Origin of the sequence: Sutcliffiella horikoshii (assembly GCF_008180725.1) — a bacterium.
Lineage (GTDB): Bacteria > Bacillota > Bacilli > Bacillales > Bacillaceae_I > Sutcliffiella_A > Sutcliffiella_A horikoshii_B.
In genome coordinates, this window is the sequence record NZ_VTEV01000006.1 from 1 (window position 1) to 57,671 (window position 57,671).

Below are 57,671 nucleotides of genomic sequence, written 5' to 3' on the forward strand. Positions count from 1 at the left end.
ATAAAGCAAAGATGACTCATAGTATGTCCCGAGTGGGACGATGTATTGATAATGGACCAATAGAGTCTTTTTGGGGGACATTGAAATGCGAGAAGTATTATTTAGAGAAATATGAAACGTTTGAGGACCTTAAAGAGGCGATTGATGAGTACATTCATTTTTATAATCATGACCGTTATCAAAAACGATTAAACGGCCTTAGCCCTTTAGAATACAGGGCTAAGACAGCTTAGTCTTGTTTTATTATTTCGAGTGTCTACTTGACGGGGGGCAGTTCATACCCTGTATGAAGACCTGCCTAGCCAAAATTTTGAGCCGAAGAAGTCTTCATAACCGTTATTAAGCCCTTACAACAGTGAGGTCTTCATCAATTATTCAATCACTAATTCAATCAAGATGTCCAACATAACTAGCACTTTGTCTCCAAGGATAAAGTGCCTTTTTTTACCCAAAATAGAGGAAGACACAACCCGAACCGTTAATACTTGACCAAAAAGCTTCATTTTGTTAGTATGTTACCATATTAGCGAACTAAAGGATTTCAGATTATTATAAAAGGTGGGTATCCACATGTCAAAACTATTCATGTTTGAAAAACCACTAGGAATGCGGGACACGCTTCCTTCCTTATATGAAGCAAAACAGAACGTTAAAAACACGATGACAGCAGAAATTAGTCAATGGGGCTATCAGTTTATGGAGACCCCGACACTTGAATACTACGAGACGGTGGGTGAAGCATCCGCTATCCTCGATCAGCAACTTTTCAAGTTACTAGATCAGCAAGGACATACGCTCGTGTTAAGACCAGACATGACGGCACCGATTGCTAGGGTCGCGGCTTCCAGACTGTTAAATGAAGGTTATCCGCAACGTCTTGCATACTCGGCCAATGTTTTCCGCGCTCAACAAAATGAAGCGGGGCGACCAGCTGAATTTGAGCAAATAGGTGTGGAGTGCATTGGTGACCGTTCTATGAGTGCCGATGCCGAGATGATTGCTTTGCTTGTAGCACTTCTCAAAAACACAGGGTTATCAACTTTTACTGTCGCGATTGGTCATATCGGATTTTTGCAGGAGATATTTCTCGATATTGTCGGAAATGAAGAGCGGGCGGCAACCTTAAGAAGATACTTATATGAAAAAAATTACGTAGGGTATCGCGAGCATGTGAAAAACTTGCCGCTATCCTCCATCGATAAAAAACGCCTTCTAAATCTATTAACGTTAAGAGGAGATTCGTCCAACATTGAGCTAGCAAAAGAAGTGCTGGATGGAGAGGCGGGTAAAAAAGCGATACAAGAGCTTGAGCAGCTTTGGACGATGTTAGAAGCTTATGGTGTCGCAGAGTTTGTGAAACTGGATCTAAACATTGTCAGTCATATGAGTTATTACACAGGGATTGTGTTTGAAGCGTATGCAGGAAACATAGGCTTTCCGATTGGAAATGGCGGAAGATATGATAAGCTGTTCCAAAAATTCAACCGCGAGAAATCGGCAACAGGGTTCGGAATCCATTTAGACCGCCTTTTAGAAGCAAAAGGTGTGAAAAAGGCGGAAGTGCAGATACACGGAGTATTGTTCAGTCAAGAAAGAAGAGAAGAGGCAATCGCATTTGCCACTTCCAAAAGAGAAGCAGGGGAAAAAGTAATCCTTCAAGACATTGCAGGTGTGGAAAATGTAGATGCATGCACGGCGTCCTTCAGCGATGTAACCTTTTTTCTTGGAAAAGCTAGAAAGGAGAGCGAAGCATGAGCGTATTAACGATTGCGATGCCAAAAGGGAGAATTTTTGAAGAAGCGGCTCAGTTGCTTGTTCAAGCGGGTTATAAAATCCCTCCCGATCTAGAGAATTCTAGAAAGCTAATCATTGAAGTACCCGATGAAAACATGCGCTTTATTTTAGCAAAGCCGATGGATGTGACCACATATGTGGAGCATGGAGTGGCAGATGTCGGAATTGCGGGCAAGGACGTGATGTTAGAAGAAGAGCGCGATGTATATGAAGTGCTCGATCTTAAAATCAGTGAGTGCTACTTGGCGGTGGCAGGGCTGCCTGGAACAGAAATGAAAGATGTAGCTCCTAAAATTGCAACGAAATATCCTGGAATTGCTTCAAGCTATTATCGTGAACAAGGGGAGCAAGTGGAGATTGTAAAGCTGAACGGTTCTATTGAATTGGCACCGTTGATTGGGTTATCCGACCGAATTGTGGATATCGTATCCACCGGACGAACGCTTAAAGAGAATGGATTAGTGGAATTTGAGCGAATTGTGGATATCACGTCGCGATTGATTGTGAACCCTGTGAGTTACCGGTTAAAAGACAAGCAGATAGATGAACTTGTGGATAGATTAGCAGAGGTAGTTGGAGAGGTGTAAAAATGATGAAGATAAAAAAGGTGAGCGAATCGGTTTCGTTGCGCCGTTCGATTGATCAGGGAACACGAGAACAACGTGATGCAGTCTTACAAATCCTACAAACAGTCAAAGAACAAAGGGATAAAGCTCTGTTTTCATACACGGAAAAATGGGATGGTGCAACACTATCCACATTAAAAGTCACAAAAGAAGAAATCCAAGCAGCTTATCAACAACTTTCTCCACAAGTTATCAACATTATCCACAATGCAGCTGATAATATCCGCGATTTTCATCAAAAACAGGTAAAACAGTCGTGGTTATCCACAAAACCAGATGGCACGATTCTGGGACAACAAGTAACGGCACTCGATGCGGTTGGTGTTTACGTACCCGGTGGTAAAGCGGCCTATCCTTCGTCCGTGTTGATGAATGTCATACCGGCACAAGCGGCAGGAGTAGAGCGGATTGCGATGGTGAGTCCTCCTTCTGCAGATGGCACATTGCCTGCAGGGGTGCTCGTGGCAGCGGATATTCTAGGTGTGGATGAAATCTATAAAGTGGGTGGAGCACAAGCGGTCGCCGCCCTTGCCTACGGAACGGAAACAATTCAGGCTGTGGATAAAATCGTTGGACCTGGTAACATCTTTGTGGCACTTGCGAAAAAAGAAGTATATGGACTTGTGGATATCGACAGTATTGCCGGACCTAGTGAAATTGTGGTGCTGGCGGATGAGACGGCACGAGCTAACGAGATTGCGGCGGACTTATTATCTCAGGCAGAGCATGATGAACGGGCATCAAGCGTACTAGTTACTACTTCTAGATCACTTGCTGAAGAGGTTGCCCAAGAAGTAGAACATCAAATATCCACACTTCCGCGTGAGGCAATAGCACGAGCTTCAATTGAAGCATACGGCACTATTTTTGTAACGGATACGATGAAAGAAGCTCTTCGTGTGGTCAATGAGCTGGCACCAGAGCATTTGGAAGTGATGACAGCTGAGGCAATGAATCTTTTACCGTATATCAAACATGCCGGAGCTATTTTCCTAGGAAGATACAGTTCAGAGCCTGTTGGGGATTATTTTGCCGGGCCGAATCATGTGTTACCTACTAACGGCACAGCCCGCTTTTCCAGTGGATTATCTGTGGATGAATTTGTGAAAAAATCCAGTGTGATTATGTATAGTGAACAGGCTTTAAAAGAGAATGTGGATAAGATTGCGGCTTTTGCGCGATTAGAGGGCTTAGAAGCGCATGCCCGTGCGGTGGAATCGCGATTTACTAACAAGGAAAAGTGAGGAGACATACTGATGACACGAACAGCTAGTTTGGAGAGAAATACGAAAGAAACGCAAATACAGCTTTCTTTTACAATAGATGGAGAAGGTGCGGCAAAGCTTGAAACGCCTGTTCCTTTTATGACTCATATGCTGGATCTTTTTACAAAGCATGGCCAGTTTAATCTGGACTTGCAAGCAAATGGGGATGTGGATATTGATGATCACCACACCACGGAGGATATCGGGATTTGTCTAGGTCAGGCGTTAAAAGACGCTCTTGGGGATAAAGTGGGGATAAAACGATACGGAAACGCGTTTGTGCCAATGGATGAGGCGCTTGCACAAGTTGTTGTAGATCTAAGCAACCGTCCTCATCTTGAAATGAGAGCGGAATTCCCAAGTCAGAAGGTCGGCACATTTGATACCGAACTTGTGCATGAATTTTTATGGAAGCTTGCTTTAGAGGCTCGCATGAACCTTCACGTGATTGTCCATTATGGTACGAACACACACCACATTATTGAGGCAATATTCAAAGCGCTTGGTCGTGCACTGGACGAAGCAACGACGATTGATCCGCGAGTTAAAGGGGTACCATCGACGAAGGGAATGTTATAGAAGATGATTGGCATCATTGATTACGGAATGGGGAATTTGTATAGCGTGAGCAAGGCTTTAGAGCGGATGGATGTCAAGTATGTCATTTCTAATGACCGGGATGTCTTGTTTGAAACGGAAGGCCTTATCCTGCCAGGTGTAGGCTCGTTCCGTGACGCCATGTCTATTTTACAAGAAACAGGTCTTGATTCTTTTATAAAAGAAGAAGTAGCACGGGGGAAAAAGTTGCTTGGGATCTGTCTTGGCATGCAGCTGTTGTTTGAGGAAAGTGAAGAGAATGGCGTAACAGAGGGATTGTCTCTTTTAAAAGGCAAGGTGGAACGCTTTCCTGGAGTTACAGCGGAAGGTGCATCATACAAGGTACCACATATGGGTTGGAATAAGCTTGAATTTCAACAGGCATCCCCACTTTTAGAGGGTGTGCCAGAGGACTACGTTTATTTTGTTCATTCCTACTATGTAAAAGATTTTGCTGAAGCGGAACTATTGGCAAGCAGTACCTATGATGTGCAGGTGCCAGCTGTGGTGGGACGCGGGAATGTGTTTGGGACACAGTTTCACCCGGAAAAAAGCAGCCGTGTTGGTTTGGCAATCTTGAAAAATTTTGTGAACCTTGTAAAGGAAGAGGAGCGATAATATGAGTTTTACCATTTATCCGGCTATTGATATGCGCGGTGGAAAATGCGTGCGTCTGCTGCAAGGAGATTATAGTAAGGAAACGGTCTATGGTGATTCCCCGTTTGATATGGCAAAAACGTTTGTGGAGCAGGGTGCAGAGTGGATTCATATGGTGGACCTTGACGGTGCGAAGGCTGGTTCACCAGTCAATGACCGTTTTGTGTTGCAGGTGGCAAACGAGCTGCCGGCGAAAGTGCAGATTGGCGGGGGGATTCGTACTGCTGAGGACGTGGAGCGCTATTTAGAAAACGGTGTAGACCGGGTTATTTTAGGAAGTGCAGCAATTAATGATCCCGATTTTGTGAAGGCGATGCTAGTCAAATATGGTGCTAAGATTGCGATCGGACTTGATGCAAAGGATGGGTATGTGGCAACAGAAGGTTGGGTGGAAACATCTACTGTGAAAGCAACCGTGCTTGGAAAAGAGCTGGCGGATGCCGGAGCGGAAACTTTTATTTTTACAGACATCGCAACAGATGGCATGCTATCGGGGCCAAATGTCGATGCGACGGTAGAGCTTGCGCGTGTGACAGGTGCATCTGTCATTGCTTCTGGTGGAGTGAGTTCAGTGGATGATTTAATTGCGTTGAGAAAATTTGCGGACGATGGCGTAACTGGTTCCATTGTTGGAAAAGCAATATACACAGAGAAAATCAATCTCGCCAGTGCATTGGAAGAGGTGAAGTAAATGCTGACGAAACGTATCATCCCTTGTCTGGATGTAAAAGAAGGACGGGTGGTAAAGGGGGTTCAGTTTGTCGAACTTCGAGATGCGGGAGACCCGGTGGAGCTTGCGGCTTTTTACGATGAAGAAGGTGCGGATGAACTGGTATTCCTTGATATTTCTGCCTCCCATGAAGGTCGTGAAACGATGGTGGATGTGGTCGAACAGGTGGCTGCGAAATTGGCGATTCCGTTCACTGTCGGCGGTGGCATCAACTCTATTGATGACATGAAGCGGCTGTTGCGTGCAGGTGCGGATAAGGTTTCATTAAATACGGCGGCTTTGCTTAATCCTTACTTGATCCAAGCCGGAGCAGATTACTTTGGCTCACAATGCATCGTTGTCGCAATTGACGCTAAGTATGACGAGAACCTCGGTTCCTGGAGAGTGTTTACACATGGCGGACGCAGGGAAACGGATTGGGAAGTGGTGAAATGGGCTCAGGAAGCGGTGAAGTTGGGAGCAGGGGAGATATTATTGACGAGCATGGACAGTGACGGGGAGAAAAAAGGCTTTAATTTAGCGTTGACAAAAGCGGTGAGCGAGGCTGTCTCGGTGCCGGTTATCGCTTCTGGTGGAGCGGGTGAAGCGTCTCACTTTTTGGATGCATTTGAAGAAGGAGCGGCAGATGCAGCATTGGCAGCTTCCATTTTCCACTACAAAGAAACGAGTGTAAAAGAAGTGAAGAGTTATCTAAAGGAGAAAGGGGTGCAGGTTCGATGATCAATCTAGAAGCAGTCAAGTTTGATGAAAAAGGGCTTGTCCCGGCTATTGTGCAAGATGCTTCTACTAAAGAGGTGTTGACTCTAGCATATATGAACGGTGAGTCATTGGTGAAAACAGTCGAGACTAGGGAGACTTGGTTTTGGAGCCGTTCACGCGGTGAACTTTGGCACAAAGGGGCAACTTCGGGTAACACGCAGCGTGTGGTAGAGATGCGCTACGATTGTGATCAGGATGCGGTGCTTGTGCTGGTGGAGCCAAATGGTCCCGCATGCCATAAGGGGGAGGAGACTTGTTTTCATGAGGTGGTGCTTGGAGCGGAATCTGGTGTGGCAGGTAAAATTAGTGCCTCGGGTTCAGGGACAACATCGATTTTATCACGCTTAGAGTCTGTCATTGCATCCCGTGCTGTGGATAAGCCAGAAGGCTCATATACTACTTATCTTTTTGAAGAAGGTGTGGATAAGATTCTGAAGAAGGTTGGCGAGGAAGCGGCAGAAGTAATCATCGCTGCGAAAAACCGTGACCGGGGTGAGCTTACTTGGGAGGTTGCCGACCTTTTTTTCCATGTGATGGTGTTGTTGCGTGAGCAGGACGTGAGCTTGGAGGAAGTATTGGCGGTGTTGGAGGAACGGCATGCGAAAAAGCAATAGAACCTTTAAGGTGCACTTTCTTGGTTGCTTTCGGGCAACTTTGAAGGTGTCTTTTTATTCGGATTAGGCTTTTTTCGCATGAAGAAAGCAGGTATTTCTAACGGTATGTCTAATAGAAGCGTTCTATAGGACCKAACATGGTGGGAAATYCAAYGAAATGTCTAATAGAAGCGTTCTATWSGACCAAACAKAGTGRGGAATCCAATGAAATGTCTAATAGAAGTGCTCTATAGGACCGAACATGGTGGGGAATCCAATGAAATGTCTAATAGAAGTGCACTATAGGACCGAACATGGTGGGAAATTCAATGAAATGTCTAATAGAAGCGTTCTATTCGACCAAACATAGTGRGGAATCCAAYGAAWTGTCTAATAGAAGTGCACACATCAAAATTTCCCACCTATTCTTTCCAACCCCTCTTATGTTATACTACGAACGGTAAGTAAGTATGTATGGAGGCTATAATGGGAAAAAATCCGAATGTGAAACAAGTTGCGAAGATCATCCCATTTGCGCAGAATGGCGATTATTTTTATCAAAAGGGAATCCGTGCTTATCGGAAGCGGGATTTATATAAGGCAAGAAAATGGCTCCAACGTGCGGAGGCGATGAAACCTAGTGATGCATCTATCATGTGTCAGCTGGCGATTGTGCTTACCGAGCTAGGAGACTATCAGCGTTCTAATGAACTTTTAGAAGATATTATTGAAGATTTGGCACCGGACATGCATGATTGTCATTATTTTTTGGCTAACAACTATGCTTACTTGGGGTTATTCCAAGAGGCAAGAAAGCATGCTGAGGAATATTTAACGATGGAGCCAGACGGGGAATTTGTCGAGGATACCGAGGATTTGATCGACCTTTTGGAAATTGAGGTGGATGAAGCGGAAGAATATGTGGATGGTCAGGACCACCTCATTGTCATGCAGGAAAATGCAAGAGGCTTGCTTGAAAAAGGGGAACTTGATGAAGCATTAGAGCTTCTCGAACAGATTATTCAAGAGTATCCACAATTCTGGTCGGCGTATAATAATCTGGCTTTAGCTTACTTCTACAAAGGGAATTTAGCAGAAGCTCGGGATGTCCTGGAGGAAGTGCTGGAAAAGAACCCAGGAAACTTGCATGCGCTTTGTAACTTGCTTGTCTTTTTCCATTACGAAAATAATGTGAAGGAAATGAACAAGCTAGCAAATCGACTTGAGAAAGTGACACCTATATTGGTGGAACACCGTTATAAGCTTGGAGCGACTTTTGGATTGATTGGTCGACACGAGTTGTCCTATAAGTGGTTGCGTTCTTTGCAGAAAAACGGTTTTCAAGGAGATGCGACGTTTTATTTCTGGCTTGCAAGTGCAGCATATCAAACGGAACGCTTTACAGTTGCGGAACAGGCGTGGTCAAAAGTGCTTGAAATGAATCCTGAAAAGGCCGGAACGGAGCCTTGGAATCAACTGGAGGATAAAACGGTTGAGGAAGAAGAAGCGGAACAGCTTTTTCATATTTTCCAATCGAGTACTTCTAGCAAGACTACAGTCAAAAATGTACTTGAACAATCCTTCGTCACGTCAACAGTCCGTGAATTTGCCATGTTTGCCTTATTGAAACGTAAAGATGTGCCGGTAAATGTCGTGAATGGGTATGAAATTGCATCACTATTAAATACAAAACAAGCTGATATGATTGTAAAAGAATGGTTTGATTTATATGCAAGAGCATTAAAACAAGCTGTTACTTTTACGAACGCACCAGCATGGGCAGCAGCATTCGCTTACGTCTGGAGCAAAGGAAACGGCTACGCTGTGACACAGAAAGAGTTAGTGGAAACATATGAGGTTTCCGCAAGCACGCTAAGAAAATATATTAAAAAGGTAGAAGATCTACTTTCTTAAAACCGGGCAGGGGTGGTGCTCGGTTTTTTTGTGTTGTTAGACCTCGATTTTGGAAAAAATGGTAAAATAGTGTTGGGGTGATAATGATGAGAAAATACATATTATTGGTGCTTTCATTGATTATGATTGCTCTTCCTTTATATGCAATACATCTTGAAAATAAACCTCGAGTGGGTCCGATTGGAAACGGTCCTGCTCCGACTCCTTGGTTTTTGGTAACTTCGATCGTCTTATGTGGTATCGCTTTTTTAGGGTTGAGCATAATCATGTTCATAAAGGGTAGTAAGGGGAAAAACGGAACGCAGTGAACCAGGGAGCGGGTAGAAATAGAAGGAACATTGTCCTCATAGGGTGTCAATGAAGCCCTGAGCTGCTGAAAGAGAGGGAACATAGTCCTCATAGGTTGCCAATGAAGCCTTGAGTCGCTGAAAAAGAGGGAACATTGTCCTCATAGGGTGTCAATGAAGCCCTGAGCAGGTGAAAAAGAGGAAACATTGTCTTCATAGGTTGCCAATGAAGCCCCTGAGCCGACTAAAAAGAGAAACATTGTCCTCATACAGTGTCAATGGATCCCAGACCCTACGAAATAGTGAATACATTGTCCTCATAGCTTTCGAAAAGTCAAAAAAACTACACCAAACTCCCCATGAGCAAAAAATTGGACGGACAACCACCCTGTTATATAGGATAGTAACTGGGAATACTTTTTAAGGTATTCTGTAATTATATATCAAAATCGATGAAAATAGGGTTATCATAAAATGCAGCAAATGAGTTAAAGGAGTGGGCAACATGACAGAAGAAAAAATTTATGATGTGATTATTATAGGAGCTGGACCTGCGGGAATGACATCTGCGGTTTATACATCACGTGCGAATTTAAGCACATTGATGATCGAGCGCGGAATGCCTGGCGGGCAGATGGCGAACACAGAGGAAGTAGAAAACTACCCTGGTTTCGATCATATCCTTGGACCTGAGCTATCAACCAAAATGTTTGAGCATGCGAAGAAATTCGGTGCTGAATATGCATATGGTGACGTAAAAGAAGTAATCGATGGAAAAGAATATAAAACTGTGAACGCTGGAAGCAAGTCTTACAAAGGCCGTACGGTCATTATTTCAAGTGGTGCGGAGTACAAAAAAATCGGTGCGCCTGGAGAGAAAGAGCTTGGCGGACGCGGGGTTTCCTACTGTGCAGTATGTGACGGAGCGTTTTTCAAAAATAAAGAATTAGTAGTAGTAGGTGGAGGAGACTCTGCTGTAGAAGAGGGTGTGTACCTCACTCGCTTTGCATCCAAAGTGACGATCGTTCACCGTCGTGATGAACTTCGTGCACAAAAAATCCTTCAGCAACGTGCTTTCGATAACGACAAAATTGACTTCATCTGGAGTCATACTATCAAAGAAATTAACGAAAAAGACGGCAAGGTTGGCAGTGTGACACTTGTCAGCACGAAAGATGGAGAAGAGCAAGAATTCCAAACAGACGGGGTATTCATCTATGTGGGTATGCTTCCTCTGACAAAACCGTTCTTGAATCTTGGGATCACAAATGACATGGGTTACATTGAAACAAATGAGCGCATGGAAACGAAAATCCCTGGTATTTTCGCAGCAGGAGATATCCGTGAGAAAACTTTACGCCAAATTGTTACGGCAACAGGTGACGGAAGCATCGCGGCTCAAAGTGCACAACATTATGTAGAAGAGCTAGTGGAAGAACTTAAGGCAAACGCAGCGAAATAATGGGCTAAAGGTTTGGAGTGCTAGGTATGTCGAACTATAAAAAAGCATGTCGAAATCTTCCTTTAACCAAAACGTAATTGCGCCTTAACGCATCTGTAACAGCTTTGAAACAATAATCGGTTATTATATAAATAGTAATTGACCCCCTTTTATAAATATAGTGGATGACACGGGTTCCCTTTTTCCCGTGTCCTTTTTTTATGTCTTTTTTTCGTGTATCTGAGGGCGGCTAATTTTATATAGCGAAGTGAATTGTATTGAAGTGGGTAGGTCGAATAAAAGCGTTCTATAAGCTCGAAGCAAGTAATTTTCATGTGGAAAGGTCAGAAGCCCAATATACGCCTGAAGTAAGTGAACTCCAAACGGAAAAATTCTTTAAAATCAATTTTTTACAATGCCCCCTCAAACCCCTACGCCCATTACAGCTTGTTTACTATACCAAATACAGCTATGATATACTTAAAAAGTAAAGCGTTTACACGCATTAAACCGGAAACTGGAATCGATACCTGTAAGAAATCCTGACACACAGTTTGCTAATTTGTAGAACTTTACTGTGTCTTAATCAATACTTTTGCTGTAAAATAAAAATGATACACTTGGCTAGTTTTAAATTTCATACAAATTTACCTATAGATTGTAGTGCATGGTGTGAGACTCCTGAGGGAGACAGCGGTAGGTTGAGACCCCTGAAGCGTTGTGAGGAGGCTCAAGCACCGCCCCTAGGAAAGCGAACACCAGGAACGGAAATCTATAGGAGTTATTAGAAAAAACACAACCAGCCAAGCTCAAAAGGGGTTGTAACCATGCAAAGAGTAACAAATTGTGTGCTAGTGAAAGATGACCAAGTGCTACTATTGCAAAAGCCGCGTCGTGGATGGTGGGTTGCACCTGGTGGAAAAATGGAACACGGTGAATCTGTAAAGGATTCCGTAGTGCGCGAATATCGCGAAGAAACTGGTATTTACTTAAAAAATCCTGCCCTTAAGGGTGTTTTTACATTTGTAATAAAAGAAGGCAAGGATATTGTATCTGAATGGATGATGTTCACATTCCTTGCAACGGAGTACGACGGTCAGAATGTTAAGGAATCAGAAGAAGGGATAATTGAGTGGCATAAGCAGGAAGACATCGCAAAACTTCCGATGGCACCTGGGGATTTCCATATTCTCGATTACCTTATTAAAGGATCTGGCATGATTTTTGGGACATTTACTTATACGCCGGACTTTGAACTGTTGTCCTACCGACTTGATCCAAACTGATTAGACAAAAAAAGGGAGTGAAGAAACATGAGTACAGGTACGAGCAGTGATGTAGAATTAGTCATTATCACTGGTATGAGTGGAGCAGGAAAAACAGTGGCCATTCAGAGTCTAGAGGATCTGGGGTTTTTCTGTGTTGATAATCTGCCGCCGACTTTGCTTCCAAAATTTTTGGAGCTGATGGAAGAGTCGGGCAATAAAATGAATAAAGTGGCGTTAGTAATGGATTTACGCGGACGTGAATTTTTCGACAGTCTGTTTGAAGCGCTGGATGATATTTCTGAATTGTCTTGGGTAACTCCGCAAATTTTATTCCTTGATGCGAAGGATTCTGTTCTTGTTACACGTTATAAAGAAACAAGAAGAGCGCATCCTTTGGCGAAATCAGGTCTGCCGCTTGAAGGGATCGAACATGAACGCGAGTTGTTAGAAGAGCTAAAGGGCCGTGCCCAACTGATCTTGGACACTTCCAACTTAAAGCCACGTGAACTTAGAGAGAAAATCCTCAAACAATTTGCCACACACTCCAAACAAACTTTTAAATTGAATGTCGTTTCCTTCGGCTTTAAATATGGACTTCCTATTGATGCAGATCTTGTGTTTGATGTTCGCTTCTTACCAAATCCCCATTATATTGACCATATGAGACCGATGACAGGGCTTGATGAAGAGGTTTCGTCCTATGTGTTGAAGTGGTCGGAAACACAGAAATTTGTGGAAAAGCTTACGGATTTGTTGACCTTTATGCTTCCTTACTATAAGCGAGAAGGGAAGAGTCAGCTAGTCCTTGCAATTGGGTGTACGGGAGGGCAGCATCGTTCTGTGACTTTAGCTGAGTATTTTGCCAAGCATTTCAAGGACGAGTATGATACACTCCTAACACACCGAGATATTGAGAAACGAAAGGGTAAACACTGATGAGACGTCAAAAAGTACCTAAGATTGTCATCATAGGTGGGGGAACCGGGCTACCTGTTTTACTAAGGGGCCTGAAGCACTATGATGTGGATATAACTGCAGTGGTCACAGTTGCCGACGATGGAGGAAGCTCTGGGAGATTGCGTGATGAACTGCACATTCCACCTCCTGGAGATGTCCGAAACGTGCTTGCCGCATTATCGGATGTGGAGCCTTTGATTGAGGATCTCTTCCAGCATCGTTTTGCAACTGGCAACGGACTTTCAGGCCACTCACTCGGTAATCTCTTGCTTGCAGCGATGACCACCATCACAGGTGACTTTGTCCATGCCATTCGTGAGATGAGCAAGGTGTTGAACGTTCGAGGGAAGGTTTTGCCTGCCGCCAACCAAAGTGTTATTTTACATGCGGAAATGGAAGACGGATCCATTGTTACCGGGGAATCCAAGATCCCGGCCAACGGACAGAAAATAAAGCGGGTGTTTCTTACCCCCGATAAAGTGGAGCCTTTGCAGGAATCAGTTGACGAGATAGAAAAAGCCGATTTAATCATTGTCGGACCTGGAAGTCTCTACACAAGCATCTTGCCAAATCTGCTTGTTCCGAAAATAGGAGAGGCTGTGTGTAACGCACACGCCAAAAAAGTGTATATATGCAATGTTATGACGCAAGCAGGTGAAACGCTTGAATACACGGCAAGTGATCATGTCAAGGCACTTTATGACCATCTAGGTTGCCGCTTCATGGATACCATTCTTGTTAATGAAGAAGATATTCCTGAAGATATCGCCATTCGCTATAAAAAAGAACTCGCTACACCTGTAGTGTATGATATTGCTGCTTTATCTAATTTGGGACTTGAAATAGTTCATGATAAAATCATCCGATACGAAGATGGAGTGATCCGTCATGACACCCAGAAGGTAGCGGCATTATTGTACTCCATGATAAAACTGGACGAAAATTAAATGCAAACGGATGCATTGCTGGTGCTAAGGGGATAATGTTCGAACACCTCGGCTACACCTAGTAAATTCACAATGGAGGTGAAACCAATGTCCTACGCTTCTGAAACGAAAAAAGAATTAACGACCATAGAAACAAAAGATTGTTGCGTCAAGGCGGAACTTGCGGCACTGATCCGAATGAACGGTTCATTGTCTTTTTCCAATCGCAAACTGATTTTGGATATTCAAACTGAAAATGCTGCCATTGCCCGCAGAATCTATACGTTAACAAAAAGGATTTATGATGTGCGTGTCGAATTGCTTGTACGAAAGAAGATGAGATTAAAGAAGAATAACGTCTATATCGTTCGTTATGCCGAGCAAGCACATTATATTTTGGATGAATTGAAAATCTTGAAGGATGGCTTCACCTTCGTTCGTGACATTTCAGAAGAGCTGATCAGCAAAAAATGCTGCAAGCGATCTTATTTGCGAGGGGCCTTTTTGGCAGGAGGTTCGGTGAATAATCCGGAAACGTCATCCTATCACCTTGAAATCTTTTCTCTCTATCATGAACATAACGAATCTTTATGTGAACTGATGAATATGTTTCACTTAAACAGTAAAACATTGGAGCGGAAAAAGGGCTATATCACATACCTGAAAGAGGCCGAAAAGATTGCAGAATTTTTAAGCATCATCGGTGCCCATCAGGCTTTACTGAAGTTCGAGGACATCCGAATTGTGCGTGATATGCGTAACTCGGTTAATCGCCTTGTGAACTGTGAAACTGCCAACCTTAATAAAACGATTGGTGCTGCGATCCGTCAGGTGGAGAATATCCGTTTCATTGATAGCACGGTCGGCCTTGGTATTTTGCCTGACAAGCTTCGTGAAATCGCGGAACTGCGCGTCACCTACCAAGATGTAACGTTGAAAGAGCTTGGCGAAATGGTATCGAGCGGTACCATCAGCAAATCCGGTATCAATCACCGACTACGGAAAATAGATGAGATTGCCGATAAACTACGAGCAGGGGAATCTGTTAAATAAGACTGGAGAGAGTCACTTGGTTTCGAGCTGACTCCAACCAGCAACTATACATTAGATAGAGGAGGAATAATAATGGTACAAAAACAAGTGGATGTTCGATTGAAAACTGGATTACAAGCACGCCCGGCAGCACTTTTCGTACAAGAAGCCAACCGCTTCTCAAGTGAGGTTTTCTTAGAAAAAGACGGGAAAAAGGTAAATGCGAAAAGTATTATGGGCTTGATGAGCTTAGCTATCAGCACGGGTGCTACGATTACATTGATTGCTGATGGTCATGATGAAGAGGATGCGATTGCTGCTTTAGCAGAGTACGTACAACAAGAGAGCTAAAAAACCGGGTCTCCCTTGTTGGGAAGCCCGGTTTTTGTTTTTATATGTCTGTTACAACTCGCTGTTGTTTTCCGCAAAAGGCTTCGCTTTCCGCGGGGCGACCTTGAGCCTCCTCACTTCGTTGCGGGGTCTCAACATTGCCGCTACTTTCCCGCAGGAGTCTACGTTTTGCTCCAATCAACAGCTAAATGTATTAGTTATTGTTACGGATTACTTTGTCGATTAGTCCGTACTCAAGTGCACGGTCAGCTGTCATGAAGTTGTCGCGGTCTGTGTCGCGGGAAATCACTTCAATTGGCTGGCCAGTTTGCTCGGATAGGATGGTGTTCAGTTTTTCGCGTAGGAACAAGATGCGTTTAGCAGCAATCTCGATTTCCGTTGCTTGACCTTGTGCTCCACCAAGTGGTTGGTGAATCATCACTTCACTGTTAGGCAGCGCGAAACGCTTGCCTTTCGCACCAGCTGCAAGCAAGAATGCTCCCATGGAAGCCGCCATACCTACACACATTGTGCTAACATTCGGCTTAATAAAGTTCATAGTATCGTAGATAGCCATACCAGCTGTGATGGAACCACCCGGGCTGTTGATATAAAGAGAGATATCTTTATCAGGATCTTCCGCTGCCAAGAATAGAAGCTGAGACACAATGGAGTTAGCCACATTGTCATCAATCGCACTTCCAAGCATGATGATACGGTCCTTTAATAGACGGGAGTAAATATCGTACGCGCGCTCCCCACGACTTGTTTGTTCAATAACTGTAGGAATTAAGTTCATCTCACTTTTCCTCCTTAAAATTTAAGTTTCTATCGACATAGGCTCCTATGTAAAAATGGGAAAACCTTCAGCGAACCTATACCAATTAGTAAGTATTACTAAATCTTTATGTACTTTTATCATACATACAAGGTCAAGAATGGTCAAATAAAAACCATCGCAAATACCCCCATTTTTCCCCATGTAATAATCATATCCAGTATGGGTTAGGATTAAACTTCAAACTGTGATACCGAACTGTTTATACTAAAAGTTAATTCCTCTGCTGATGCGACTTCCTATTGCCCGACTCTCGACAATTGGTGTATAATTTGGTATATTAGTAAAGTTCCATTTGCAGCGTGCGCTCGTAGCTCAGGGGATAGAGCGGTGGTTTCCGGTACCGCGTCATGCGGGGGTTCGAATCCCTCCGAGCGCGCCATTATTAATTGGAAAAACTTACGTTTGAAATGTAATCTTGAAACATGCTATAGTATTACTTGTAACGGACAAGCGCCGTTATCTCATATTATCTACTCACCCAGTGTCGGCACACTGGGTTTTTATTTTGTTTAAAAGGCATCCCAGCTTTATGAAGGGATGCCTTTTGTTCTTTTCATTTCAGGTTAATGGGAACGGAAAGTATTTTTGCAGTTATGGATCAAATAATTGGATAACGGAAAATAAATGACCCGTAACGGAAAATAAAATAGCAAAACGGAAAATATTTTAGACCTAACGGAAAATAAACATCCTCTCTCCCACTTTGCTAGGAAATCCCACTCCAAACTTCAGCAAAAATTCACTCAAAACTAAGTATGACAACCCAAACATCATAATAAAATAGAATAATCAGCTAGCACCGTCAGCTTAAAGCGCACCCTTCGACATAAGTGGAGAAAATCCTGCCGGGGTCTGACCCCAAAAGGTGAATTAAAGGAAGATTTAAAAAGCTTACAAGTTCCCAAAAGTCATGTAGAATATAGGTAGAGACAGTTTTTAAGTTGGCCGGAGGAGGGTTGGATGTATGAAGCAGTCAGTTGGTTTGTATCAGGAGCAGTCGTTGAGGCTTGCGATGACGCAGGAGTTGAAGCAGGCGATAACGTTGTTGCAGTATTCGACATTGGAGCTGGTGGATTTCCTGAAGGAGCAATCGCTCGAGAACCCGCTTATGGACTTGAAGGAACCGTCCATCCATAGGGAACTTGCTTCTTCTCGTGTGCAACGTTTAAAACCAAAGAAGATCGGAACGACCACCACACAGACCTTTTCCATTGAGAATTTCAGTAAACATGGTGAAACGTTACATCAATATATTGATCAACAATTGCTCGACACGAACATGACAACCGAAGAAAAACAACTTGCCAAGCGCATCATCGAACACATGGACGAGAATGGCTATATACAAGAAGAGCCAGTTGCGATTGCGGAACAACTAAAAACAACAACACAAACGATCACAAAAATTATAACTACCATTAAGCAGTTAGAGCCAGCAGGAATAGGAGCACGCAATCTCCAAGAATGCCTCCTGCTCCAACTAAAAAGAAAGTCACCCCGAAACGAACTGGCAGAAGCTATTTTAGAAAATGATTTTACCCTTTTTGCAGAAAAAGCGTGGAAGACACTCGCAAAGAAATATGAGATCAACCTAAAAGAGATTCAGGCGATTCACGACGAAATTGTAAAATTGAATCCGCGACCGGGTAACAGATATGAAACAGTTGAAAAACCAAAATATATCACCCCGGATCTAATCGTACAAAGACAGCAGAATCATTTTATCGTGTCATTAAACGAAGAAATCATTCCACAAATTAAAATAAATAAGCAGTATGAGTCCGCCCTTAAAAGTAAAAACGAACTGGAATCTTATTTGCAGGAAAAGCTCCAGCAATGTCAGTGGATTGTTAAATCGATGGAGCATCGCAAACATACACTCGTAAAAGTGATGGAAGAGATCCTCCAAGCTCAGCAATCTTTCTTTCTCAATGGACCATCATTTTTGAAACCGCTAACATTAAAGGATATCTCCACAAGGCTTGAAATCCATGAGTCCACGGTTAGCCGGGCGACAAAGGAGAAGTATGTTCAGACGCCGTATGGATTGTTTGAATTGAAATATTTCTTTAGTCAGGGTCTATCAGGCAAACATGATGAAGAGAAATCAACCAAGCAGGTGCAGCAGTTGGTGGAAGAGCTAATTAAAAAAGAAGATAAACAGAAGCCTCTATCGGATCAACAGCTGACAAACATCCTGCAAAAGCAGTATCATATAACCATCTCCAGAAGAACCGTGGCTAAATATAGAGATATATTGAACATCCCGGGGTCTTCCATGAGAAAAAGGTATGATTAGAAAGGCAGATGCAAAATGAACGTACATTTTTACACCAAAGTAGATTGCCCACTTTGCGATAAAGCGAAAGCTAAATTAAAAGAGCTGCAGCCCGAAATAAATTTTACAATAAAGGAATTTGATATTTATAAAGATGACGCACTACTAGAAAAATATCAATTGATGATTCCGGTAGTAGAGCACGAGGGAGAAATGCTGGCATATGGTCAAGTGAACAAAGAAGAAGTAAGAAAGCGTTTACTTGAAAAAATCCGCTAAACCCTAGTTGCATAAGGGTTTCACCTTTGTTACAATCAACTTGTAGCAAGGGTGATTTTTTTTACCGCTACTGGGACATAATATGTCACAGTGGGACATTTGATGTCCAGCAGACAGATGATATTTTGTCCATCAGGTAAAATACACACTCTGAAGGGGAAGCTATATGAATCAGATTATTGAAGTACAAAAGAAATTGTTGCCTGATCTTCTTTCCATTATGCAGAAGCGATACGAAATCCTGAGATACATAAGGTTAATGCAGCCAATTGGAAGAAGAAGTTTATCTGGCAGTCTAGGTTTGAGTGAGCGGGTGCTGAGGGGCGAAGTTGATTTCCTTAAAGCGCAGAACCTGATTCACGTCAGTGTAGCCGGCATGACATTGACGAAAGAAGGGGAATACCTCATTAAAGACCTGGAAGAGGTTATGAAAGAAGTTTCCGGTTTAAAGCAACTAGAAGCGGGAATAGAAGAAAAGTTAGGGATTACAAAAGTTGTCGTGGTTCCGGGTGACAGTGACCAATCCCCTTGGGTGAAAAAGGAACTCGGTCGTGCATGTGTATCCGCAATGCGAGAACGATTCCATGACGAAAATGTCATTGCCGTAGCAGGTGGAACGACTGTTTCCTCCGTAGCGGAAATGATGACGCCCGACACGAAAAACCGTAATCTGCTATTTGTCCCAGCTCGAGGCGGTCTTGGCGAGAAGGTGCAAAACCAGTCGAACACCATTTGTGCCACTATGGCAGAAAAGGCATCAGGCGACTACAGGCTCTTGCATATTCCAGATTCGCTGAGCCATGAATCCTACCAGTCGATGATTGAGGAACCTTCTATAAAAGAAGTCATTTCTCTCATCAAAAATTCTAGTATGGTTATTCATGGAATTGGAGACGCTAAAACAATGGCAGAGCGCCGTAAAACAGCGCCGGAAAACATGCGTAAGATCGAACAAAGCCATGCGGTAGCTGAAGCTTTCGGATACTATTTCAACGAAGCCGGAGAAGTGGTGCATAAAGTTCAGACTGTTGGAATGCAACTCGCAGATTTGGAAAAGATAGAATGTGTGATTGCAGTAGCCGGCGGCGCCTCAAAGGCAAAAGCGATTCAAGCGTATCTAAAAAAAGCTCCCCACACCATCCTCATCACGGATGAAGGAGCAGCAAAAGAGTTAATTAGGGACTAACATCCCTTCTATAAAGGCTAAGTGACTATCAGCATTTGATTGGAACAAAAGGCGTAGACTCCTGCGGGAGGAAGGGACATGGGAGACCCCACAGGCGTAGCCGAGGAGGCTCCCGGACCGCCCGCGGAAAGCGAAGTCTTTTGCGGAGATCAAATGCGGGGTAACAAAAGCCACCCAAAAAATTTCTTAGAGAAACTAAGGAGGAAATAAACATGGCAGTAAAGATTGGTATTAACGGATTTGGACGTATTGGACGTAACGTATTTCGCGCAGCACTTAAAAACTCTGAGGTAGAAGTAGTAGCAGTTAACGACTTAACAGATGCTAACATGCTTGCACACCTTTTAAAATATGACAGCGTACACGGCAAATTAGCTGCTGACGTGAAAGTAGACGGCGACAACCTAGTTGTTGACGGCAAAACAATCAAAGTTACTGCTGAGCGCGACCCAGCGAAATTATCTTGGGGTGAGCTTGGAGTAGAAGTAGTAGTAGAATCTACTGGTTTCTTCACAAAGCGTGCAGACGCTGCGAAACACTTAGAAGCTGGAGCGAAGAAAGTAATCATCTCCGCACCTGCATCTGATGAAGATATCACAATCGTAATGGGTGTTAACGAAGACAAGTACGATGCAGCTAACCACAACGTTATCTCTAACGCATCTTGTACGACTAACTGCTTGGCGCCATTCGCGAAAGTATTGAACGACAAGTTCGGTATCAAACGTGGAATGATGACAACTGTTCACTCTTACACAAATGACCAACAAATCTTAGACTTGCCACACAAAGACTACCGTCGTGCGCGTGCAGCAGCTGAGAACATCATCCCTACAACTACTGGAGCTGCAAAAGCAGTATCTCTAGTATTACCTGAACTAAAAGGTAAATTAAATGGTGGAGCTATGCGTGTTCCAACTCCAAACGTTTCTCTAGTTGACCTTGTAGCTGAGCTTGATAAAGACGTAACAGCTGAAGAAGTAAACGCAGCGTTCAAAGCAGCGGCTGAAGGCGAACTAAAAGGAATCCTTGGTTACTCTGAAGAGCCACTAGTATCTGGTGACTACAATGGTAACCCTGATTCTTCTACAATCGATGCATTATCAACAATGGTAATGGAAGGCAACATGGTTAAAGTAATCTCTTGGTACGATAACGAGAGCGGATACTCTCACCGTGTAGTAGACCTAGCGAAATACATCGCTGCTAAAGGACTATAATTTTCATAGCAAAAAGATATTGCTTGGATAAACCTTATCAGCATTCTATAATAAGACATGTGAAGTAGAGGGGGATTGGGGAACACACCCCTCCCTCTTTTCATGTTTTCAAGAGACTTTATAATGTGATTGAAGCGGAAGTCACTTGACGCCTGCGGGAGGAAGGGACATGGGAGACCCCGCAGGCGAAGCCGAGGAGGCTCCCGGACCGCCCGCGGAAAGCAAGTGACTGCAGCGGAAATCACTCAGTACCAACCAAATTTCCTTATAAAGGGAGGCCGTTCAAGATGAACAAGAAAAGTATTCGTGACATCGACGTCAAAGGCAAACGCGTATTTTGCCGTGTGGACTTTAACGTACCGATGAAGGACGGACAAGTAACAGACGAAACCCGTATCCGTGCAGCATTGCCAACAATCAAGCACCTGGTGGATAACGGCGCGAAAGTCTTGCTTGCAAGCCACTTAGGACGTCCAAAAGGGCAAGTTGTCGAAGAGCTTCGCTTAAACGCGGTTGCAGCTCGTCTACAAGAGCTTCTTGGAAAAGATGTAAAAAAAGCGGATGAAGCTTACGGAGATTCCGTAAAAGCCATCGTTAACGACATGAGCGAGGGAGACGTTCTTTTATTAGAAAACGTTCGTTTCTACCCTGGTGAAGAGAAAAACGATCCAGAACTTGCAAAAGCGTTTGCTGAGCTTGCAGATGTGTATGTAAATGATGCATTCGGCGCAGCTCACCGTGCACATGCTTCCACAGAAGGTATCGCCCAGCACTTACCGGCAGTAGCAGGCCTCTTAATGGAAAAAGAATTAGAAGTACTAGGAAAAGCCCTTTCCAACCCTGAGCGCCCATTCACGGCAATCATCGGTGGAGCTAAGGTTAAAGATAAAATCGGTGTAATTGAAAACCTTCTAAACAAAGTGGACAACCTGATCATCGGTGGTGGACTTGCTTACACGTTCATCAAGGCAAAAGGCTACGATGTAGGAAAATCCTTATTGGAAGAAGACAAAATCGACCTTGCTAAATCCTTCATGGAGCAAGCAAAAGAAAAAGGCGTAAACATGTACATGCCTGTGGATGTGGTTGTAGCAGATGATTTCTCTAACGACGCAAACACACAAATCGTACCTGTTGAAGAAATTCCAAGCGACTGGGAAGGCCTTGATTGCGGACCTAAATCCCGTGAAATCTACGCGGATGTAATCAAAAACTCCAAGCTTGTCATTTGGAATGGACCAATGGGAGTATTCGAACTTGATGCATTTGCTGGCGGAACAAAAGCAGTAGGTGAAGCCCTAGCAGAAGCTACCGATACATACTCTGTCATCGGTGGAGGAGACTCTGCGGCTGCTGTTGAAAAATTCAATCTTGCAGACAAAATGAGCCATATCTCAACTGGTGGAGGCGCATCCCTAGAATTCATGGAAGGTAAAGAACTTCCAGGAGTAGTAGCGCTGAACGATAAGTAATTTTCTATATTATAAAGTTTCTAGCTGGTGATTGGAGCAAAAGGCGAACACTCCTGAGGGAGATAGCGCTAGGTGGAGACCCCGCAGGCGTAAGCCGAGGAGGCTCCAGCAGCGCCCCTAGGAAAGCGAAGCCATTTGCGGAAATCAACAGCGGCGTATATTAGAAACTTTACAACCCCAACCCCGAAAGGATGGATACCATGCGTAAACCAATTATTGCTGGTAACTGGAAAATGCACAAAACACTTTCCGAAGCAACAAGCTTCGTAGAAGAGGTAAAAGGACTAGTTCCTGCTGCAGACAAAATCGACGCAGTAGTATGTGCACCAGCTCTTTTTCTAGAGCGACTTGTTTCAAACACAGAAGGCCGCGACCTTAAAATCGGTGCCCAAAACATGCACTTCGAAGACAGCGGAGCATTCACAGGCGAAGTCAGCCCTGTTGCACTAAAAGACATCGGTGTATCTTACGTTGTTCTAGGTCACTCCGAGCGCCGCGAAATGTTTGCTGAAACAGACGAAACAGTTAACAAGAAGACTCTTGCAGCATTTAAACACGGATTAACTCCAATCGTATGTTGTGGTGAAACACTGGAAGAACGCGAGTCCGGTAAAACAAACGACATCGTTGGTAACCAAGTGAAGAAAGCTTTAACAGGCTTAACTGCTGATCAAGTTAAAACAACTGTTGTTGCATACGAGCCAATCTGGGCGATCGGAACTGGCAAATCTTCCACAGCGGAAGATGCGAACGAAGTATGTGCGCACATCCGCAGCGTCATCGCTTCTGAATTCGATCAAGCGGCAGCTGATGCGGTACGTATCCAGTACGGCGGATCTGTAAAACCTGGAAACATTGCAGACTACATGGCTCAATCTGATATCGATGGAGCACTTGTAGGTGGCGCAAGCCTTGAGCACCAATCTTTCTTACAGCTTTTGGAGGCAGGTAAGAATGACTAAAAAACCAGTAGCACTCATCATCTTAGACGGTTTTGCGATGCGCGGTGAAACAACCGGTAATGCGGTAGCGCAAGCAAACAAACCTAACTTTGATAAATTTTGGAGCACATACCCGCACGCGCAATTGACTGCAAGCGGGGAAGCGGTAGGACTTCCGGAAGGGCAAATGGGTAACTCTGAGGTTGGCCATTTAAACATAGGAGCCGGCCGTATTGTGTACCAAAGCTTGACACGTGTAAATGTGGCTATCCGCGAAGGGGACTTTTATGAAAATGAGACGTTCCTGAATGCCATCAAACATGCAAAAGAAAAAGGAACCAACCTTCACCTGTTCGGCCTGCTTTCTGACGGAGGCGTTCATAGTCACATCCAGCATCTTTTCGCTCTTCTAAAACTTGCGAAAAGAGAAGGCTTGGATCGTGTGTATATTCACGGATTCCTTGATGGTCGGGATGTTGCACCAAAATCTGCTCCTGAATTTATCGAGCAATTGAACGAGCAGCTTCTAGACCATGGAGTTGGAGAAATAGCAACCATTTCTGGCCGCTATTATTCCATGGACCGTGACAAGCGTTGGGATCGTGTAGAGAAATCTTACCGTGCAATGGTGTACGGCGAAGGCCCTACTTATAACGACGCAATGGAGTGTATTAATGACAGCTATAACAACGGAATCTTTGACGAGTTCGTGATTCCATCTGTTATGACAAAAGAAGATGGCAGCCCTGTTGCAACCATTCAGGACGAAGACGCCGTTATTTTCTATAACTTCCGTCCGGATCGTGCCATTCAAATTTCTAACACATTCACCAACTCCGACTTCCGCGCATTTGATCGTGGGGTAAAACATCCGACCAACCTTCAGTTCGTATGTTTAACTCACTTCAGTGAAACGGTGGATGGATATGTAGCATTCAAACCAGTAGGAATGGACAATACTTTGGGCGAAGTGTTATCCCAAAATGGATTGAACCAGCTTCGTATCGCGGAGACGGAAAAATACCCTCACGTCACGTTCTTCATGAGCGGTGGACGTGAGGATGCGTACCCTGGAGAAGAAAGAATTCTAATTGATTCTCCAAAGGTAGCAACCTATGACTTACAACCAGAAATGAGTGCGTACGAAGTAACGGATGCACTTTTAGCAGAAATAGCAGCAGACAAACATGACGCCATCATCTTAAACTTTGCTAACCCTGATATGGTCGGGCATTCCGGAATGCTTGAGCCAACAATCAAGGCTGTCGAAGTGACAGATGAGTGCCTAGGGAAGGTTGTCAACGCCATCTTAGAAAAAGACGGTGTTGCCATCATCACTGCAGATCACGGGAACGCTGACGAAGTTGTTACTACAGAAGGCAACCCAATGACTGCCCACACAACCAACCCGGTACCAGTGATCGTAACAAAGAACGGTGTCGAGTTACGCGACGGCGGAATCCTTGGTGACCTAGCCCCAACTGTGCTAGACTTACTAGGGGTGGACAAACCATCTGAAATGACAGGTAGTTCTTTAATCAAAAAGTAATAGCTGATTTCTAGCTATAGATTGAAGTGCAAGGTGTGAGACTCCAGCGGGAGGTAGCGGTAGCTTAAGACCCCACAGCGAAGCGAGGAGGCTCAAGCCCCGCACCGCGGAAAGCGAACACCTAAAACGGAAGTCTATAGCGGTGTTAAAGCAGTAAAAAATAAAAAATATCTCAATCCAAAAGGAGAGTTACAAACATGCCAATTATCTCTGACGTTTACGCACGCGAAGTCCTAGACTCCCGTGGTAACCCAACAATCGAAGTAGAAGTATACACAGAATCCGGAGCTTTCGGACGCGCACTAGTACCAAGTGGAGCATCAACAGGTGAATACGAAGCAGTAGAACTACGCGACGGCGACAAGTCCCGTTACCTTGGAAAAGGTGTTCAACAAGCAGTAGAAAACGTGAACGAAATCATCGCTCCTGAACTAGTAGGTCTTTTCGACGTACTTGAGCAAGTAGCAATCGACGAAGCTTTAATCGACCTTGACGGTACAGAAAACAAAGGAAAATTAGGTGCAAACGCAATCCTTGGTGTTTCCATGGCAGTAGCGCGTGCAGCAGCTGACTTCCTTCAAATTCCTTTATACCAACACCTTGGTGGATTCAACTCCAAAACGCTTCCAGTACCAATGATGAACATCATCAACGGTGGAGAGCACGCGGACAACAACGTTGACATCCAAGAATTCATGGTAATGCCTGTTGGAGCTGAAAACTTCAAAGAAGCTCTACGTATGGGCGCTGAAATCTTCCACGCTCTTAAATCAGTATTAAGCGCAAAAGGCTTAAACACTGCTGTAGGTGACGAAGGCGGATTCGCTCCAAACCTAGGATCTAACGAAGAAGCGCTTCAAACAATCATCGAAGCAATCGAAAAAGCTGGCTACAAACCAGGCGAGCAAGTAATGCTTGCTATGGATGCTGCAGCTTCTGAGTTCTACAACAAAGAAGACGGTAAATACCACCTTAAAGGTGAAGGCGTTGTTTACACTTCTGCTGAAATGGTGGACTTCTACGAGAAGATGGCGGACAAGTACCCAATCATCTCTATCGAAGACGGCCTAGACGAGAACGACTGGGAAGGATTCAAACTATTAACTGAGCGCATCGGTAACAAAGTTCAATTAGTAGGAGACGATCTTTTCGTAACAAACACAAAGAAATTGGCTGAAGGTATCGAGCGCAAAATCGGTAACTCCATCCTAATCAAAGTGAACCAAATCGGTACACTTACAGAAACTTTCGAAGCAATCGAAATGGCTAAACGCGCAGGCTACACTGCAGTAATCTCTCACCGTTCTGGTGAAACAGAAGACAGCACAATCGCTGACATCGCAGTAGCAACAAACGCTGGCCAAATCAAAACAGGTGCACCATCCCGTACAGACCGCGTAGCGAAATACAACCAACTACTTCGCATTGAAGACCAACTTGGTGACACAGCTCGCTACGACGGCTTACATTCTTTCTATAACTTGAAGAAGTAATTTCTTCTAGTGTGGACCCGACTTCGGTTGGGTTCTTTTTGTTGTTTAAGTAATTATAAAATAATCGAATTGTGGATAGTGTTCAGAATAATTCTTGATCGCCGTTATGATGACCTCAGTGACGAAAAATCAGGAGGAGAGAGGTCCTCATTGCCGTTATGAAGACCTCAGTAACGAAAAATCAGGAGGATAGAGGTCCTCATCGCCGTTATGAAGACCTCAGTGACGAAAAATCAGGAGGAGAGAGGTCCTCATTGCCGTTATGAAGACCTCAGTGACGAAAAATTAGGAGGATAGAGGTCCTCATCGCCGTTATGAAGACCTCAGTGACGAAAAATCAGGAGGAGAGAGGTCCTCATTGCCGTTATGAAGACCTCAGTGACGAAAAATTAGGAGAAGAGATGTCCTCATCGCCGTTATCAAGACCTCAGTGACGAGAAATCAGGAGGATAGAGGTCCTCATCGCCATTATGAAGACCTCAGTGACGAGAAATCAGGAGGAGAGAGGTCCTCATCGCCGTTATGAAGACCTCAGTAACGAAAAATCAGGAGGAGAAAGGTCCTCATCGCCGTTATGAAGACCTCAGTAACGAGAAATCAGGAGGATAGAGGTCCTCATCGCCGTTATGAAGACCTCAGTGACGAGAAATCAGGAGGATAGAGGTCCTCATCGCCGTTATGAAGACCTCAGTGACGAGAAATCAGGAGGAGAGAGGTCCTCATCGCCGTTATGAAGACCTCAGTGACGAGAAATCAGGAGGATAGAGGTCCTCATCGCCGTTATGAAGACCTTGGTGACAAGGGATTTTATTGAAATAGTCAAAGATGAGATCCGGCTAAGGCCTATATTTCAAAGCTTTGCGAAAAGCGAGAAACGTCTCAAGAGATTAAGTTGAGACGTGGTTTTAGGTCGCGTTAGCGGTATTTTTCGGTTCATATGATTTTCTCGCTGTGGATTGAAGTAAATGGCGGAGACTCCAGCGGGGGAGTAACGGTAGATTAAGACCCCTGAAGCGTTGTGAGGAGGCTCAAACGCCGTCCCGCGGAAAGCGAAGCTATTTGCGGAAAGATACAGCGGTAGCTAAAAGGGATTGTCTGCCGCTCATTTCCTCTTGTCCACCTTGTCATATTGTGGTACATTTAATATAATCACATATGTACGTTCCGCAGGAGGTGTAGTTTACATGACGTTATTTCTTACTATTTTACTTATTATCGTAGCAATCTCTTTGATCACAGTAGTACTACTTCAATCAGGTAAAAGTGCAGGTCTTTCAGGAGCAATCTCCGGTGGAGCAGAAACACTTTTCGGAAAACAAAAAGCACGCGGCCTAGACCTTGTTCTACACCGTGCGACAGTTGTTCTTTCTGTATTATTCTTCATCCTGACACTGTCCATTGCATACTTCGCATAATAAATAAAACCACTTTCCAAACCTGGAAAGTGGTTTTTTGCATCCAGCTAAAAAAGCTTTGGTCACTTTACGACCAAGACTTCCTTGTTCTGTTCCCTTGTCTCCTGGAGGAAAGCTTTTACCTCTTCAATAGAAATTCCATAAGCTCTAGCCAATGTCAACAGCTCTACCCACTCCAAATCCATCTCATTGTTCAAGCCTCTTTCTCCTCCTTTTTTACTATTTGTCTTTTTTTGAACCCTGCCATTTTTGAAACTCCATGTACTCTTTAAAGTGAATAAAGTCCTCCTTGCTCATTCCCTCTGAGATTGCCCGTTGCACCAACCGTTTCCATTCTTCATCCAGTACCTGTACATCCGGTTTATCAGACTCTGATTCCCCGACTAACAAAAATTCCAAGTCTGTCTCAAGCGTAACGGCTATCTTATTTAAAAATTGTAGAGAAGGATTTGTCTGAATATTCCTCTCTAAATAACTCAAATAAGACTTTGACACACCAGCCAGTTCCGAGAGTTCACTCAATGAATAGCCCTTCTTCTTTCTCAACCTCTTTAAGCGCTCACCAAGCATACTCGTCCCCTTAATAACATATGACGTATGTTCATTATATAGCACAATGCGAACTTTATAAAAAAACGAAATAGTGAGAAAATAAAAGGAAATAGAAGGAAAAGAAGTGAAATTGTTCGATATTAAGAAAATATGGACTATTTCAAGTTTTATAATTATTTAAAGGTAGGTTAGAATAGGTGTTATTGGTTCTTTAAAAAGAACGCAGGAGGGGTTTTATGTATATGAAAGTTTGTTCTTCTTGTAGTCAAACTTCTTATAGTAGCTGTTCAGAGTATGAATGGTTTTGTCCATGCTGTATGAAGAATATTACCTTATCCAAAGAAAACTATGTAAAAGGCAACTTTCAACATGCAAAGAAAACTAATAAATATAAAAAGATAACAATAAATGTTACTAAAAGTGTTCTAGATTCTACTATATAAAAAGCGCCTCTGCTAAAGTAGCAATGGCGCTTTTTTTGCTTTGTGATGATCACTTTTCTTGATTTATTTTCCATTTATTAAACTCTAGAAACTCTCTAAATTGATCCTTTGTTACACCAGAATCCATCGCTTCTTTGACAAGAGTGGCCCATTCACGGTCAAGGTTTTCTTTTGCTTGGGTTTCGTCTTCATCGTGTAATAGAGTATTAACAGTAACTCCCAGGACAGATGAGACTTTTTCCAAAAACTGAACAGATGGATTAGATTGAAGATTACGTTCGATGGAGCTTAGGTATGATTTAGCCACGCCGGCACGTTCGGCTAACTCTGACATGGACATTTTTCGTTGTTCTCTATATTTTTTAATTCGTTCACCAATCATGGCTTTCACCTTCCTATCATGCCCATTATAGCATATAACGAAGGGATTGTTAGATATTTAGAACAAAAATACGTAAAAATTCGCAAAATTAGAGTTTATGTGATGAATGATTGCGATAATTATGTAAGAAATCTCTAATTTCTGCTGATGAAATACCCATTTCTAGTGCGTTCGTAATGAGATCAATCCACTCCTTGTCCAAATTTTCCGTCATTTCAACTCTCGCGTTCTCCCTCATCCTTTTTCCCTCCTAAAATACTTTGGTATTTCAGGCAGCCCAGCCATCTTAATTAGTAAAAGGATATTCTATATCTTTTACAATCTTAGATCTGTTGACTTTGCGTCCTTGTCTTTCAACAAGTTTGCCTTTGACTGTTGTTTCGAAAATATCGATATACAACTTTGGTATTACTACCATTGTCCTTTTATTCCCCAAATTTATTATAAAATAACTAATTATGAAATGTTGCTGATATATGTCGAAAGTCTTATATTATTTTAAAAAAATATCTGAAGGGCAAATGTGTTGTAATATCTACAATTTATAATAATAACTTAATTTCTTGTATAATAATTTCTACTTAATTGAAGGGAGTTTATTTTTAGACTAGACATTATTTTTGTCGATTTTCTCCTACTAAACATTCATTTTTCATACTTCTTTACAAATTACCCCCTTAAATGTAAACCACTGTACGAATAGAGCCAGATAAACCACATTTAAAGCTATTCACTACCCATTATGGTAAAATGTTCTTTTCGGACTAATCATATCTGATATTTAATAAAAAGTAGCATACTATAAATACATGTGAAAGAAAGGATGTTCTGACGTGATGAAAGTGAAGCTGCCTAAGCCTTTTACGTTTGAAGGCGGAGATCGTGCGGTATTGATGTTACACGGATTTACAGGGAATTCGGCGGATGTGCGGATGATGGGCCGTTTTTTGGAGAAGAGAGGCTATACTTGCCATGCGCCTCAATATAAAGGGCATGGGGTGCCACCGGAGGAATTGGTTCATACTGGACCTGAGGAATGGTGGGAGGACGTGATGGAAGCCTACCAGTTTTTAAAAGATAAAGGTTTTGAAAGCATTGCGGTTGTTGGCCTTTCATTGGGCGGGGTTTTCTCTTTAAAGTTAGGTTACACAGTTCCAGTGAAGGGTATTGTGCCTATGTGCGCGCCGATGTATATCAAGAGTGAAGAAATTATGTACCAAGGTGTGCTTGAATACGCGCGCGAATTTAAGCGCCGTGAAGGGAAAAGTGCAGAGCAGATTGAACAAGAAATGAAGGAATTTGAGAAGACACCAATGGGTACATTGAAGGCGTTGCAGGAATTGATTGCAGACGTGCGGAATAATGTAGACATGATCTATTCGCCAACATTTGTTGTACAAGCCAGACACGACAACATGATTAACACGGACAGTGCCAATATTATTTACAATGAAGTGGAATCGGACGATAAGAAAATTAAATGGTACGAAGAATCCGGTCACGTCATCACCCTCGATAAAGAACGAGAACAACTTCACCAAGACGTATACGAGTTTTTAGAGTCGCTAGATTGGTAATACTATTTGAAGAAGCTATTTACTTTATGAAGTAACCTAGCTGTGGATTGGAGCAAAAGGCGAAGACTCCAGCGGGGGAGAAGCGACATTGTTGAGACCCCGCAACGAAGTGAGGAGGCTCAAGGTCGCCCCGCGGAAAGCGAAGCCTTTTGCGGAAAGCAACAGCGGTGAACAACTGATACTCAAATACCCGAAAAGGGGAGGGATATATAATGGAAGAAACAATTCAACAACATGTAGATAGACTACTTTCCTATATGAAAGAAGAAGCCTACAAACCACTAACAACACAAGAACTTGAACAGGCCTTCGGTATCAAAGACTCAGAGGAGTTCAAGGACTTCGTCAAAGCGTTAGTATTTATGGAAGATCAAGGACTCGTTGTGAGAACCCGCAGCAACCGCTATGGCCTTCCAGAAAAAATGAATCTAATCAAAGGGAAAGTAATCGGTCACTCCAAAGGATTTGCATTTGTCATGCCCGAAGAGGCGGATATGGACGATGTGTTCATTCCACCGAACGAACTGAACAATGCCATGCATGGAGATATTGTTCTTGTGCGCGTTAGCAGGAAGGCTGCGGGTGATTCACGACAAGAAGGAACCGTCATCCGGATTGTTGAGCGTGGAGTTAAAGAGATTGTTGGTACATATACGGAAAGCAAAAATTTCGGCTTCGTTATTGCCGACGATAAAAAGATTGCCAATGATATCTTCATCCCAAAAAGTGCTAGCAATGGTGCAGTCGAAGGACATAAGGTAGTTGTAAAACTAGTTACTTATCCTGAAGGCCGCCTCAGTGCGGAAGGAGAAGTCATCCGCATTCTTGGTCATAAGAATGATCCTGGTGTAGATATCTTGTCTGTTATCCATAAGCATGGCCTGCCTCAGGAGTTTCCGAGAGAGGTGTTAGACCAGGCGAACGCAACACCGGATGAAATTGACGAAAAAGATCTTGGGGATCGTCGTGACCTTCGCGACCAAGTGATTGTTACGATTGATGGAGCGGACGCGAAAGACCTGGATGACGCGGTAACTGTAACAAAACTGGACAACGGCAACTACAAGCTTGGGGTCCATATTGCGGACGTCACTCATTATGTGACAGAAGGTTCACCTATTGATGTGGAAGCGCAGGATCGTGGAACTAGTATTTATCTGGTAGACCGCGTAATCCCGATGATTCCTCATCGCCTGTCCAACGGAATTTGCTCGTTAAATCCAAAAGTAAACCGTCTTACTATTTCTTGTGAGATGGAGCTGAACAATGCCGGGGAAGTCGTGAAACACGAGATTTTCCACAGTGTTATTAAAACAACAGAACGCATGACATATACGGATGTGAATAAGATCCTGGTTGATAAGGACGAAGAAGTAACGTCTCGCTATGAATCCTTGGTTCCAATGTTTCATTTAATGGAAGAGTTGGCTGCTGTCCTTCGCAAAAAGCGTATGACGCGTGGTGCCATTGATTTCGACTTCAAAGAGTCCAAGGTAATTGTGGATGAAGAGGGTGCCCCTAAGGATGTTGTTCTTCGTGAACGTTCGGTAGCCGAGCGCTTGATTGAGGAATTCATGCTTGTTGCGAACGAAACGGTAGCCGAGCATTTCCATTGGATGAATGTTCCGTTCATCTACCGTGTCCATGAGGATCCAAAGGAAGAGAAATTGCAGCGTTTCTTCGAATTCATTACAAACTTCGGATATGTGGTAAAAGGAAAAGGGAACGAAATTCATCCGCGTGCGCTTCAAGAAGTCATTGAAGCTGTTCAAGGTAAGCCGGAGGAAATGGTTGTATCCACTGTCATGCTTCGTTCCATGAAACAGGCAAAATACGATGAGGAAAGTTTAGGTCACTTTGGTTTGTCTACAGAGTTCTATACTCATTTCACCTCACCAATTCGTCGTTATCCTGACTTGATTGTTCATCGTCTCATTCGTACCTACCTAATTCAAAAGAAACTGGATGCGAAAACTCAGGAAAAATGGAGTGATAAGCTGCCAGAAATCGCTGAGCATTCCTCTAACATGGAACGCCGGGCAGTTGATGCAGAGCGCGAAACGGATGAACTGAAAAAATCCGAGTACATGCTTGATAAAATTGGAGAAGAATACGATGGCATCATCAGCTCTGTGACTAACTTCGGAATGTTCGTGGAGCTGCCGAATACGATTGAAGGACTTGTTCATGTGAGCTATCTAACGGATGACTATTATCGCTACGATGAACGTCATTATGCGATGATTGGAGAGCGTACAGGGAAAGTGTACCGAATCGGTGACGAGATCACAGTTCGTGTTATCAACGTAAACAAAGATGAGCGCTCCATCGATTTTGAGGTAGTTGGCATGAAGGGTACTCGCCGTCCAGATACGAAGAGTGCACCGCGTGTCATTCAGAGTGAACGCAAAAAGCCAGCCAAAGGTCGCAGTCAGAAACGTAAAGATGAAAGTAATATAGATGACTACACATTTGAGATTGGCTGGACGACTAAGGGGCCAGGTACAAGTAAGCCTGGCACTGGTAAAAAGAAAAAGAAAAACAAGAAGTTCTTTGAAAATGCGCCGAAACAGAAGCGTAAAAAGAAGAAGTGATAAGATTCGGGGTGGGAAGAGCCTTTTTGCAAGAGAAGGCTCTTCTTTCTTGTAGAGGGGTGGTGTATTTGGTAAAATATTCACTATCGCTATGAAATATTAGAGAGAGGGGGACACAGCCATGCCAAAGGGGACAGGAAAGGTTATCAGTACCAACAAAAAAGCCAACCACGATTATTTTATCGAACAGACATATGAAACGGGTATGGTCCTACAAGGTACGGAAATCAAATCCATGCGAGCAGGTCGCGTAAACTTGAAGGATTCCTTTGCACGCGTGCAAAACGGCGAAGTGTTTTTGCACAACCTGCACATCAGTCCGTATGAGCAAGGAAACCGATACAATCATGATCCACTTCGTACACGCAAGCTGCTTCTTCACCGTAAACAGATCAATCAGCTGATAGGTCTTACAAAAGAGGAAGGGTATGCATTAGTGCCTTTGAAGATCTATCTGAAAAATGGCTATGCAAAGCTGTTAATTGGTCTGGGTAAAGGGAAAAAGAAATACGACAAGCGTGATGACTTGAAAAAGAAAGAAGCGAAACGAGATATTGAGAGAGCGTTCCGTGAACGTCAAAAGGAATAGTGTAGTTTATTTTACAATAACTTACAATTGCAAAGTTATGTGAGTGTGCTATAATAAGGATGTCGCTAAGATAATAGCGACTCTTTGATAATTGAATAGCCAACTAATTGGCTTGATTATCTTTCCCGTAGAACCTCGTGTTTTTGCTCTTTGTTGATTTAAACTTCAACATAGACATTTATTATCGAGGGGACGTTACGGATTCGACAGGGATAGTTCGAGCTTGGGTTGCGAGTCGGGGGGATCGTCCTCGTCATCAACGTCAACGCCAATATAACTGGCAAAGAAAACAACAACTTCGCTTTAGCTGCTTAATAACAGACTATAGCGGTTCCTCCCTCCATCGCCCATGTGGTAGGATCAGGGACTCACTCTAAGTGGGCTACGCCGGAGATCGCCGTCTGAGGTCAAAGGAAGAGCACAACCAGACTAGCTGCCAGGATGCCAGTCAATAGGCGGAACGGTCAGCGAAATACTAATATATTGACTACACTCGTAGATGCTTAAGTGGCGATGTTTCTGGACGTGGGTTCGATTCCCACCGTCTCCATTTTTTACCAATTATTCTTGGAAACCACACAAAATACTGTGTGGTTTTTTGTTTGTATATTAAAGTTTTACTTAAATTAACAAAAAAGCTAATATAAAATTAACTCAGCCTTTTTCCTTTAATTTATGTTTTTAGGAAGAGGTTGCATTTAAATTAATGAATAACATTCAGGTGCTTTAGGAGGAATATAATAAATGAATTTCCAAAACAAAACCGTCATCGTTACTGGTGCAGCAAACGGAATAGGTAAAGGAATCGCATCCTCTTACATAACTACAGGAGCACGCGTGGTACTTGCTGACATGGATGAAAAAGCAGGCCAGGATCTTCAACAGAAATTAGGAGAAAATGCTCTTTTCGTCAAAACAGACGTCCGCAAAGAAGAGGACATACAACACCTGATAACTAAAACAATGGAACACTTCCACCAAATTGATATCTTTATTAATAACGCAGGCGTATCCAGGTTCACTCCCATTTATGACCTGACAGTTGAAGCTTGGGACGATGTAATCAACACAAATCTACGCAGTGTGTTCATCGCCTCCAAAGAAGCATCTAAGTATATGAAAAATGGCGGCTCTATCGTTAACATCGCCTCAACTAGGGCGACTATGTCTGAACCAAATTCAGAAGCATATGCAGCAACTAAGGGGGGCATTGTAGCGTTGACGCATGCGCTGGCAGCTTCCTTAAGTGAACGGAAAATTACTGTGAATGCTATATCTCCTGGATGGATTCAGAATGAAAACTATGAAGAGTTAAGAGATAAGGACCATGCACAACATCTGTCCAATCGAGTAGGGAAACCAGAAGACATTGCAAAGGCTTGCTTGTATCTAACGGACGCAGAAAATAATTTTGTTAACGGTGAAAACATTACGGTGGATGGCGGCATGACAAGAAAGATGATTTACGAGGGATAGCTTGTAATAAAGCGCTGCGAAGACCTATATGGTTCTCGCAGCGCTTTTAATTTTTATTGCGGTTTCGTGTAGTTTAAATCCCATTTCACACCAAAGGAATCCTGAACACTTCCATAACGTGCTCCCCAGAAAGTGTCCTGAAGCTCCATTAACACCTTCCCGTTCTCACTAAGGCGTGCATAAAGAGTGTCAATTTGTTCTTCACTTTCCATTTCCAACATAAGAGAGACATTGCTGCCAAAATCTACTGTCTGGCCCGGGAATGAATCGGATGCCATCAATGTAAGGTTGCCTTTTTCAAAACGGGCGTGCATAACAAGGTTGTCCGCTTCTGGTGGAGTCGGGAAATCTGCTTCGCCGAAGGTCATGATGCCTGTGATTTCTCCTTCAAATACCTCTTTGTAAAACTCAAGTGCCTGTCTAGCGTTGCCGTTAAAAGCTAAATAAGGTACAGCTTGATTCTTCATCTTCAACACTCCTTCTGAATGGATATGTACTTACTACTTAATTATATTTTGTACTAAGAGAAAAGTAAAGAACATACGTTCGACAAAATAATATTTTCTAAAAATATTGAAAGCGAATTCACTACCTCGTATAATGGAAAAAGTCGAAACGTTTCAACAACTCATAAAAGGGAAGTGAGAATCATGGCTAGAATTACATGCGATTTTTTTTCTGAAGCTTTGCAATGTTCAACATCCATGACGGTCTTATTACCTCAGCCTAATTCGCAAATCGGCGTCTCAACAAAGGTGAAACAAAAAAAGCACCCTACGATTTATTTACTGCACGGTCTTTCGGATGACCATACGATTTGGACAAGATTTACTTCCATTGAACGGTATGCTGCTGCCATGGGCTGGGCGATTGTGATGCCAGCTGCAGGGAGAAGTTTTTATACGGACATGGAGCATGGATATGATTTTTACACATTTGTTAGTGAAGAAGTTCCAACACTTGCTCAAAGCTTTTTCCCGCTGTCAGATAAGAGAGAGGAAAATTTTATAGCGGGGCTTTCTATGGGGGGTTATGGGGCTTTTAAAGTTGCCATGAGGAATCCAGAGAAATTTGCTGCAGGAGCAAGCATGTCAGGCTCTGTAGATATCAATGAACGATTACCTGCATTCCCAAGGGATTTTAAGTACATATTTGGCGATCGTCCTATTTTGGGAAGTGAGGATGACCTCTATCATCTTGCAACAAAAATCGGTGAAAAGGCTCCAAAGCTCTATCAATGTTGCGGCACTGAAGATCATAACTATGAAGCAAATATTCGCTTTAGGGATCATGCCATCCGAGCGGGATTAGATCTTACCTTTTTCGATGGTCCAGGAGGCCATGATTGGGGATATTGGGACAAGCATATCCAAGATGTGTTGGCATTTTTTGAACAACAGCTTTAAAGGGGGACTATATGTCGTTTATTGAATCGTGTCACTTTCAGGTACACATAGATGGGGAGTTATTATTTTTAGGAAAGACAGATATGAAGGAAGATGGTCAGTTTGGGGAGAGCTGGCTTGCTCATTCTGAAAAGGAAATTCAACTATTGTCTGACAGTGGAGAATTGTTAAAAAAGGTGGAGGTAAACAATGTCCGTTCTATTAAACTGGAGCGCTTTATCGGAGCTGGTGCATTAATAATCACTAGTGAAGATGGCCAAACAAATGAGGTTCTTATCAGATGCTCCTCTTCTTACATGCAGAAATTCTCCATCGCGGAAAAGTTTATTAATTGTTTAGCGAAAAGTGAGCCAATCCCACAATTGTCAAAAACAGAACAACCAAGGATTTGTCAGAAGTGTCAACGCCCATTTGAGGACGGTACCGAAGTTTGTTCAGTTTGTGTCGACAATAAAAAAGTCATTGGTAGAGTGCTAGAGTTTACTAAGCCTTATCGTGGCAAGATGGTGCTTGTGGCATTGTTTTTACTTGTTGCGACCCTTCTAGAGCTCGCGCCTCCTTATTTGACAAAAATTATTGTGGATGATGTGTTAGAGCCAAAGGATTTAGGGAGCTCGTTGCTTATCCTTGTCATCCTTCTTGGTGTAACAGGTTTAGTATTAACTTTAATGCAATTCCTACAAGGTGTTTTGGGAGTTTGGGTAGGTAGCCATATAATGGGCGATATGAGGAAGGAAATCTATGAAAACCTTATGCGTCTTTCTGTTAGTTATTTTGATCGTAGGCAGACTGCACAGTTTATATCAAGAGTGAATAGTGACGCTGAATCAATCAGGCAGTTTCTAACCGATGGGGTTTTATATATTGTGGGTCAACTGATGCTGTTGCTTGCCATTATGGTCATGATGTTCAGTCTAGATTGGAAGTTGGCGTTATTTGCGTTATTGCCCTCCCCGATTGTTTTACTTTTTTCTATGATTATTTGGCCGCGTGTGCAGCATCTTTGGTATAAGCAGTGGCAGTCTACTAATAAGTTAAACATGATTGTTGGAGACACCCTTCAAGGGATACGAGTAGTAAAGGCTTTTGGTCAGGAAGGACAAGAGCAGGGGCGATATATGGATGGAAATCGTGCTCTTGTAACCCAAACTTTTAAAACGGATGGTCTTTGGCAAGGGGTATTCCCGTTGTTTTCCTTCATTACAGGTTCGGGGATGTTATTGGTATGGTATTTTGGAGGTTTGTCTGTCATTAGTAACGATATTTCGCTCGGTACCTTGCTTGCATTTGTTGCGTATCTGGGGATGTTTTTTGGTCCGTTGCAGTGGTTCAATCAGATGATCAGCTGGGTGACAAGAGCCATTTCGTCGGCAAATCGCATTTTTGAAATTATTGATACACCTTCAGAGGTTCCTGATAACCAAGATGCTATCGTGTTAGAAAAAATAGAAGGTCATGTTCAACTTGAAGGAGTTACTTTTGGATATGAAAAGCATCAACCTGTTATCAAAAACATAAATCTTGAGGTGAAACCTGGTGAAATGATCGGACTTGTCGGTCATTCCGGAGCTGGTAAATCTACATTAATCAATTTAGTTACTCGCTTTTATGATCCGAATGAAGGAAGGATCTTATTAGATGGCGTCGACTTAAAGAATTTAAAACAGGAACAGCTTCACCAGAGTATAGGGGTGGTTTTGCAGGAAACGTTTTTATTTGACGGAACCATATCTGAAAATATTGCCTATTCTAAGCAGGATGCGACACCGGAGGAAATAATGCGGGCCGCTAAAATTGCGAATGCCCATGAGTTTGTAGTGAAGATGGCGGATGGTTACGATACGAAGGTTGGGGAACGGGGACATCGATTATCGGGAGGGCAAAAGCAACGAATTGCCATCGCTAGGGCGATATTGCATGACCCTCGTATTCTTATTCTGGATGAAGCAACGGCTTCCGTTGATACAGAAACGGAGAGGAAGATTCAAGAAGCTATATCAAGGCTAGTGAAAGGGCGAACTACCTTTGCCATTGCACATCGCTTATCAACGCTGCGTAATGCAGATAGGCTTGTTGTTGTAGATAAAGGCGTTATAGCAGAAGTCGGTACACATGAGGAACTGCTTGAAAAAGAGGGAATCTATTATAAACTTGTGGAGGCGCAACGAGAGCTGTCACAAATAAAAGGAGTAGAGGTTGGATGAGGGAAGTATTTGATATCGCCTATTTTGACCCACAAGAGGTAGAGTTCTTCTACGGGAAGGGTACAACGATGCACTTCAGGCATAAGGGTACGGACTACTCGAATGTAGGTATCTTTCGCACCTTTCCTTTCTCGAAACCATTCGAGTATATATCCATATGGAATGAGGATACAGAGCTTGGAGTCATTAAGTATGTAGATCAATTGGATGATGAAAGTAAAACTGTTCTGCGTAGGGAACTGCATGTTCGCTATGTGGTTCCAGAGGTAAAAAGCATACAATCAGTAAAAGAAGAACCAGGGCTCTGGATTTTTGAACTTGACACAGACAGAGGACCATTAAAACTGATGATGAGAAACATACACGAGCACCTAGATCTGCTTCCACCCAATCGAATCATCATCACCGATATGGACGGCAAACGCTGCGAAATCACAAATATCAAAGAACTAGACCTTCACAGCAGAAAAGAACTATCAAAAGTGATTTAATAAAAGTAAATTCTGTTAAAGTTAAATCATAAATAAACGACGCTCTCTAGCTGTTGATTGGAGCAAAAGGCGAAGACTCCTGCTAGGTGGAGACCCCGCAGGCGAAGCCGAGGAGGCTCCAGCAGCTCCCCTAGGAAAGCGAAGCCATTTGCGGAAATCAACAGCGGTGTTTCGACAGAAACTATAATGTTAAATCGAATCGATTCTATCATTCAGAATCGGTTCTTTTTTCTATATTTCATAAACATAGAAACATAGGTAATACCTACCAACCCTTGCGTATTAAGACTTTTCAATCAATTCTATTAATCACCGAAAATATTTAGAAAATAATATTGTAATCGTTTACAAGACGGAGTATAATGACGTTAGTGAAACGTATCAATTGCAGATAAACAGGTAAAAAAGGTTGAGTAATCTCCCTTTTTATTTTTACGAACGAATTGAAACGTTTCGATTAAATGACTAAATTTTAAATAAGGGGTGTATGGGTAATGAAATTGATGAAACCTTGGATCGCGATTGCCGCTTCGTTCATGCTGGTAGTTGGGTGCAGTAATTCCAACAATGCTTCAAGTGACGCGGAGAAGGAAGGCAACAACGAAGATCAAGTAACCATTAAGTTTGCTAGTTGGGCGCTTGGAACGGAAGAAGATAATAACATCGAGCGCATGATGATTGCAGAATTCGAAGATAAGTATCCAAACATTGATGTAGAAATTGATGAGTCTATTGCAACAGATGACTGGAATAACTCCCTTTCCTCTGCAGCAAGTGCTAATGCGATGCCTGACGTATTCATGGTATCTCAAGTACCGACTGGCCTTGCGAATGACTGGTTGTTAGATGTAACGGAATTGGCTGCAGAAGATGAAGATTTTGCAAAGATTCCTGAAGTTGTAACAGATTCTGTTACATACAATGATGCGTTATATGCAATTCCTAGTGCACAGCATTTCCTTGGTTATTTTGTAAATAAAGATTTATATAATCAGGCAAACCTGGATGTTCCTGAATATGGTTTTTCTATTGATGAATTTACGGAATCTGTTCGTTCCGTAACAAACGTGAACAGTGGAGTGGTTGGGTTAAATAATCCATTTGCCATTGTGGATTGGTATCCATCTTCTGTAAACGAAAAGAGTGGATGGTATACATTCAGTGAAGATGAATATCACCTAAACAGTAATGAATTCATTTCTGGTGTTAACCTTACAAGCAACTTCGTAACAAATGGCTATTCTTATGAAAACTTGTCTGATGAGCAAAAAGCTAACTTTAATGGCGAGCATGCAGGTGAAGTATTTGCTGGTGGCGGCATCGGGCTTTTCTGGGATGGTACTTGGGCAGTGGAGAACTTCTCTACTAATATAGATTTTGATTGGGATTTCGTTGGAACTCCTGGTGGAAGAACAGTAATCGTTAATGATTTCATGGGTATCTCTAAATCTACTAAACATCAAGAAGAAGCATTTCTTTTTGCTAAGTGGATGAGCTTTGGTAAAGAAGGATTCTTAAAGCGTATCGATTTAGCTGTAGAAAATGACAAAGCATTGAACAACCTGCCTGTGACACAAGATGAAGAAGTATTGGATGCATTCTTCGAAGTTCAGGATATTCCTGGTTTACGTACAGCATATGACAATCTAGCGAATGGAATTGTGGAGCCTGTTAAAACAGTACCAGGATTCGCTCAGTCTAGATGGGAAGCACCAACTGGGGTAGCAATCGGGGAAGAGCCGAATGCGAATATCGCGGCATTGATTGATGCGAGCGTCAGAGGCGAAATCAAAATTGAAGATTATGCGGCACAAATCAATGAATTAGCAAATCAAAAGTACAAAGAAGGCAAAGAAGCGATTGGTCAATAAGTTGTATCAACTGTGAAGGGGATGGGGATTAGATATGAAACGTAAAATGATGTTCTGGTCATTAATACTGCTGTTGCTAGTACCAGGCCAATTCGCATTTGCTGATGAAGAGAAGAGCCTAGAGCAGGTGGCAGAACAAGTCATTGAGCCACGCTATCTATCAATCCTTAAGCAGTGGAATGAAGTGGGACAGGACAACGCGCAAGATTTCAAGCGCGTTGTCACTCCCACTGATTTTTTATCCATTGATAAGAATAGCCTGCTTTCTAGTGGAGAAAGCAAGGAGTATGGCGATCAGGTATATGCTTGGAGAAACAAAGATACAGTCACGATTGAAGTGGATGTAGAAGAAGAGGGCTTATATGAACTGGGCTTTGACTATTATCCTCTTGGGGAAGGAATTGTTCCGATTGAGGGATCTATCAAAGTGAACGGGGAATATCCGTATTTTGAGAGTCGCAGGATTACGTTCCCGAAGGATTGGAAGAGCGCCACCAATGATTTTGAGCAGGACCGCTTTGGAGATGAAATTATCCCAGAGCAGTTGCCAATCGAACAATGGCATTTTATCAAAGCAGAGGATTCTAGTCATCTGCAAGCAAGACCGTTGAAGTATAGATTAAAAGAAGGCAAAAACACCATCACATTGGAAAACATCCGTGGAGAAATGCTACTTGGAAACATCTATGTGAGCGGTGTGGAAACGATCCCTACATATGAACAATATAGAGAGAACCAAGCCGGGGATCTCACAGAAACAAACAGTATCACGATTGAAGCGGAGCACCCGCTGAAGAAAAATAGTTCTTTTATCAGACCTGTTAACAGACAGGATGCATCTGTTGTCCCTTATGAGCGCGACAAACGCCTGTTGAATGCAATTGGTGGAGAGTCATGGCAAACGAGTGGTCAAACGGCTACATGGGAGATGGAAATAGAGGAAGCAGGCTACTACCAAATTTCCCTGAAAGTGTTACAAGAGAAACAATCAGGCTTTCCGGTGTTCCGGTCAGTTATGATCAATGGAGAGGTACCTTTTGAAGAAGTAGAAAGCTATTCTTTCCAACAGGAGAAAAATTGGGTAAATGAAACGCTTAGCAACGAAGACGGGGAACCGTATTATTTTTATCTAGAAAAGGGGAAAAATACCCTAACACTTAAGGGTGATGCGTCACCTGTAAATCGCACGTTATTCGAAATGGATGAAGTGATGAAGGGCATTGAACAGCTCTCTTTATCTATTAAACGATTAACTGGAAATAACCAAGATCGCTCTCGCGGCTGGAGGATTTCCGAGTACTTGCCTGAAATAAAAGGGGAACTCACCTCCTGGGCGGATAAGCTTGAAGGAGAAAGTGAGTATCTGCTTGAGTTAAGTGATGGGAAAGAATCAGTGGAAATTGTATCGCTCAACATAGCCGTCGAACGGTTAAGGGAGCTAGCAGCAGATCCTGACAAAATTCCGGCACGACTGACTCAGCTTTCAGAAGGCTCAAGTTCTGTCGCACAGCTTCTTGGAAATGCAACACTGAATTTGAAAAAACAGCCATTGATAATGGATCGAATATATATTCACGGTGACGAAAAGTTACCAAAACCAGAACTGGGATTTTTTGCGAAAACAAAAGAATCCGTCTTAAAATTCTTCCATTCCTTCCAGTCTAATACGTTAGCAACGGAAAAAGTGGATGATGATGTGGTGGATGTTTGGGTAAACAGACCACGTCACTATGTAGAATTAATGCAAAATATGGTGGATCAGAACTTTACCCCTCAAACAGGAATAAAAGTGAGATTTTCTATCATGCCTTCCGAGCAGAAATTGATTTTGGCCAATGCGGCCAACAGTCAGCCGGATCTCGCGCTTGGAATCAGTAGCTGGCTGCCATATGAGCTCGCTATTCGTGGAGCGGCTTATGACTTAAGGGAGTTTGACGATTTCAATGAAACGCTTGCTCACTTCTCTCCGGGGGCATTACTGCCAATGATCATTGAGGATGAGGTTTATGGATTGCCCGAAACACAGGATTTCTTTGTTCAGTTTTACAGAAAAGATATTTTAGGTGCTTTAGATGTTCCTGTCCCTGACACATGGGAGGATGTAGTAGATGTCTTGCCGGAACTTCAACGCTTTGGATTGAATTACTACACGCCTATTGCTGGTGCTGTTGCGTTCAAACCGTTCCAGTCAACGTCTCCATTTGTTTATCAACATCAAGGGGACTTGTATAAAGAGGATGGCATGGGAACGACAATTGATAGTGATGAAACAGTCCGAGGTATCCAACTTATGACGGATTTGAATACAATATACAGCACGCCGCTTCAGGTGCCGAATTTCTATAATCACTTCCGCTATTCCACCTTGCCAATTGGTGTGTCTAACTTCCAGACTTATGTAGAGCTTACATCTGCAGCACCGGAAATCTCCGGTTGGTGGGACATTTCTCTTCATCCTGGAGTCGAAAATGAGGACGGAGAAGTGGAAAGATGGGCAACGGGTTCTGGACAGGCCGGCATGATCTTTAATGGCAGCAAGAATAAGGACGAAGCATGGGAAGTGCTGAAATGGTGGATGTCAACAGAAACACAGACTGACTTTGCTACCACCTTGCAAATCATGTATGGTCCATCTTACATGTGGAATACCGCAAATCTTGACGCCTTTAAGCAATTACCATGGCCAGAGGAACATAAAGAAGTCATCTTAGAACAATGGGAACATTTACGTGAAGTGCCGAAAACACCATACACCTATATGGTAGAACGTGAGATTAGTAATGTATGGAACCGTGTGGTCTTTGACGGTGAAAATACCCGTTCAGCTGTTGATGATGCGGTGGTTACCATTGACCGTGAAATGAGACGGAAGATGGAGGAATTCGGATATATGAAAGACGGAAAAATCGTAAAAACCTATCCGATTCCGACGATTGAACAAGTAGAAAGCTGGGTGGAAGAAAATGAGGAGTAGCCTTCAAAAGCATGCAAGTACATCAATCTTTCTTGCACCATATTTAATCTTTTTCTTTACCTTTATCATCATCCCGGTGGTAGTGGCCATTCTCTTATCGTTCACGTACTTCAATGCGATAGAGATGCCAAGCTTCATCGGACTTGCCAACTATGTGAGTGTACTAACGCAAGATGAAGTCTTTATGCAACGCGTATTGCCGAATACGTTAATGTTTGCAGTCATTGTCGGGCCGGGAGGGTATATACTCTCCTTCCTGCTTGCTTGGATGCTAGCACAAATTTCTAAAGGGCCAAGAACCGTATTGGCGCTTATCATCTATTCCCCTTCCATGACAGCCGGAATTGCGATGGCGGTTGTGTGGACCATCATATTCAGTGGGGATCAGACAGGCTATTTAAACAGTCTTTTAATCACAATGGGTGTCATCTTGGAGCCAGTTCAATGGCTGCAATCACCAGATCACTTAATGACAATCATGATTGTGGTTACCCTTTGGGGGAGCATGGGAGTTGGGTTCCTTGCGATGTTGTCAGGTGTCTTGAACATCAATAAGGAAATCTATGAAGCTGGTTATATTGACGGCATTAAAAATAGATTCCAAGAAATCATTTTTATCACCATTCCATCGATGAAGCCGCAAATGCTTTTTGGAGCAGTAATGGCTGTAGTCGGGACGTTCCAGGCCGGTGCTATCGGCGTCGCTTTATCAGGTGCCAACCCGACGCCTCAATATGCAGGTCAGTTAATGGTTAACCATTTAGAAGACTATGGCTTCATCCGTTACGAAATGGGATATGCAGCAGCAATATCCGTTCTATTACTATTATTCGTATATATCTTTTCAAAAGTTGCCTGGCGTTTATTCGGAGAAAAAGACTAAATGGCGATGGCTGTTTTCTAAGTGAAAGTTAATGAGTGGATTGGAGCGGAAGTCACTTGACTCAAAGCCACTGAAAAACTGAATTATCATGTGCTTAGGTAATAGCTAGCTGGGGATTGGAGCAAAAGGCGAAGACTCCTGAGGGAGATAGCGGTAGCTTGAGACCCCGCAACGCAGTGAGGAGGCTTAAGCATCGCCCCTAGGAAAGCGAAGCCATTTGCGGAAATCCACAGCGGTGTCTAAACAACATCTTAAATCAAATTAACAATCTTTTAGAAAACACCAAAGCTATAAAACTTCTAATGTAGGGAGTGAATGATGTGTCGGCATTCCATGGAACAAAAATCAATCCAGACCGTTTTCACAAAAGCCAATTAAAGTTCTATGCATTTCTAATACCGCTCGCAATCTTTATGGCTATGCCCATCGTCTTTGTCTTCTCTCACGCTTTTAAGCCAATCGATGAGCTATTCGCTTATCCACCGCGCTTTTTTGTGCAAAAGCCGACGATGCAGAACTTCATTGATTTAATGAATAACACGAGCACATCGGGCGTTCCGATGTCGCGTTACTTGTTTAATAGTATTTCCATTACCCTCATCGTCGTATTTGTTACTGTCCTAATCAGTACAATGGCAGGGTATGCTTTATCGAAAAAACGATTCAAATTAAAGAAAACCATCTTTGAAATCAACACACTTGCGTTAATGTTCGTTTCGGCAGCAGTAGTCATTCCACGTTATTTGCTTATTGAAAAGGTGGGACTGTTGGACACGTTCCTGGTTCATATTTTCCCGCTGATCGCAATGCCGATTGGGCTTTTCCTAGTAAAACAGTTTATTGATCAAATACCGAACGAATTAATAGAAGCTGCCCAGATGGACGGGGCGACGGACTATCAAATTTTTCGAAAAATCATCATACCGCTAGTAAAACCTGCGATTGCGACCATTGCAATTTTATCTTTCCAACTTGTTTGGAATAACACGGAGACCTCGACATTGTTTGTCGATAATGAAAATTTGAAGACTTTTGCCTTTTACATGTCGACATTAACTTCGGCCACAAGTGGTAACACTGTAGCGGGTCAAGGAATGGCGGCAGCAGCATCTCTAATTATGTTCATTCCAAATTTAATTATCTTTATCATCTTACAAAGTCAAGTAATGAATACGATGGCACATTCAGGAATTAAGTAGAAGGGGGAGAAAAAGAGTATGAAGCGCATTTTCATTGGCTTATTGACTGTATGGTTAATCCTCCTTTCTCCTTTGCAATCTTTTGCAGCCCTGTCTGTTCCATATAATACAGAGACGGTATCAACAGAAGGGGATATCATTGAAACGCAGACCGCCTATATACCGGTTGGGCTTTTCGGAAGTACGAGTGATATAGTCAATCCAGAAGACGTCTATATCGATCAAAACAACGATGTGTATGTGGCTGATTCTGGTACGAAAAAAATCACCAAGTTTGATGAGAATGGTAGAAAGCTGTTAGAAGTAGGAGAAGGAATCCTGCAAATGCCGACTGGGGTTTTCGTGGATGAAGAACAGCAAATATATGTAGCGGATTATACAAATGAAAAAGTCTACCACTTTTCAAGAGAAGGGGAAATGCTCCAAGAATACGGCAGACCGGATTCTCCTCTTTTTGGAACAAGAACACCGTATAAGCCACAGAAAATTACCGTGGACAAACGAGGCAACCTCTACATTATCGGTGAGGGTTCGACAAATGGCATCATCCAGGTTGGTCAGGATGGTACATTTCACGGATTCTTCGGAGTAAACCGTACAAGGCCGTCGTTAATGTCTGTAATTCAGGATGCACTGACAACAGATCAGCAGCGCTCCAGTATGTTTCTAAAAGTGCCGCCAGCGCCGACTAATATATCAATTGATGAAAAAGGACTTGTTTACACTATTACAGCAGGTACTAGCTTTGAAACTATCAGGAAACTGAATATTGCAGGAGGCAACATCCTTCCGACTGGGATCTTAGATTCTTCTAACTTAAGAGACATTACGTTAGGTCCATTAGGTAACTTCTTTGTTATCGACGCTAATGGCAGAATAATTGAGTTTGATAGCTTTGGAAATATCCTTTTCCTGTTTGGCGGAAAAGACGATGGAACTAACCGTCTTGGACTGTTCATGGATCCATCCGGTATTGCGACAGACAATCTTGGGCGAGTTTTTGTGACAGACCGAGAGCGGGGAACAGTGCAAGTACTGGAACCGACAGCTTTTGCAGAAATGCTTCATGGCGGTATCTCACTCTATGCTCAAGGACTTTACATAGAGAGTGAGCAATATTGGAGCGAAGTATTGCGCATGAATTCTTCCATTGGCCTTGCTCATAACGCCATGGGGGAAGCGTATTACAAGCAGCAAGATTATGAAGCAGCGTTAAAATCATTTGAACTGGTAGGGAATGTAGCAGGTTATTCCGACTCCTTCTGGGAGATCAGGAATCAGTGGATGAATGAAAATCTAAGTACTGTTTTTGCTTTCTTAATCGGATTATTTGTTGTCAGGGCGACCTTGCTTTTTGCAGATAAAAAGAAAGGAATCTTAGCGCCGGCAAGGAAAAGATGGCAGGCATTCAAAAAAAGGAAACTATTAAGTGAGCTATTATTTTTAGGCAAATTCTTACGTCATCCAATTGACAGCTTCTATTATATTAAAAGGCAAAGAAGGGTTTCCGTTTTATCGGCTACCATTCTTTATATCATTCTTTATTTGGAATTCTTGTTCATGAAATATTTCACAGGATTCATTTTCAGGGGCGGTATCACTTTAGAGCAGATTAATTTCGGAATGGAATTCATTCTATTATTTCTTCCAATCATTCTCTTCATCGTATCCAACTATCTAGTTAGTACAATCAACGATGGTGAAGGAAGATTCTCGGATATCTATATTGGAACCATTTATTCGTTGTCACCGATCATTGTGCTCTTGGTTCCGATTACACTTATGTCAAATGTGCTTACGCTAAATGAGTACTTCTTGTATGTATTCTTTATGCAAGTGATGATGGGCTGGTCGTTGATTATCTTATTCATCATGATCAAAGAAATTCATGCCTTTGAATTCTTGGGAACGGTACGAAACATCTTTACGACAATATTCTGTATGCTCATCATCGTATTGGTATGCTTCATTATCTACGTATTGATGGATCAGGTTATTGATTTTGTAACAGCAATCATTCAGGAGGTGATTCTCCGTGTTTAAAAAAATTCTGCTCATCATTCTTATCGCCATTCTTCCGGTTTCAGTATTCGCTGAATCATTAACATCAAAGGAAGAGTTGGAAGAAATCGAAGTGGAAACAGAGCTCGGAGAAGAGACACTCCGCTTTGATTCCAATCAGTTCACCAAGCCAGAGAGAGAAAACAAACCTCTGCCAGAAGGAAATCTTGAAGGCTTTACAAAGGTAACGGAGAATGACAAGCTTGCGCTATATGTGCAAGAAGCGTCGCTGGCAATAAAAATTCAAAACAAACAAACAGGCTATATTTGGCACTCCGGTGTGGATAATGCGGAGAATTACCGTTTGAACAACACATGGACAGATATGGTGCAATCGGCTCTCACCATTGATTACTTGGATCGCCGCGGTAACATCAAAACAGAAAGCATTCTGACAGAAGAAACGCAACCGAGCATTCAAATGAACGCCGACGGCTTTACTGCAGAAATAGATTTCCGTGGTTCCAGCATTGAAGTAGTGCTGAACGTGACACTTGAAGACGAAAACATTGTCATTGATGTGCCGAATGAAGGTGTACAAGACGGCACCTACAATAAGATAGTGGCGATGAAAGTCTATCCTTTCCTTGGTGCCGCACATATGGATGATATCACCGGGTATTTGTTTATTCCGGACGGAAGCGGGGCGCTCATGCGTTTTGAAAAGAGTGCTTTCCGCTCAGATACGCCATTTATCGGTTCCATTTATGGTGAAGATGAAGGATTTACAAGACCGCAAAGCACAGAAGATGATTACACCTACCCTGCACAAAAGATTTCCGTTCCTGTCTATGGAGCGGTTCATGGTGTAAAGCAGAATGCCTTCATCACTTCCATTGAGGAAGGTCAAAGCTATGGGCGAGTTCTTGCTTACCCGTCTGGTGCATCTACTGATTTCTATTGGGTAACATCTGACTATCAATATCGCTTTAATTATTTTCAACCGACAAGTAAGAGCATGGGTGGATTTAACGTCTACCAAGAAGAAAAAAATAACTTCAATATCAAACAGAAAGTCATGTTTTTATCTGACGAAGAAGCAGATTATGTCGGAATGGCAAACAGATATCAGCAGCATTTAGAAGATAAAGGCACGCTTTCTAACAACAACGAAGATAAGGTAGATCTTCGTCTGGAGCTTTTGGGTGGGGAAACGAAAAAAGGCTTGATCTGGAATTCCGTGGAGCAAATGACAGAGATTCAAGACATTCCTCGTTTTGTAGAAGAGCTGGAGCAAAACGATGTCGATAATCTGCATGTGGTGTTAAGAGGCTGGACAAAAGGCGGACTGACGGGAACGCTTCCACAAAAGTTTCCTTTAGAGAAGAAGGTTGGCAGTAAAGGCGAGTTGGAGGAAACAATCCAAACTTTAGAGAAAAAAGACATTCCTTTTTATTTGCACACAGACTTCACGACAGCTTTTGACGGAGCATCCGGTTTTTCTGGAAGCAAGGATGTATCTAAGAAAATTAACGGCCAGCCGATGACGCAAAATCAATTTGGCTATAGCAGTTATTATCTCAGTCCGGCAAAATCGCTTGAAATTGCCAAAAAAGATGCAGCTGATTTCAAGGATCACGGGGTAGAAAATATAGCAGTGGAAACGACTGCAAGTAAACTATTCTCTGACTTTAATAAAGGCATGTCGTCTTCAAGAGCAGAGATGATTGGGTTGAATCAAGAACTGTTTGCGCACTATCAGGAACAAGGTATTAATTTATCCCTTTATCGTCCGAATGACTACGCTTGGGGTTATATGGACAAGTACTTGGATATGCCGATGTACTCCTCCAACTATATGTTTGTAACAGACACTGTTCCTTTCTTGCAAATCGTCTTAAAGGGATACAAGCCGTATTATGCGACCTTCTCCAACTTCTCGCACAATCCAACGGAAGAAGTGCTGAGAATGATCGAGTTTGGTGCTTATCCATCCTTTTATCTGACAAGGGAGTCGGCACAGTTATTAATGAAGACTCCATCAAGAGGTTTGTATACGTCAGAGTTTGCTAGTTGGAAAGAGGAACTGATCAGTCAATACACTCAAGTGAAAGAAAGTCTTGGAAAAGTAGAGAACAGCTCGATTGTCGATCGAATTGTCCATCAACAAGGGGTGTCTGAAGTTGTCTATGAAAATGGAGTATCCATTATCGTCAACTATACAGATTCAGACGTTACCATTGACGGAACCACGGTCGCGGCAACGTCATTTAGCATAAAAGAAGGGGGGAATTAAGCATGAAGCAGCTATCCATGCGCTCGAAGAATACGCTGACAGGATTATTGTTCATCTCACCATGGATTCTTGGGTTTCTCTTATTCACAGCTTATCCCCTCTTTTATTCCCTGTACTTAAGCTTTCAAAAAGTACGGATCACCACAGAGGGCATTCAAACAACCTTTGTAAAATTTGATAATTTCAAAGATGCCTTTACAGTCGACGCATTGTTCACACAAAAGCTGTTGACGTTTGTGCAGGAACTTGTGTTATCGGTGCCAATCATCATTGTGTTTTCTTTAATCATTGCAATTCTATTGAATCAGCCGATCCGCTTTCGTAATTTTTTCCGGATGATCTTCTTCTTGCCGGTTATCATTGCGAGCGGACCGGTTATCAATGAATTAATCTCACAGGGAGTGACATCCATCCCGTCCATCAAGGACTATGCGGTGTTTGAAACAATGCTCTCTGCGGATTCCTTATTCAGCAGTGTTCTCCTGTATTTGATGGATAACCTAATCATTATTTTATGGTTTTCCGGAGTGCAGTTCTTAATTTTCCTGGCAGCCTTGCAGAAAATAGATACACAAGTCTATGAAGCTGCCAAAATTGATGGCGCGTCCAATTGGGAATGCTTTTGGAAAGTGACACTCCCAAGCATTTTTCCAATGATTGTTGTTAACACAGTATATACGATAGTGACATTCTCGATATTTTCGTTAAATCCAGTCATCGAGCATATCCAAACGAATATGTTTCAAATTAATACAGGCTTTGGTTATGCCTCAGCCCTATCTTGGATCTACTTCTTATTGATTGCAGTTGCACTGGGTATTTCAGTAGCACTGTTAACCGTTAGAGGAAGAAAAAATTATGCTTAAAGGAGGCCGTTATCATGGCAAGCGAATCGCTGACTAACCGCAAACCAAAAGGGACAGGCATCGTGACCAGGTTGAAAAAGCTCGCTTTCGGAATGAAAGGGAACGACGGCCTTCTATATAAGCTATTCATCTACGGCTTGTTAATCGGAATTGGCTTTGTATACTTATTCCCGTTGCTTTATATGATTTCTTATAGTTTAAAAAGTTTAGATGACATCTTAAATCCACTAGTAAACTGGATCCCGACGCAACTTTATCTGGATAACTATCAATCTGCCTATGCAGTATTGAAATTCCTGCCTACTTTAGTGGAATCTCTCTATGTGACTGCTATTCCTGCCATCGTTCAAACGGCAGTATGTGCGGTGGTTGGGTATGGGTTTGCACGCTTTGCCTTTCCATTTAAACGAACCATGTTCGTGCTGGTATTGGCGACGTTCATCATTCCACCTCAAGTAACAGTCATCCCTCGTTATGTATTTTTTAACGAGATTGGAATTCTGGGAAGCATTCAGGCTTTCTTATTCCCTGCCTTACTTGGACAAGGAATTAACAGCGCAATCTTCATTCTGATTTTCTATCAGTTCTTTAAAATGATGCCAAAAGCACTTGAGGAAGCAGCCCAGCTTGATGGCGCAGGGTATTTACGTATTTTCTTGACGCTTGCGCTTCCAATGGCTGCACCTGCCATTATCATATCGTTCTTGTTCTCTTTCGTTTGGTACTGGAATGAAACATATTTGGCAGCGATCTATTTTGGTAACTCGTTAACAACCTTACCACTTGAACTCCAAAAATTCGTAGCAACTTATCAACAGATGTACCCGCAAAGTGGTGGGGAAGCATCTGAAATCAATGAAGGCATCAATATGGCAGGTACGGTCATGACCATTTTGCCGATGCTTGTTGTATATGCCATTACGCAACGCTGGTTTGTCGAAGGTGTCGACCGATCTGGTATTGCGGGTGAATAAAGGGATAAAGAGTGCCATTAAGGGCTCTTTATCGAAATAAATAGAAACGTTTCGAAAAATGCTGTTCATTTTATTACAAAAACTCTTATATTTATTCATTATTATATGTAAAAACGTTTCGTATTCATGCAGTGTGATTGGGAGGTATTTAAAGATGGCTAAAAACATGGAAAATCTTTTAAAACAAATGACATTAGAGGAAAAAATAGCCCAGCTTATACAATTGGCGACGTTCTTCTATAAAGGTGCTGCAGGGGATGGAGAAATTACCGGTCCTCTTGAAGATATGGGAATCTCCAATGAAGTGGTGCTAAACAGCGGCTCCGTCCTTGGTGCATCAGGGGCATGGGAAGTTGCCAATATTCAACGAGAGCACCTTGCAGAAAACAGGTTGGGAATTCCTCTACTGATGATGGCAGATATTGTCCACGGATTTAAAACCATCTTTCCTGTTCCACTTGCAATTGGTTGCTCATGGGATACTGAACTTGCGGAAAAGAGTGCAGAAATTGCAGCAAAGGAAGCCTCTGTTTCAGGTGTTCATGTCACGTTTGCTCCGATGGTCGACTTAGTAAGAGATCCAAGATGGGGACGAGTGATGGAATCAACCGGGGAAGATCCTTATCTAAACAGTGTCTTTGCCAAGGCCTTTGTCCGAGGCTTCCAAGGAGAAGACTTGACCAATGACATTCACCGCGTTGCAGCGTGCGTAAAGCACTTCGCAGCATACGGCGCACCAGAGGGAGGGCGCGATTATAATACAGTCAACATGTCAGAAAGACAGCTTCGGGAGTCTTACTTGCCAGCGTACAAAGCGGCACTTGATGAAGGCTGTGAGATGGTCATGACCGCTTTCAACACGGTCGACGGCATCCCTGCATCCGGAAACAAAAAGCTGATGAGAGATCTGTTACGTAAGGAATGGGGCTTTGACGGTGTGATGATCTCCGACTGGGGAGCTGTGAAAGAACTGATTCCACATGGTGTTGCCGAAGACGAACGGGAAGCGGCACTAAAAGGATTGGAAGCCGGGGTGGACATTGAAATGATGACTGCCTGTTATGCGAAGAACCTTCAAGATCTGGTAGAGAGCGGCGAGCTGTCGGAAGCACTTATCGATGAATCGGTCTTACGTATTTTAAATCTCAAAAACAAACTTGGACTTTTTGAAAACCCATACCGCGGTACAAGCGAGGAACTAGAAAAAGAAGTCATCATGTCACCCGAGCACCGCCAAGTGGCAAAAGAACTTGCCATCAAATCCAGTGTTCTTTTAAAAAATGATCAGGTTCTACCGTTGAATAAAGAGCAGAAAATCGCACTGATCGGCCCATTTGCGAAAAATGGAGACGTGCTTGGACCATGGTCCTGGCAAGGTTCAAAGGAAGCGGCAGTAAAAGTTTATGACGGACTGCTTACCAAAACATCTGAAGCTAATCTTTTAGTGGCACAAGGATCTGATATTGAAACAATGACAGAAGGGCAACTAACAGAAGCTATAGAGACCGCTAAGGGAGCGGATATCATCGTCTTGGCACTTGGGGAAGCATCCGAGATGAGCGGAGAAGGCGGCTGCCGAGCAGACATCCGCCTGCCGGAAGCACAAAAAAAGCTTGTCGGGAAAATAAGGGAGCTTGGAAAACCTATCGTGACCGTTCTTTTCAATGGTCGTCCGTTAGATCTTCATGGAGTAATTGATCAATCTGAAGCATTACTTGAAGCCTGGTATCCGGGAACGGAAGCGGGATCAGCCATTGCAGAACTTTTATACGGCGATGCGAATCCTTCTGGAAAACTTACGATGAGTTTCCCATACTCTGTCGGACAGGTGCCTGTTTATTATAACTGCTTCAACACGGGACGCCCGCAAGGTGAAAACAAGCAGGAACGATATGTTACACATTATCTTGATATTCCAAATGAGCCTTTACTGCCATTTGGATACGGATTAAGCTATACAACCTTTGATTACAGCGATATGAACGTATCAGCCGATAGTTTAACAGAAGACTCCAGCATCGATGTGACGGTCAACGTAACGAACACAGGTGAACGTGCCGGTGAAGAAACGATTCAATTCTATATCCGTGACCTATCAGGCGAAATCGTCCGCCCGCTTAAAGAGCTAAAAGGCTATGAAAAAATATGGCTAGAGCCTGGCGAAACAAAACAAGTAACCTTCACTATCACAGAAGATCAGCTCCGTTACTACCATTCGGACCTGACCTTCCAAAGCGACAAAGGCAAATTCCACGCCATGATCGGCCCGAACAGCAACGAACTGACAATAAAAGAGTTCGTTTTAAATAAGTAGTTTGTAACAAAAGTGCAATATCAGCAGATGATTGAAGAAGAAGGCGAAGACTCCCGAGGGTGAAAGCGGTAGGTGGAGCCCCCGAAGGCGTAGCTAAGTCACTGAAAAACTGAAATCTCATGTACTTAATGATTTCTAGCTGTTGATTGGAGAAAAAGGCGAAGACTCCTGAGGGAGATAGCGCTAGGTGGAGACCCCACAGGCCTAGCTAAGCCACAGAAAACTGAAATCTCATGTACTTAAAAATTTCTAGCTGTTGATTGGAGAAAAAGGCGAAGACTCCTGAGGGAGATAGTGCTAGGTGGAGACCCCGCAGGCGTAGCCGAGGAGGCTCCAACAGCGCCCCTAGGAAAGCGAAGCCTTTTTCGGAAATCAACAGCGGTGTTTAAACAAGACCTTAAATCCGTGATTTTTCCAGTAACGTCGGCAAAGCTGAGTAATCTCAAGGACACTATGAGCAAAGCGAACCCTTCTTCCAAAATCATCTGCGTCGTATAAGTAACAACCATTAAAGGAGGACTTTAATCATGCAAACAACAACAGCCAATCAAAAGATTAATATAGAAGCCGGTAATGTTCGCTTTACTTTCCTGAACAGCGGAGACCTCTTTGAAGCAACACACAAAGAAATCATGATCAACCAATGGATGTCCAACCCAATCGACGGTGCACTCAACAACCTATACCTTCGGGTTCACGGCGAAAACGGCATCAAAGCTTATCCGCTACTAGGCGTAAAATCAACCAGCAACACAAGCCATTCCCAAAATGAAATTAAATGGGAAGGAACAGTTGCTGACATCGACTTTTCCGTAAACTTCCGCCTATCTGAAAAAGAGATCTGGTTTTGGGATATAAAAGTAAATGGTGCAGGACAAACAGTCGATATCGTTTACGGTCAAGACGTTGGAATCGGAAGCAAAGGACTTGTGCGAACGAACGAATCCTACCTGTCTCAATACATTGACCACACAGTATTTGAAAACGAGCAAAATGGCTATGTAGTCTGCTCCCGCCAGAATCAGCCACAGCCAGGAGGTTTTCCTTACCTGCAGCAAGGCTCTCTTACAAAAGCAGTTGGCTACTCAACAGATGGATTCCAATTCTTTGGTCTTTCTTACAAAGAAACAAACGAGCCGGAAGTGCTGATAAAAGAAACACTTGCCAATGAAATCTACCAATATGAATTTGCTTTTACAGGCTTGCAATCAGAAAAGGTTGTGCTTGATGGGCAAGAAAGCTTCGTATTTTATGGTCTTTTCAAAGATAATCATCAGGAAGCTGTAACAGAGCTTGAGTTTTCTGAGGAGGTAACACAAGCTTGGGAGGAAGTAAAAGGGCTAGCTTCTGACTCTACTGAAGAGCTAGAGAAAGTTACGGTCAACGCCAACCTATCCGGTGTGCTTTCCGGGGCATCTTTTACAAAAGAGGAACTAGATAAGTATTTCCCTGTTCGCCAGCAAGAAGAATGGGACGGAGATACGTTGCTATCTTTCTTCACCGATACGTATGAACATATCGTGTTAAAAGAAAAAGAACTTGTCGTGGAGCGTCCGCACGGTCATATCATCATGTCAGGCAATAATGACAAAATGACGGAAAACATCATCACTTCCACTTCTTATATGTACGGAATCTTCAACTCACAGCTTGTCGTAGGCAACACGTCCTTTCATAAGATGATGACAAATGCCCGTAATGCATTGAATGTTATGAAAACTTCCGGACAGCGCATCTATGTAGAAGTGGAAGGGCAATACAAGCTATTAACAATGCCTACTTTATTCGAAATTGGCTTTAACTATGCTCGCTGGTTTTACAAAACAGTGGACGATGTGATTGTGGTCACAAACTATACAGTAGTAGATTCTCCTGATATTCAATTAGCGGTAACGTCTGAAAACGGTAAAAACTATCGTTACCTTGTTACGAACCAAATCTCCATGAACAACAATGAGCTGGTTGTTTCCTATGATATGAAACAGGAAGGCAAGGTGCTGACGTTCACAGCAGTGGAAGGGTCTGACAGCAAGCATGTTTATCCTGACCTGGCTTATAAGCTGACTGTTGAAGGCACAGACTTTACGGTTAACGATGAAACAAAACTTGCAGAAGGAGTCGTTCAAGGATCTGCTTCCCTTGTGGTATTGGAAACAGAAGCAACTTCAAGCTGGACGATGACGGTTCAAGGGTTATTGCACGGTGAAGAGAGAGAATGTAAAGCTCCGAATTTTACCACAGAAATGGAACGTTACCGTACATTTTTTGAAAAAGTGATGAACGGATTTAAGTTGTCATTAAGTGGCGAAAGCAAGGAAGAGCTAGAAAAAATGAATGCCACTGCCTGGTGGTACACACACAATATGCTTGTACACTACTCTGTACCACATGGTTTGGAGCAGTACGGTGGAGCGGCATGGGGAACACGTGATGTTTGCCAAGGGCCGACAGAATATTTCATGGCAACGCAAAACTACGAAAGTGTGAAGGAAATCATTAAAAAAGTGTACACTCATCAATATGAAGACACTGGGAACTGGCCGCAATGGTTCATGTTCGATCAATACAACCGTATTCAAAGTGAAGAAAGCCACGGGGATATCATTGTTTGGCCATTAAAAGTATTAAGTGATTACCTGACGATCACAAAGGACTACTCTATTTTAGAAGAAAAGGTTCCTTACACAGTTCGTGGTGCGTTCCATTTCACAGAAGAAAAAGCGACTGTG

The 57,671-nt window shown here is 42.9% G+C and carries 49 protein-coding genes, 1 tRNA gene, 1 other RNA gene and 1 riboswitch (1 of these 52 running past the window's edge); of the genes, 45 read left to right on the forward strand and 6 right to left on the reverse strand.

The window, feature by feature from the left end; genetic code table 11:
• From FZC76_RS15310 to FZC76_RS15390, 17 genes are all read left to right on the forward strand, one after another.
• Positions 1 to 233 (forward strand): IS3 family transposase (locus FZC76_RS15310; RefSeq protein ID WP_148989062.1); only part of this gene is annotated, 233 nt, incomplete at its 5' end.
• A 337-nt stretch (positions 234 to 570) separates the two neighbouring features.
• Positions 571 to 1,755: an ATP phosphoribosyltransferase regulatory subunit gene (locus tag FZC76_RS15315; RefSeq protein ID WP_148989063.1), complete on the forward strand. Its 1,185-nt coding sequence runs from the start codon at positions 571 to 573 to the stop codon at positions 1,753 to 1,755.
• The gene (gene hisG / locus FZC76_RS15320) at positions 1,752 to 2,381 is read left to right on the forward strand and encodes an ATP phosphoribosyltransferase (RefSeq protein WP_148989064.1); all 630 of its coding nucleotides are present in this window, start codon (positions 1,752 to 1,754) and stop codon (positions 2,379 to 2,381) included. Before FZC76_RS15315 ends, hisG begins: the two co-directional genes overlap by 4 nt.
• 5 nt (positions 2,382 to 2,386) lie before the next feature.
• Positions 2,387 to 3,664: a histidinol dehydrogenase gene (gene hisD, locus FZC76_RS15325; RefSeq protein ID WP_148989331.1), complete on the forward strand. Its 1,278-nt coding sequence runs from the start codon at positions 2,387 to 2,389 to the stop codon at positions 3,662 to 3,664.
• A gap of 12 nt (positions 3,665 to 3,676) precedes the next feature.
• Positions 3,677 to 4,264: an imidazoleglycerol-phosphate dehydratase HisB gene (gene hisB / locus FZC76_RS15330; protein ID WP_148989065.1), complete on the forward strand. Its 588-nt coding sequence runs from the start codon at positions 3,677 to 3,679 to the stop codon at positions 4,262 to 4,264.
• Positions 4,265 to 4,267: 3 nt separating this feature from the next.
• Positions 4,268 to 4,900, forward strand: a complete 633-nt coding sequence (hisH, locus tag FZC76_RS15335; RefSeq protein WP_148989066.1) for an imidazole glycerol phosphate synthase subunit HisH — start codon at positions 4,268 to 4,270, stop codon at positions 4,898 to 4,900.
• A 1-nt stretch (position 4,901) separates the two neighbouring features.
• Complete coding sequence (gene hisA / locus FZC76_RS15340; RefSeq protein ID WP_148989067.1) at positions 4,902 to 5,630, forward strand: 1-(5-phosphoribosyl)-5-[(5-phosphoribosylamino)methylideneamino]imidazole-4-carboxamide isomerase; 729 nt, start codon at positions 4,902 to 4,904, stop codon at positions 5,628 to 5,630.
• Positions 5,631 to 6,389, forward strand: coding sequence for an imidazole glycerol phosphate synthase subunit HisF (gene hisF / locus FZC76_RS15345; protein WP_148989068.1), 759 nt, complete (start codon positions 5,631 to 5,633; stop codon positions 6,387 to 6,389).
• Complete coding sequence (gene hisIE, locus FZC76_RS15350; protein WP_392396846.1) at positions 6,386 to 7,042, forward strand: bifunctional phosphoribosyl-AMP cyclohydrolase/phosphoribosyl-ATP diphosphatase HisIE; 657 nt, start codon at positions 6,386 to 6,388, stop codon at positions 7,040 to 7,042. Before hisF ends, hisIE begins: the two co-directional genes overlap by 4 nt.
• 465 nt (positions 7,043 to 7,507) lie before the next feature.
• The gene (locus FZC76_RS15355; protein WP_187442095.1) at positions 7,508 to 8,935 is read left to right on the forward strand and encodes a tetratricopeptide repeat protein; all 1,428 of its coding nucleotides are present in this window, start codon (positions 7,508 to 7,510) and stop codon (positions 8,933 to 8,935) included.
• 83 nt (positions 8,936 to 9,018) lie between these two features.
• On the forward strand, positions 9,019 to 9,243 hold the full coding sequence (locus FZC76_RS15360; RefSeq protein ID WP_148989070.1) for a hypothetical protein: 225 nt from the start codon (positions 9,019 to 9,021) through the stop codon (positions 9,241 to 9,243).
• Positions 9,244 to 9,727: 484 nt separating this feature from the next.
• Positions 9,728 to 10,684 (forward strand): thioredoxin-disulfide reductase, encoded by a 957-nt coding sequence (gene trxB / locus FZC76_RS15365; protein WP_148989071.1) that lies wholly within the window; start codon positions 9,728 to 9,730, stop codon positions 10,682 to 10,684.
• An 806-nt stretch (positions 10,685 to 11,490) separates the two neighbouring features.
• Positions 11,491 to 11,949, forward strand: coding sequence for an 8-oxo-dGTP diphosphatase (locus tag FZC76_RS15370; RefSeq protein WP_060665399.1), 459 nt, complete (start codon positions 11,491 to 11,493; stop codon positions 11,947 to 11,949).
• Positions 11,950 to 11,976: 27 nt separating this feature from the next.
• Positions 11,977 to 12,867 (forward strand): RNase adapter RapZ, encoded by an 891-nt coding sequence (gene rapZ / locus FZC76_RS15375; RefSeq protein ID WP_148989072.1) that lies wholly within the window; start codon positions 11,977 to 11,979, stop codon positions 12,865 to 12,867.
• Positions 12,867 to 13,835, forward strand: a complete 969-nt coding sequence (locus tag FZC76_RS15380; protein WP_148989073.1) for a gluconeogenesis factor YvcK family protein — start codon at positions 12,867 to 12,869, stop codon at positions 13,833 to 13,835. Before rapZ ends, FZC76_RS15380 begins: the two co-directional genes overlap by 1 nt.
• Before the next feature lie 87 nt (positions 13,836 to 13,922).
• A complete protein-coding gene (gene whiA, locus FZC76_RS15385; protein WP_148989074.1) occupies positions 13,923 to 14,867 on the forward strand; it encodes a DNA-binding protein WhiA in 945 nt (314 codons plus the stop codon).
• 72 nt (positions 14,868 to 14,939) lie between these two features.
• Positions 14,940 to 15,197 (forward strand): HPr family phosphocarrier protein, encoded by a 258-nt coding sequence (locus FZC76_RS15390; RefSeq protein ID WP_148989075.1) that lies wholly within the window; start codon positions 14,940 to 14,942, stop codon positions 15,195 to 15,197.
• Between the two features lie 193 nt (positions 15,198 to 15,390).
• On the opposite strand, the gene clpP is transcribed toward FZC76_RS15390, so the two are convergent.
• Entirely contained in the window at positions 15,391 to 15,975 is a 585-nt protein-coding gene (gene clpP / locus FZC76_RS15395; protein WP_060665404.1) for an ATP-dependent Clp endopeptidase proteolytic subunit ClpP, read from the reverse strand.
• A 343-nt stretch (positions 15,976 to 16,318) separates the two neighbouring features.
• Between clpP and FZC76_RS15400 the strand changes: the two genes are divergently transcribed.
• The 10 genes from FZC76_RS15400 (at position 16,319) to secG (ending at position 27,850) form a co-directional block, all read left to right on the forward strand.
• A tRNA-Arg gene (locus FZC76_RS15400) sits at positions 16,319 to 16,396 on the forward strand.
• A 585-nt stretch (positions 16,397 to 16,981) separates the two neighbouring features.
• The gene (gene rpoN / locus FZC76_RS15405; RefSeq protein WP_148989076.1) at positions 16,982 to 18,316 is read left to right on the forward strand and encodes an RNA polymerase factor sigma-54; all 1,335 of its coding nucleotides are present in this window, start codon (positions 16,982 to 16,984) and stop codon (positions 18,314 to 18,316) included.
• A 15-nt stretch (positions 18,317 to 18,331) separates the two neighbouring features.
• Positions 18,332 to 18,574: a glutaredoxin family protein gene (locus FZC76_RS15410; protein WP_148989077.1), complete on the forward strand. Its 243-nt coding sequence runs from the start codon at positions 18,332 to 18,334 to the stop codon at positions 18,572 to 18,574.
• A 166-nt stretch (positions 18,575 to 18,740) separates the two neighbouring features.
• Positions 18,741 to 19,760 carry a sugar-binding transcriptional regulator gene (locus tag FZC76_RS15415; protein WP_148989078.1) on the forward strand — a complete coding sequence of 340 codons (1,020 nt, stop codon included), beginning with the start codon at positions 18,741 to 18,743 and terminating at the stop codon, positions 19,758 to 19,760.
• 212 nt (positions 19,761 to 19,972) lie between these two features.
• On the forward strand, positions 19,973 to 20,980 hold the full coding sequence (gene gap, locus FZC76_RS15420) for a type I glyceraldehyde-3-phosphate dehydrogenase (RefSeq protein WP_148989079.1): 1,008 nt from the start codon (positions 19,973 to 19,975) through the stop codon (positions 20,978 to 20,980).
• A 287-nt stretch (positions 20,981 to 21,267) separates the two neighbouring features.
• Positions 21,268 to 22,452: a phosphoglycerate kinase gene (locus tag FZC76_RS15425; protein WP_060665409.1), complete on the forward strand. Its 1,185-nt coding sequence runs from the start codon at positions 21,268 to 21,270 to the stop codon at positions 22,450 to 22,452.
• Positions 22,453 to 22,652: 200 nt separating this feature from the next.
• Entirely contained in the window at positions 22,653 to 23,414 is a 762-nt protein-coding gene (gene tpiA / locus FZC76_RS15430; RefSeq protein ID WP_148989080.1) for a triose-phosphate isomerase, read from the forward strand.
• Positions 23,407 to 24,942 (forward strand): 2,3-bisphosphoglycerate-independent phosphoglycerate mutase, encoded by a 1,536-nt coding sequence (gpmI, locus tag FZC76_RS15435; RefSeq protein WP_148989081.1) that lies wholly within the window; start codon positions 23,407 to 23,409, stop codon positions 24,940 to 24,942. Before tpiA ends, gpmI begins: the two co-directional genes overlap by 8 nt.
• Before the next feature lie 197 nt (positions 24,943 to 25,139).
• Entirely contained in the window at positions 25,140 to 26,435 is a 1,296-nt protein-coding gene (gene eno / locus FZC76_RS15440; RefSeq protein WP_148989082.1) for a phosphopyruvate hydratase, read from the forward strand.
• A 1,184-nt stretch (positions 26,436 to 27,619) separates the two neighbouring features.
• Positions 27,620 to 27,850, forward strand: a complete 231-nt coding sequence (gene secG, locus FZC76_RS15445; protein ID WP_060665413.1) for a preprotein translocase subunit SecG — start codon at positions 27,620 to 27,622, stop codon at positions 27,848 to 27,850.
• 62 nt (positions 27,851 to 27,912) lie between these two features.
• Here the strand turns inward: secG and FZC76_RS15450 are convergent, their stop codons facing one another.
• From FZC76_RS15450 to FZC76_RS15465, 4 genes are all read right to left on the reverse strand, one after another.
• Positions 27,913 to 28,047 carry an anti-repressor SinI family protein gene (locus FZC76_RS15450; protein WP_262372646.1) on the reverse strand — a complete coding sequence of 45 codons (135 nt, stop codon included), beginning with the start codon at positions 28,045 to 28,047 and terminating at the stop codon, positions 27,913 to 27,915.
• A 22-nt stretch (positions 28,048 to 28,069) separates the two neighbouring features.
• Complete coding sequence (locus FZC76_RS15455; RefSeq protein ID WP_316246618.1) at positions 28,070 to 28,372, reverse strand: helix-turn-helix transcriptional regulator; 303 nt, start codon at positions 28,370 to 28,372, stop codon at positions 28,070 to 28,072.
• Positions 28,373 to 28,894: 522 nt separating this feature from the next.
• Positions 28,895 to 29,227, reverse strand: a complete 333-nt coding sequence (locus tag FZC76_RS15460; RefSeq protein ID WP_148989084.1) for a helix-turn-helix domain-containing protein — start codon at positions 29,225 to 29,227, stop codon at positions 28,895 to 28,897.
• Between the two features lie 88 nt (positions 29,228 to 29,315).
• Complete coding sequence (locus tag FZC76_RS15465) at positions 29,316 to 29,465, reverse strand: anti-repressor SinI family protein (RefSeq protein ID WP_262372647.1); 150 nt, start codon at positions 29,463 to 29,465, stop codon at positions 29,316 to 29,318.
• Between the two features lie 30 nt (positions 29,466 to 29,495).
• Positions 29,496 to 29,604: riboswitch (cyclic di-GMP riboswitch) on the reverse strand.
• Positions 29,605 to 30,063: 459 nt separating this feature from the next.
• Here FZC76_RS15465 and FZC76_RS15470 point away from each other — a divergent pair.
• The 5 genes from FZC76_RS15470 (at position 30,064) to FZC76_RS15490 (ending at position 35,463) form a co-directional block, all read left to right on the forward strand.
• A complete protein-coding gene (locus tag FZC76_RS15470) occupies positions 30,064 to 30,804 on the forward strand; it encodes an alpha/beta hydrolase (RefSeq protein WP_148989335.1) in 741 nt (246 codons plus the stop codon).
• Positions 30,805 to 31,016: 212 nt separating this feature from the next.
• Positions 31,017 to 33,398 (forward strand): ribonuclease R, encoded by a 2,382-nt coding sequence (gene rnr / locus FZC76_RS15475; RefSeq protein ID WP_148989085.1) that lies wholly within the window; start codon positions 31,017 to 31,019, stop codon positions 33,396 to 33,398.
• Between the two features lie 121 nt (positions 33,399 to 33,519).
• Positions 33,520 to 33,987, forward strand: coding sequence for an SsrA-binding protein SmpB (smpB, locus tag FZC76_RS15480; RefSeq protein WP_010196796.1), 468 nt, complete (start codon positions 33,520 to 33,522; stop codon positions 33,985 to 33,987).
• A 188-nt stretch (positions 33,988 to 34,175) separates the two neighbouring features.
• Positions 34,176 to 34,540: a transfer-messenger RNA gene (ssrA, locus tag FZC76_RS15485) on the forward strand.
• A 191-nt stretch (positions 34,541 to 34,731) separates the two neighbouring features.
• Positions 34,732 to 35,463 (forward strand): glucose 1-dehydrogenase, encoded by a 732-nt coding sequence (locus FZC76_RS15490; RefSeq protein ID WP_148989086.1) that lies wholly within the window; start codon positions 34,732 to 34,734, stop codon positions 35,461 to 35,463.
• Between the two features lie 53 nt (positions 35,464 to 35,516).
• Here FZC76_RS15490 and FZC76_RS15495 read toward each other — a convergent pair whose 3' ends face one another.
• Positions 35,517 to 35,930 (reverse strand): VOC family protein, encoded by a 414-nt coding sequence (locus FZC76_RS15495; protein WP_148989087.1) that lies wholly within the window; start codon positions 35,928 to 35,930, stop codon positions 35,517 to 35,519.
• 183 nt (positions 35,931 to 36,113) lie between these two features.
• On the opposite strand from FZC76_RS15495, the gene FZC76_RS15500 reads away from it, so the two are divergent.
• From FZC76_RS15500 to FZC76_RS15565, 13 genes are all read left to right on the forward strand, one after another.
• The gene (locus tag FZC76_RS15500) at positions 36,114 to 36,869 is read left to right on the forward strand and encodes an alpha/beta hydrolase (protein ID WP_148989088.1); all 756 of its coding nucleotides are present in this window, start codon (positions 36,114 to 36,116) and stop codon (positions 36,867 to 36,869) included.
• 11 nt (positions 36,870 to 36,880) lie between these two features.
• On the forward strand, positions 36,881 to 39,073 hold the full coding sequence (locus FZC76_RS15505) for an ABC transporter ATP-binding protein (RefSeq protein ID WP_148989089.1): 2,193 nt from the start codon (positions 36,881 to 36,883) through the stop codon (positions 39,071 to 39,073).
• The gene (locus tag FZC76_RS15510) at positions 39,070 to 39,564 is read left to right on the forward strand and encodes a DUF1854 domain-containing protein (RefSeq protein WP_148989090.1); all 495 of its coding nucleotides are present in this window, start codon (positions 39,070 to 39,072) and stop codon (positions 39,562 to 39,564) included. The genes FZC76_RS15505 and FZC76_RS15510 overlap by 4 nt, the downstream gene beginning before the upstream one ends.
• A 494-nt stretch (positions 39,565 to 40,058) precedes the next feature.
• Positions 40,059 to 41,435 carry an ABC transporter substrate-binding protein gene (locus FZC76_RS15515; protein ID WP_148989091.1) on the forward strand — a complete coding sequence of 459 codons (1,377 nt, stop codon included), beginning with the start codon at positions 40,059 to 40,061 and terminating at the stop codon, positions 41,433 to 41,435.
• A 34-nt stretch (positions 41,436 to 41,469) separates the two neighbouring features.
• On the forward strand, positions 41,470 to 44,409 hold the full coding sequence (locus FZC76_RS15520; protein WP_262372648.1) for an extracellular solute-binding protein: 2,940 nt from the start codon (positions 41,470 to 41,472) through the stop codon (positions 44,407 to 44,409).
• A complete protein-coding gene (locus FZC76_RS15525) occupies positions 44,399 to 45,292 on the forward strand; it encodes a carbohydrate ABC transporter permease (RefSeq protein ID WP_148989092.1) in 894 nt (297 codons plus the stop codon). The genes FZC76_RS15520 and FZC76_RS15525 overlap by 11 nt, the downstream gene beginning before the upstream one ends.
• A gap of 320 nt (positions 45,293 to 45,612) precedes the next feature.
• Positions 45,613 to 46,491: a carbohydrate ABC transporter permease gene (locus FZC76_RS15530; protein WP_148989093.1), complete on the forward strand. Its 879-nt coding sequence runs from the start codon at positions 45,613 to 45,615 to the stop codon at positions 46,489 to 46,491.
• 18 nt (positions 46,492 to 46,509) lie between these two features.
• Positions 46,510 to 48,534 (forward strand): YIP1 family protein, encoded by a 2,025-nt coding sequence (locus FZC76_RS15535; RefSeq protein WP_148989094.1) that lies wholly within the window; start codon positions 46,510 to 46,512, stop codon positions 48,532 to 48,534.
• Positions 48,527 to 50,788: a DUF5696 domain-containing protein gene (locus tag FZC76_RS15540; RefSeq protein WP_148989095.1), complete on the forward strand. Its 2,262-nt coding sequence runs from the start codon at positions 48,527 to 48,529 to the stop codon at positions 50,786 to 50,788. The genes FZC76_RS15535 and FZC76_RS15540 overlap by 8 nt, the downstream gene beginning before the upstream one ends.
• Before the next feature lie 2 nt (positions 50,789 to 50,790).
• Positions 50,791 to 51,654, forward strand: a complete 864-nt coding sequence (locus FZC76_RS15545) for a carbohydrate ABC transporter permease (RefSeq protein ID WP_148989096.1) — start codon at positions 50,791 to 50,793, stop codon at positions 51,652 to 51,654.
• A 14-nt stretch (positions 51,655 to 51,668) separates the two neighbouring features.
• Entirely contained in the window at positions 51,669 to 52,628 is a 960-nt protein-coding gene (locus tag FZC76_RS15550) for a carbohydrate ABC transporter permease (protein WP_148989097.1), read from the forward strand.
• A 154-nt stretch (positions 52,629 to 52,782) separates the two neighbouring features.
• A complete protein-coding gene (gene bglX / locus FZC76_RS15555; protein WP_148989098.1) occupies positions 52,783 to 54,942 on the forward strand; it encodes a beta-glucosidase BglX in 2,160 nt (719 codons plus the stop codon).
• Positions 54,943 to 55,469: 527 nt separating this feature from the next.
• Positions 55,470 to 57,671, forward strand: the 5' portion of a protein-coding gene (locus FZC76_RS15565) for a GH36-type glycosyl hydrolase domain-containing protein (protein WP_148989100.1). Its footprint extends 1,143 nt past the window's final position; the window shows 2,202 of its 3,345 coding nt (coding positions 1–2,202); it begins with the start codon at positions 55,470 to 55,472; its stop codon lies off the right edge, out of view.

Bases quoted from the DNA above. Each gene is read 5' to 3' on its own strand.
- FZC76_RS15315 (WP_148989063.1), top strand. From the start codon at position 571: ATGTCAAAACTATTCATGTTTGAAAAACCACTAGGAATGCGGGACACG.
- hisG (WP_148989064.1), top strand. From the start codon at position 1,752: ATGAGCGTATTAACGATTGCGATGCCAAAAGGGAGAATTTTTGAAGAA.
- hisD (WP_148989331.1), top strand. From the start codon at position 2,387: ATGAAGATAAAAAAGGTGAGCGAATCGGTTTCGTTGCGCCGTTCGATT.
- hisB (WP_148989065.1), top strand. From the start codon at position 3,677: ATGACACGAACAGCTAGTTTGGAGAGAAATACGAAAGAAACGCAAATA.
- hisH (WP_148989066.1), top strand. From the start codon at position 4,268: ATGATTGGCATCATTGATTACGGAATGGGGAATTTGTATAGCGTGAGC.
- hisA (WP_148989067.1), top strand. From the start codon at position 4,902: ATGAGTTTTACCATTTATCCGGCTATTGATATGCGCGGTGGAAAATGC.
- hisF (WP_148989068.1), top strand. From the start codon at position 5,631: ATGCTGACGAAACGTATCATCCCTTGTCTGGATGTAAAAGAAGGACGG.
- hisIE (WP_392396846.1), top strand. From the start codon at position 6,386: ATGATCAATCTAGAAGCAGTCAAGTTTGATGAAAAAGGGCTTGTCCCG.
- FZC76_RS15355 (WP_187442095.1), top strand. From the start codon at position 7,508: ATGGGAAAAAATCCGAATGTGAAACAAGTTGCGAAGATCATCCCATTT.
- FZC76_RS15360 (WP_148989070.1), top strand. From the start codon at position 9,019: ATGATGAGAAAATACATATTATTGGTGCTTTCATTGATTATGATTGCT.
- trxB (WP_148989071.1), top strand. From the start codon at position 9,728: ATGACAGAAGAAAAAATTTATGATGTGATTATTATAGGAGCTGGACCT.
- FZC76_RS15370 (WP_060665399.1), top strand. From the start codon at position 11,491: ATGCAAAGAGTAACAAATTGTGTGCTAGTGAAAGATGACCAAGTGCTA.
- rapZ (WP_148989072.1), top strand. From the start codon at position 11,977: ATGAGTACAGGTACGAGCAGTGATGTAGAATTAGTCATTATCACTGGT.
- FZC76_RS15380 (WP_148989073.1), top strand. From the start codon at position 12,867: ATGAGACGTCAAAAAGTACCTAAGATTGTCATCATAGGTGGGGGAACC.
- whiA (WP_148989074.1), top strand. From the start codon at position 13,923: ATGTCCTACGCTTCTGAAACGAAAAAAGAATTAACGACCATAGAAACA.
- FZC76_RS15390 (WP_148989075.1), top strand. From the start codon at position 14,940: ATGGTACAAAAACAAGTGGATGTTCGATTGAAAACTGGATTACAAGCA.
- clpP (WP_060665404.1), bottom strand. From the start codon at position 15,975: ATGAACTTAATTCCTACAGTTATTGAACAAACAAGTCGTGGGGAGCGC.
- rpoN (WP_148989076.1), top strand. From the start codon at position 16,982: ATGAAGCAGTCAGTTGGTTTGTATCAGGAGCAGTCGTTGAGGCTTGCG.
- FZC76_RS15410 (WP_148989077.1), top strand. From the start codon at position 18,332: ATGAACGTACATTTTTACACCAAAGTAGATTGCCCACTTTGCGATAAA.
- FZC76_RS15415 (WP_148989078.1), top strand. From the start codon at position 18,741: ATGAATCAGATTATTGAAGTACAAAAGAAATTGTTGCCTGATCTTCTT.
- gap (WP_148989079.1), top strand. From the start codon at position 19,973: ATGGCAGTAAAGATTGGTATTAACGGATTTGGACGTATTGGACGTAAC.
- FZC76_RS15425 (WP_060665409.1), top strand. From the start codon at position 21,268: ATGAACAAGAAAAGTATTCGTGACATCGACGTCAAAGGCAAACGCGTA.
- tpiA (WP_148989080.1), top strand. From the start codon at position 22,653: ATGCGTAAACCAATTATTGCTGGTAACTGGAAAATGCACAAAACACTT.
- gpmI (WP_148989081.1), top strand. From the start codon at position 23,407: ATGACTAAAAAACCAGTAGCACTCATCATCTTAGACGGTTTTGCGATG.
- eno (WP_148989082.1), top strand. From the start codon at position 25,140: ATGCCAATTATCTCTGACGTTTACGCACGCGAAGTCCTAGACTCCCGT.
- secG (WP_060665413.1), top strand. From the start codon at position 27,620: ATGACGTTATTTCTTACTATTTTACTTATTATCGTAGCAATCTCTTTG.
- FZC76_RS15460 (WP_148989084.1), bottom strand. From the start codon at position 29,227: ATGATTGGTGAACGAATTAAAAAATATAGAGAACAACGAAAAATGTCC.
- FZC76_RS15465 (WP_262372647.1), bottom strand. From the start codon at position 29,465: ATGAGGGAGAACGCGAGAGTTGAAATGACGGAAAATTTGGACAAGGAG.
- FZC76_RS15470 (WP_148989335.1), top strand. From the start codon at position 30,064: ATGAAAGTGAAGCTGCCTAAGCCTTTTACGTTTGAAGGCGGAGATCGT.
- rnr (WP_148989085.1), top strand. From the start codon at position 31,017: ATGGAAGAAACAATTCAACAACATGTAGATAGACTACTTTCCTATATG.
- smpB (WP_010196796.1), top strand. From the start codon at position 33,520: ATGCCAAAGGGGACAGGAAAGGTTATCAGTACCAACAAAAAAGCCAAC.
- FZC76_RS15490 (WP_148989086.1), top strand. From the start codon at position 34,732: ATGAATTTCCAAAACAAAACCGTCATCGTTACTGGTGCAGCAAACGGA.
- FZC76_RS15495 (WP_148989087.1), bottom strand. From the start codon at position 35,930: ATGAAGAATCAAGCTGTACCTTATTTAGCTTTTAACGGCAACGCTAGA.
- FZC76_RS15500 (WP_148989088.1), top strand. From the start codon at position 36,114: ATGGCTAGAATTACATGCGATTTTTTTTCTGAAGCTTTGCAATGTTCA.
- FZC76_RS15505 (WP_148989089.1), top strand. From the start codon at position 36,881: ATGTCGTTTATTGAATCGTGTCACTTTCAGGTACACATAGATGGGGAG.
- FZC76_RS15510 (WP_148989090.1), top strand. From the start codon at position 39,070: ATGAGGGAAGTATTTGATATCGCCTATTTTGACCCACAAGAGGTAGAG.
- FZC76_RS15515 (WP_148989091.1), top strand. From the start codon at position 40,059: ATGAAATTGATGAAACCTTGGATCGCGATTGCCGCTTCGTTCATGCTG.
- FZC76_RS15520 (WP_262372648.1), top strand. From the start codon at position 41,470: ATGAAACGTAAAATGATGTTCTGGTCATTAATACTGCTGTTGCTAGTA.
- FZC76_RS15525 (WP_148989092.1), top strand. From the start codon at position 44,399: ATGAGGAGTAGCCTTCAAAAGCATGCAAGTACATCAATCTTTCTTGCA.
- FZC76_RS15535 (WP_148989094.1), top strand. From the start codon at position 46,510: ATGAAGCGCATTTTCATTGGCTTATTGACTGTATGGTTAATCCTCCTT.
- FZC76_RS15545 (WP_148989096.1), top strand. From the start codon at position 50,791: ATGAAGCAGCTATCCATGCGCTCGAAGAATACGCTGACAGGATTATTG.
- FZC76_RS15550 (WP_148989097.1), top strand. From the start codon at position 51,669: ATGGCAAGCGAATCGCTGACTAACCGCAAACCAAAAGGGACAGGCATC.
- bglX (WP_148989098.1), top strand. From the start codon at position 52,783: ATGGCTAAAAACATGGAAAATCTTTTAAAACAAATGACATTAGAGGAA.